The sequence below is a fragment of the Microcoleus sp. A2-C3 genome (assembly GCF_036706065.1).
Lineage (GTDB): Bacteria > Cyanobacteriota > Cyanobacteriia > Cyanobacteriales > Microcoleaceae > Microcoleus.
Genome location: NZ_JAUBVX010000017.1, coordinates 1 through 57,671, shown reverse-complemented (window position 1 = coordinate 57,671; position 57,671 = coordinate 1). Strand labels below are relative to the sequence as shown.

The following is a 57,671-nucleotide window of genomic DNA, read 5'->3' as shown; positions in this document are numbered from 1 at the left end:
ATCCTGCCTGCCATTTACAGGCTTTTCACTGCGATGACTAATTGCTAACAACCAATCCTGGGCGGTAAATCCCTAAATTTTGCAGGTACATTTTTTCCAGTTTGGGTATCGACGAGTCCACTGAACCGCCAAAACGACGAAAAGAAGGCCAGATGTAGGCGAGTTTTCTGATGGCTGGCTCCAATCTACCCGCTTCTATATCTTCTAAAGCACCTTTTTCTCGGATCAACTCTACAGCTACAAAGTCTTGATTTTGAGGGCTGAAATCGGTGATGCTAAATTTTTTAGCAAATCTATCCCAAGTTGTGCTGAGAAACTGATACCGCCCCGCAGCGTCGGAACACAGCTTTTTGCCGTAGCGGCGGCCGCATCTCATTTCTCTGGGATGGTCGCTGAAACTGTCAAATTTGGTGCCGGTGTACTGGGTATGGTAGCCCTCGGAACCAGCAGTGCCTTCGGCTGTGGCAATGGTGTCGAGAAATGCTTTTACTCGATCGCGCTCAATGTTATCCTCTCCTTTGTCTGGTGAGTCGCCAGTTGGAACTTTCGGCAAGGCTTGGGGCGAAGTCCGAGAGCTTTCTGACGAGACAGTCACGCCTTTCGGAGGCGGCGAGATTTCTGCCGAGACAGTTTGTCCCCATAGTTTCGGGCTCATTCTACCCAAAAAAAAGCACGAACAAATGCACAAACTCCACCCCAGCCTCAAACGGAGGCGTTTGGAATGCTGGCTGCGCTGTCGCATCGGCCACCCGTGCAGGGGAATGGCTGCGGGTAAGATTCCTGTTTGCTGGCCGAAGGCGAACAGCGATTTCAAGGCTAGCAAGGTTTGTTTGTAGAAACGAGGTGGAAGTTTGCGAGCCCTCATCGCTGTGGCGAAAGTCTGGACATCTGTCAGAGTCACTTCTGCGAGCGGTTTTTCTACAAACCGCTGAAAACTGTTAGCCGTCTGCCAACTAAAACTCTTGCTGCGAGGGGATTTGCGATCGACCCACAGGCGAATTAGCTCGATGTCTGAAATGGGTTGCAGATAGCTTCCCAGATGTTCTGGTGCGTACAAGAGTACCTCCTGATATCACTTCTAGTTGAAGATTCCCAGTTAGAACGGATGATAGGAACAGGGATCGAGGGAAACTGGCTTCAACCATACTAAGTGATACTACTAAGCGCTCACGGGGTCAAGTTTCATCGCCGCTTTTTCGAGCAGTTGAGTGTAAAGTTGACCTAGTTGGGAGGCTACACCGTCCCAACTGAAATAGGTTTGGACGCGCACTCGGCCTGCTTGTCCGAGTTGCTGGCGCCATACTGAGTCAACTAACAGCCGATCGATCGCACTTGCAAACAGCGCTTCATTTTTCGGTGGCGCCAGTAAGCCGGTTTGTCGCGGCACTACGGTATATTTCAGCCCTCCCACGTCGGAGACGACTACGGGCGTGCGGCAGGCCATCGCTTCAATGGCGACTAAACCGAAGGGTTCGTAATGGCTGGGAATGACGCAGACATCGGCGGCGGCGTAGTAGGCGGGGAGAATGTCTCGACTCAAGCCACCGGGAAAACTGGTAATGTCGCTTAAGCCTAATTCTTGAACTATGCTGCCGATCCGATCGCGCTCTTTACCGTCGCATTCGCCCTCACGCCAGCCGCCACCGATAATTAGTTTTAAATCGCCTTTGCCTCGCAGCGCTGACAGACTGACGGCGCGGACTAAGGTTTCGATGCCTTTGCGGTGGTCAAAACGGCCGACGTACAGCACGACTTTGGTTTCCGGTGCTATTCCCAACTGCTGGCGGGCGGCCGATCGCCCGATCGACCCAAACCGCTCAATCTCGGTACCGCAGGGAATGATCTCAATATTGCCTTTTGAGGACACCAGAGACCTCATGTGTTCTCTTTCTTGGGGACTGGTAGCCACTACGCGATCGGCTGTTTCCAGAAGTGTTTTTTCCACTTGCAGCCTGGTTTTGGCAATCATCGGAATTGTCGTAACCGACTTATATTTAACTGCTGCCAAAGAATGATAAGTGTGAACTTGTCGCAGGGGTTGGGATTTTTTCAACTCCATTCCCACCCAAGAAGACAGCCAGTAATTCGTGTGAACTAAGGGATATTGAAAGCCTGACTCTAACTGAAACTTCTGAAATTCGTGAACAAAAATCGGCAAATATCCGAAAAGTTCGTCGCGGGGAATAAATTCTTGTGGCCCTGCTACTAGCCGAATTGTCCGGCAATTGCGACTGTGCTGTACAATCCTTGCTTGTTGGCGATCGGACGATCGGGTGAACATATCAACTTGCCACCCCTGTTTCGCCAGAGCTTCTCCTACTTGACGCACGTAAACATTTTGCCCGCCCGCTTCTTCTTTGCCAATTTCCACAGCCGGATCGCCGTGTACCGAGATCAGGGCGATGCGTTTTTTTGTTAATGAAATCATGATTATTTACCAAAATTTTAAAAAAACTTGCAGATTGAAAGTGCTCTTTTGGCTACTACGTGAGGATTGCAAGGTTAAATCTAATTTTAATTAAAATCAAAATAGGCGATCGATAAATCATCCTTCAGGGATAACTTTCCGGGGGGAAATTGACAGCCGACTTCCTTCTGCTGACAGATACGTGCAACAGATCCAACTCTAGATAATCTAAATAGAAATGAACAAGGGTAAACTAAATTTCCCTGATTCGCGCCGGTGTCAAACTCGAACCTGCTTTCAGCTTGCTGTTCGAGGTGCTTCCGTCAGTCGAAGGTAGAATTGTTACCTTTCGGGAGAAATAGTTTGAGATGTAGAGAAATCAGAAGTAAATCTTCCTAAAGATAGAACTTTACAGGGCGATCGAAAAGAAAGCTAAATTACATTCAAAATTTTTCTTTCCTTGCGCCTTCTGGCTTATGTGTTACTGCATCTTTTTAATGTTAAGAATTGTTCCGATGTTTGCGCCTGGAGGATTCCTCATTTTCGTGCATGGTATTATTTCGCGAACTTCGCATTTTGGAGCCGTATCGATTAGCCCAAACTTGCGTAAACTCGGCGCCTAAGAAGAGAATTTGAGCGGAATAATTAATCCAAAGCAGGATAATCACGAACGATCCCGCAGCACCGTAGGTAGAGGCAATACCGCTACCTCCCAGGTAAATTCCAATTAGGGATTTGCCGATCGTAAACAGCACTGAAGTGATGGCGGCGCCGATCCACACATCATTCCAAGCAAGATCGACATCGGGCAAAAGTTTGTAAATCAAGGCAAACAGCAGCGTAACTACACCAAAGGAGATAGCAAAGTCCACAATCTGCCAAATACCGACTGGCAACTGTAGCAAGCCGTTCAACCAATAACTGACTGCTGCTAAAACGGCGCTAATTACTAAAGATACTAGCAGTAAAAAGCCTATGCCCAAAATCATTGCAAAAGACAATACGCGGTCTTGCAAAAAGCCCCAGATGCCACGTCCGGGAGGCGGTGAAACATTCCAAATAGTATTGAGGGCTTCTTTAAGATTAGTAAATACGTTGGAAGCGCCCCACAAAAGTGTAGCGACGCCGACTAAAGTAGCAATCATTCCCGACTTGGGTTCGGAGGCTTTGAGGATCAATTCTTGGACGGTTTGGGCGCCATCTTTGCCGATTAGACTTTGGAGTTGGGTGACGATTTGACCTTGGGCTGCGTCTGCACCAAAGACTAAACCCGCGATCGCAATTACGATAATTAGCAGCGGAGCGAGGGAGAAGACTGTGTAATAGGCTAGGGCGGCGGCTAGGGTGGGTGCTTTATCTTTTTGCCATTGAGTAAAAGTTTCTTTGAGCAGCGATATGACTGTCTTTAAGTTCACGACCTTTGGTTTCCTTATACTTATGCTTTACCAAGGGATTATAATAGTTTAGGAGTTTTTCAGCCTCAGCCACAAGATAGATTTATCGATTAGCAAACTCAGAAAATTACTATGATGTCAGATTCCAACACAACTGTTAACAGCACCGATGTACAAGTGTCAAAAAAATCAGTGTCCTGGGCAAAACTGAGCACATTAGTAGCGGTGGCAAACTTCTTGCTGGTGATTTTTCATTTCAGTTACCTTCAGTTGCGCCCTATTTATCAGAGCTATTTGCCGGGTATAGTTAAAATTTACGACCCGATTAAAGGTATTAATTCTAGTTTGCCAAATCCCGAATCTTTGCCAAATGCTGACCAGTTTTGGCGAATTGATGCGTGGTTTATCGCCTTTTTTTGGGCGGAATTTTTGATTAAAAGTCTGTTCCACACCCGCCGCAAACCGGGGGTAAGTTGGTCTAATTTTGTGCTGAGGCGCTGGTACGAGGTGTTTCTGTTGATTCCGATTTGGTACGGGTGGCGGATTCTGCCTGTGTTGGTGCGCCTCCACAAGTCGGGTTTGGTGAATCTCGATCGCGCCATTGCTCAAATTACCTACGAACCGGTGGCTTATTTAGCCGATACGATGTCGGAATACATGATGGTGCGGTTTATCAATCAAGCTCAAAGTTCGATCGAACAAGGCGACGCAGCGCGGGTACTGCTGGAACCGCAGCAGACCTACCTTCACGTCAATCAGGAAAATACGATCGAACAAATTACCAACCGGATTTTGGAGCTGACAATTTATAAAGTTTTGCCGCAGGTGCAACCGGGTTTGGAAGAATTGCTGCACCACAATCTGGAAACAACCATCAAACAATCGGATTTTTATCAACTCCTGCAAACTTTCTCGCCGATTAATATTCTGCCTAAGGAAATGACCGAACAGCTAGCGAATTATTTAGCTCAAACTGCGGTTGATGTGGTAGCAACTACTTACGAAGATGATAAAGGGCGAAAAATTATTGATAATTTCAGCCAAGAATTCAATCAAAGTTTGCGGCGGGAATTGCAAGATGAAAAAACTCTCGGGGAATTGCAGTCGCTGCTGTCGGATTTGTTAGAAGAAGTGAAGTTGAATTACATTCAAGGCGGGTTGAAGTCCGATCCGGAGGAGACTTTTACGGAAATTGATTCGCTGCGGGAGGTAACGGAGAGTTGAGACAGCAATTAGTTCTGGTTTTGTGAATTGGATTGTTTTTTTTAGGAACCGCCAAGGAGAACAGGCGTCCCGTCTGTTCCACTCAGCTAGATAAGGTGACGCGCATCTAATTTTAACAATTCTGTTGCTTAAAACTCCTGTGGGATGGACTTCTAGTCCGTCCATAAAAATAATTTTTCATGCAGAATAGCTTAAGAGAAGACAAAGAGTTCATAACTTGTACGGTAAGGTGCGCATTGCGCACCCTACGAATACGGGTAGTGCGGATATCCGATATGTGAGGCAGTCAATCTATCTGAATCGACAGCTAAAATAAACGTATTAGTCAAAAATATCTATCGTATTATTTATCTATTTTGAACAACCTTGCTTGCCTGGAAATAGAAGTCGCCCAAACACTGCTGAGATTAGCAATGTTACTGGGCTTAACACTTTTAATCGCGTTTTTTGTGGCGGCAGAATTAGCATTAGTATCAGCCGATCGCCATCAAATCCGCCAACTTGCTCACTTGCGCGATCGCCCAACCGCCCAAACCGCCGAACTCGTCCACCAAGCGCAGAAGAACATACCGCATTACCTGTCGGTGACTCAAACAGGCACAACGGCAGGGAGCTTGCTGTTGGGTTGGTTGGGCGAGAGTGCGACTGTACACTGGATCGAGCCGTGGATCGACAAATTGCCGATCGGTCATTTACCCGCCATGTTGAGCGCTCATTCGATCGCAATTCCCGCAGCATTTATCTTAGTAACTTACGTCGAGATAGTATTAGGAGAACTCATCCCCAAAGTATTAGCAACCCACGCCCCAGAACGCACCGCTTTGCTGCTAATGCCCGCCCTAGAAATCTGCTCAAAAATACTGTGGCCGCTGCTAGCAATTCTCAACGGTACTGTGCGGCTGCTGACAGATGGGATTACCAGTAAAAAGTCCGAACCGCTGCTGTCACCTTCCGAAGCAACAATCGTGGAAAAAGATGCTCATTCAGCACTAATTTCAGGCGTCTGGGAAGTAACAGCAGTTAACGAAAAACTCGGATTAAACCTGCCGACCAACCAAGCTTACCAAACAATCGCCGGATTTGTGATACACACTTTGGGTAAAATGCCCGCTCAGGGCGATCGATTCTTGTGGGGCGAATTAGAAATAGAAGCAGCAAACGTAATAGAAGGCAGCTTAGAAACAGTCCTCCTGCGCCAAGTAACACGCCCCTTATTTGAGCCACAACATCCAGAACTCGTCTTGAATTGAATAGACTTGAATTGCAAAAATAACTAGGACGGGCTAGAAGCCCATCCCACAAGAAAAAAACATTGTGGGGTGGGCTTCTAGCCCGCCCGAAATTTTAATTAACCTGAGATTTGAGACTAATAACTAATCCCAAATCTCAAAAAGTGCGACCTCAATCACCCAACAGCCACCTTAACCAGACCCCCAACAAACTGCTCATAATCCTCAAACAACCACTCAGGCAAACAACTATTCGCATCCTGAACTTGCAACTGCCCAGCACGACAAAACAGCATCGCCGCCAACAAATTATGTACAGCCTTAGGCGTTCCAAACCCCTTACTCAACTCAGCAACCAACGAATTAAAAAACGCGCGTTCACTCTCAGTCAGAGGCTCATTAATAAACCCGCTGCCGAGCATTGCTTTGTAACCCTTGCCAAAATCACTCCGATACAAAAGTTCCACTTGCTCGGCAGAAAGACTCAGCCAGAAATCAGCAATTTGCTTGCGAATTTGGCGCAAATCTGCTATTACCATTTCCGCTGTCGGATCAATTTCATAAAGATTGACGGCAGCAGTTAATTGATTGAGAAACTGCGGTAAATAATCTTGGTTGACAATGGTTTTTTCTGTTGCCGGAAATGCACTCTCAAACACCTTTTCGTAATCCTCAACCAACCACTGCGGCAAGCGGGTGCGAGCGTCAGGAACCCGCATTTTTCCAGGAAAAAAATACAACATTCCACCCAGCAAAGCATTGATAGCTTGAGGATGCACTAACCCTTTGCTAGTTTCGGTCAATTGCTGCAAAAACTTCTGTTCGGCTTCAGTCATTGATTCTGCTTGCAAGCCGCAGCTAAGTATTGCTTGATATCCTTTGCGAACTTCGCCTCGGTAAAAAGTTTCGAGTTTGTCTGAAGGGACATTCTGCCAAAAATCAGCCAGTTGTTTGCGGATTTGGCGGAGTTCCAAAACTACCGATTCGTCAGACGAATCAATGCGGTAAAGATTGACGCATCCTAACAGTTGATTCGCAAATTGTGGGGATTGAATGTATTGAGCTAGCAAGTCAGAACTTGAATCAGACTTGACGGCGGATTCAGTCTCAAAAACTTGTTCATAATCCCCAATTAACCAGTGTGGCAAGCGGTTGCGAGCGTCGGGAATGCGCATGGTTCCCGGTGGGAAATACAGCATCGCCGCCAGCAAGGCATTGACAGCTTTGGGATGCACTAATCCTTTGCTAATCTGCGTTAATTGCTGCAAAATTATTTGTTCGCTTTCCATCATGGCTTGATGTTGAAAGCCGCTAGTCAGCAGAATTTGATAGCTTTTACCGGGCGCACTTTTGTAGGTTGCTTCCAGATTTTCGGCGGGAATGTTCAGCCAAAAATCAGCGATTTGTTTGCGGATTTGACGCAGTTCGGATATTGCTGAGATGTTTGATGAGTTTCTTTGGTAAAGCTGGACGTTATTTGAGAGAATCTCGCTCAAATCTGGCTGCTTGGGAATGCTAGCCTGCAAGCTGCGCGAGGCTTCTAGGTGGCTGCTTTGCCAGTTGCTAAAGAGTTTTTGGAATAATTTTGCGATCGCCCCTGAATATGCAACACTGTCAAAACAGGGGGGATTGGCTTGCATTTTTTGCTGAATTTCCTGCCGTTTTTGCTGGCGCAGTTGTGGGTTAGTGCCGAGGGTAACGGCTAGCTGAATGTAGGATGCTTCGTCATGGGCGATTAAATCTGGCATCAAGAGCGATCGTACCACAGCCGCTCCCATGCGCGATCGTAAAGTATCACCATCCCTGACCACAGTTGGCAATCCCACCTCCAGCGGATCAACCAGAGAAGTAGTCCCCGCATAGGGGTAAGAATCCAAATAAACATCAGCCAACTTCAAAACTTCCTTAACATCCGCACGGTTAGGAAAAGCCTTCAATACCCGCAAACGCTTACTATCAACCCCATACTTAGCAAAAACCCCTTGCATATTATTCACAAAAGCCGCCCCTGGATAATAATTAGTCCAGCTAGGGCCAAAAGGCATTAAAAACAGAACAGAATTAGGAACAGCAGCTAGAATTTTTGCCCAAGTTTCCCTTAACTCCGGCACCAACTTATACAAATTCGCACTCGAAATAAACACAACCGATTCCTCAGAAATGCCAAGGCTATGTCTGTTGAGTTGAATATTAGGAGTATAAGGTTCCAGAGTATAGCTAAAACAGCAGCCCAGCCCATCAACAGTTACTAATTCCTCCCGATAATGCGCGCGTCCCTCAATTACAGGCTCCATCAACTTACCAGCAATATAATAGTCAATGTGGCGCATTCCCGTAGTCACAGGAGAATTAAAACAAGTAGTTTGTACCCGCGCCAATCGATGCAGTGCTAATAAACTAATCGGATGAGTGACAGCAGTAATATTGGTAGCAATCAGCAGAATATCTAAATCATCAGCGCGGATTGTCTGAACTTGACCTGGCAAGTCATTCGACAGTTGCACCAGTCTGTCAGCGCGACTCTGGCAATACTGTTCTAGTTTATTGCCATCCAGATTTAGAGCGTACAAAATAATCTCAAACTGTTCTCGGTTGAGATATTCAAAAGCAGGCAAAGTGGCGAAAGTTTCCGTCATCGCCCCAAAATGTTTAGTCAGAACACCGACCCGAATTTTCTGTCTGTTTGCAGGCCTTGCCGGAAAAATGCAATCAATGGCAGCCCCGCGATTTTTCATCGCAAATTCAATAATATCTGCCCGCTTCGTGTAGATATCTTTGAGATTTTCACTATTGAAGTATAGAGGGATAAAGTTAGCACTTTGAGTAAAAAACCAGGCAATTTCCTGCCAAACTTGTGAATTTTGGTTTTGGAATATATTGCGGTGTACGTAACTAACCCATCCCTGCACGTAGTGGCAATAATTGTCAGCCTCTCCTAGTTCTTGAAATAGCGTCGGCGCCGCAAACATAAATTTGAGATAGTCGTTGACAAACCAATTGGGTATAGCTGCGTTTTCATACTTCAGCAACAACTGGTCAGCCCGACGGTAAAGAGCGGCTGCTAGTAAGTAGTTAACATCTTTGAGAGTTTTAATTCCCTGGGATATATGTGCTGCTAGTTGAGCTATCAAACTCTGTTCGGCATCTGTTAGTGCTTCATATTTGATAGTGCTGTTGAGCAGCATTTGATGTGCCTTACCTGCATCGCCGGAGTAGGCAGTTTCTAGTTTTTCTGCGGGTAGATTCACCAAATAATCGGCAAGTTGTCGGCGGCAGTCGCGGATGTTAGCCAAAGCAACTTGATTAGTTTGGTCTTTTTGGTAATCTCCCAAGTATTGAGGAAGGGAAGCTAAGAATTGTTCTGGTTTAATAACTTGAGCTAATTCATCAGCAATCAAGTTGCCGTGTTGCTGCAAAATTTGTTCTGACCAACGAACTTCTTCGGGTTTATAAAGTTGAGAGTGCAGGCGAACAATTGTAGCTCTCATCAAGTCTAATTTTGGGCGTTCTCCCGCCATCCTTTGGGTTCTGCTAGAGCCGTCGCCATGTTGCCTATAGTATAGGTAAGGCTGAGGTAAACGATAGCCTAACCAGCCTTTTTCATAGGCAGAAATCCAAAATTCCCAGTCTTCGCATCCCAGCTTCATCACTTTTTTCAAGCCGCCTACTTGCTCGTAAATTTCTTTTCTAAATAAGGAAGTAGCGGGGGCTTGATTGTCTCTCAAAAATTTATTGGGTTCAAAGTCGCCGTGGTTGACTAAATCGCAGTTTGCCCCGAAGTGCTGCACATCTGTATAGACAAAGCCCACATTCGGTTTTGCTGATAAAACTTCAACGCACTCCTCTATAAATTTGGGATGAATTTTATCATCAGCATCTAGGAATAAAATCAATTTTCCTGACGATTGCTGCACGCCAACATTTCTCGAATCAGCGGGCCCCGTGTTGGGTTTATCGATCAGGCGCAGCGCTTTTTGAGGATACAATTGAATTAAATAGTTTGCGAAGTTGCTGGTATCATCGGTGCTACCGTCGTTGACAATTATGCACTCCCAATTTTTATAGGTTTGATTGACAACGCTTTCTACAGCTTCTCTGAGTAGACTTGCGTGGTTGTAGCAGGGGATAATGATGCTGACGAGTGCTGGTTCGGACGTGCGGTAGGGCATGGCGTTTAGCTGTGACGGAGAGATGGCAACGGGGACGGTAGTGGCGGGTTTGATACCTCGGCGGATGATGCCGTATTCATCCCATATCTTAAGTGTTTCTTGTTGCGATCGCCCTGAACCATATTCTAAACCTTGTTCGTTGTGGTAGTAAAGCCCGATCGCTTCCGGGATGCGGCACATATTTTCTGTTTTGCCAATCCGCAGCCAAAATTCGTAATCGCCAGCCGCAGTCAATTCTGCTCGGAAATAGCCATGTTTTTCATGCAGAGATTTTCTCCACATCGGCTGAGAACCCGTAATGCAGCGCTTTTCCAGTTCCCCATAGGAAAATTCCGGCCAATTCCACCGCGTTTTAGATTGCGTCGCCGCCCAAGTATCATTAACAAAATTTGTAATTAATTGATCTCCGTAAACCAGGGCAGTTTCTGGTTGCGATTCCAAATAATTAGCCATGATTTCCAATGCGTCGGGGCGGTGTCTGTCGTCGGCGTTAGCATTAGTAATGTATCGCCCTCTCGACATTTGGATGCCTCTATTCCAAGCCGCATAAATCGTTTCTCGCTCTGGTATCCGGCAGTAAATTATGTTAGGATATTTTCCTTGAAACTCCCGAACTACTGCTCCTTCATTCTGTTGGGAATTGCTGTCAATGACAATGATTTCCAGTGCGCCTTTTTGGTACAGGGTTTGGTTTATCAGGTCTTCCAGACATCCGCGAATAAAGTTTTCTGAGTTGTAAGTAGAAACTATGGCGGATACTTTTAATGAATCTGAAACTTGAGCAGTGACATCTTTTGTTTCATATTGAATTTTTGGCGTCTGTTTGTCAATTAAAGTCATAAATTGAACTGCAACATTCGTCAGTTCGCTTTGCAAACGGCTATTGTCGTTCGCCAACAGTTGTTCAAATTGGCGCGACAAATTTAGATCGAAAAACTGCGTGAAGTGAATTCCTTTTGTTTGCCAAAAGTTGTTGATGTAATTGACCTGATGTTTGATATGATAGGCAACTGGACTAGCAAGATATTTCAGATTGAGATTTTTCTGATGAGCGGTAAGCGGTATCCACAAATCCCACCAGGGAAGACCTAAACTAAATTGGGAAGTGGGAAACTGTTCTAACAGTTGTTTGTCAAAGAAGAAGAAATCAAATCCCTGAGCGTAAACTTTCCCCTCTGTGTTTTCAGATGTCTCGACATCGACTCGCGAACCGAAAACTATGGAATTTTCCGCTTCTTTGCAGATTAAGGCGAGAAAATCGTCACCAGCTTTCAGGCGGATGTCTGAGTTGACTATGCCGCAGATTTTTGTAGGGCGATCGCGCAAATATGCAAACATATCATCAAGATACACTAGCGGTCTTCCCGCCTCGACCCGTGCATCGCGATTGACAGCCTGAAAAGTAACATTGGGATAGATGGGCTGTAGTTGGCTAATTTCTTCGGGGCTATTGAGCGAAACAGGCGAAAATCCCAGGCTGCGCCAGCTTTCTACCGCAGCCCGCTGATTCTCAATATTTCCCGGTGCTATGCTGGTTACGATGATGGTATTGTTTATCGCACTTACAGACAAGCCACTCGAACTAAAATTACCCGCATCTTGACTCGGAAGTGGTTTTTTGACATAAAAAGCATCTCCCCAAGATGGATGGGAAGGATGGGCCATCGCTACTCGTTGAAACCCGTAGGATGAGAGGAAATCATCAATTTGATCAATTAACGCGCACCCTTCATAAAGTTCTTCGCGATTAACTTCTGTGATAATTGCGTCTATATATTTCAAAGTCTCGACAGCGCCTTGAAATGCTAAAAGTTCTGCCCCTTGAATATCAATATTAATGATATTAAAGTCAGGGGGAGTGAACTGGCTTTGTTCCATCAGCGAGTCAAGAGTTTTCGAGATGACGGTAACTTGATTTACCTCTACCATTCCGGGATAAATATCTTTATGCAGCTTCAGGGGCAGAATGCTGCTGCTCATATCGTGGGAATTAACCCGCAGATTTACTGTACCATTTTCGTTACTAACAGCGCAATTTGCCGCCCACACATTAGGAAGTCCAGCTATATTCTGTTTCAATTTTTCAAAAACAGAAGGGTTCGCCTCTACGAACAGCACTTTTGGCACGCCCATCGCTTGATATTCCTTCATTTCTTGCCCTTCGTGGGCTCCGATGTGAATCAGGCCGCGCGGGGTGATTGAGTGTTCCTGACAAAGTTTCTGTAAGTTGAGATATCCTTGTGTTGCTATCACTTCATTGCTGCTATTTTTAGCTATTCCGCTACCAGAAGTATGATGCTGATTTACCTCGAATTTAGCATAAATATCTCCCCAAAGTAAGCGGTCATTGCTAGACTCTAGGTACTTGACAAGGCGTTCCTCGGAAACCCATTCAGGAAATACTAAATTAGCTTGTTCGCCATTGGCAAAATTAAAAAGCTTATATCCGAGACTTTTCAGGTGGTTGATGCACTTTTTTGTATCGTCAATAAATTCTATGGCGAACTCAAATGATATATAAGGAATTGGTGTAGATAGTCCCTGCAATACTTGAAACTCGAAGCCTTCTACATCTATTTTACAAAAATGCGGTCGTCCCCACACTTTTATCATCTCATCTAAGGTAGTAACTTCTACGCTAACAGTTTCATTCCATTGGTAGTTAGCAAAACGTCCGGTTTGCCATTTTTTAGAAAAAGTTGATATGTAATTCGCATCATTACATACTGAAAGCTCCATAGTTCCATTTTGTTCTGCCAACCCTTTGTTAACGATTTGTATATTTTGATTATGCTGGTATTTTTGGGTCAGGATGTTGACACAATTTGGCTGTGGTTCAAAGCATATTACTTTCGCCCCAGCGGCAGCATAGACATCAGCTTTTTGCCCTATATTTGCCCCAACATCAAAAACAAGCTCTCCAGGTTGAACAAAGTTACGAATAAAATCTATTGCCATTGATGATTTAATTGCCATTGTTTTAAATTCCTTTTTTATTGCTGCAACATGAAAGTCAAAAGTCAGAGTTTAGTTGAATGATTATTCAGGAGTTTTAACCTTTTACAGGATATTTTAGAGGATGCCGAAGGTCTGTGGCTTAACTTTTTTGAGTGATTTCCTATATATAGGTAAACAGCCGATCGCGATCCTGTAACTCCAAAACTTCTTCATAGTTATAGGCCAAGTCGGCTGCCAAAACAGCACAGTCAGCGATCGCCTGTGATGCACTTGACAAAAATTACTTTATAGTGTAATCAAAAATTTACCTTTTGCGAGGAAAGCATTTCATCACCTGACGCAGTAAAGCCACGTTCGGTTTCCACCATGCAAGCAAGATCGCCCTATAGGGCGATCTTGCAGGCCGCAAACAAGTTACAATTACGTTAAGATTGATGAACATAAATAAAAAATCCCGAACTGTAGGGACTAAATAATTAGGAGGATCGACCTCGGTGAATAAACGGTGGAGAAACGCTGGACTGTACGCACTGCTGGCTATTGTAGTCATTGCCCTAGCAACCGCATTTTTTGACAAACAGCCCCCAAGTAGGGAAGTTTGGAAGTACAGCCAATTCATTCAGGAAGTCGAAGGCAAGAGAGTAGACAAAATAAATATCAGTTCCGATCGCAGCAAAGCCCTCGTAACGGCTCAAGACGGCAACAAGGTACTCGTCAACCTGCCGAATGACCCCGAACTGATCAACATCCTGACCAAAAACAACGTAGACATTTCAGTTCTGCCCCAAAACGACGAAGGCTTCTGGGTAAAAGCCCTCAGCAGCCTGTTCTTCCCGATCCTGCTCTTGGTAGGACTGTTTTTCCTGGTGCGGCGCGCCCAAAACGGGCCCGGAAACCAAGCCATGAACTTCGGCAAATCCAAAGCTAGAGTTCAAATGGAACCTCAAACTCAGGTGACATTCGGAGACGTAGCCGGCATCGAACAAGCCAAGCTAGAACTCGCCGAAGTCGTAGACTTCCTGAAAAATGCCGATCGCTTCACCGCAGTCGGAGCAAAAATCCCCAAAGGCGTACTGCTAGTGGGCCCTCCCGGAACAGGCAAAACTCTGCTCGCCAAAGCAGTGGCTGGAGAAGCAGGCGTTCCCTTCTTCTCGATTTCCGGTTCAGAATTTGTGGAAATGTTTGTGGGTGTCGGTGCTTCCCGCGTCCGCGACTTGTTTGAACAAGCTAAAACTAACGCTCCTTGCATCGTATTTATCGATGAAATTGACGCGGTAGGCCGCCAGCGGGGAGCTGGTTTGGGCGGTGGTAACGACGAACGGGAACAAACCCTGAACCAGTTGCTGACCGAAATGGACGGTTTTGAGGGCAATACAGGGATCATTTTGATTGCTGCTACAAACCGCCCCGACGTGCTGGATGCTGCGCTGCTGCGTCCGGGCCGTTTCGATCGCCAAGTTGTGGTCGATCGCCCCGATTTCTCCGGCCGCCTGGAAATTCTCAACGTTCACGCCCGCGGCAAAACCTTGTCAAAAGACGTGGACTTGGAAAAAATCGCCCGCCGGACACCCGGTTTCACAGGTGCGGATTTGGCTAACCTGCTGAATGAATCGGCAATTTTGGCCGCCCGCCGCAACTTGACCGAAGTATCGATGGATGAAGTCAATGATGCGATCGACCGCGTGCTCGCAGGCCCAGAAAAGAAAGACCGCGTGATGAGCGAAAAGCGCAAAACTTTGGTAGCTTACCACGAAGCCGGTCACGCTTTAGTTGGTGCTTTGATGCCCGACTACGACCCCGTGCAGAAAATTAGCATTATCCCCCGCGGCCGCGCTGGCGGTTTGACTTGGTTCACACCGAGCGAAGATCGGATGGATTCTGGCTTGTATTCTCGCTCTTACTTGCAAAATCAAATGGCGGTAGCTTTGGGCGGCCGCATTGCTGAAGAGATTGTCTTCGGCGAGGAAGAAGTCACGACTGGCGCTTCCAATGACTTGCAGCAAGTGGCAAGAGTAGCACGACAAATGGTAACTCGCTTCGGTATGAGCGATCGGCTCGGCCCTGTAGCTCTCGGTCGCCAACAAGGGAATATGTTCATGGGTCGCGATATCATGGCCGAACGGGACTTTTCTGAAGAAACCGCAGCCACCATCGACGATGAAGTGCGTTTGTTGGTAGAGCAAGCTTATCTGCGCGCTAAAGATGTACTGGTTGGCAATCGCCACGTCCTGAACGCTTTAGCAGAGATGCTAGTTGATAAGGAAACTGTGGATGCTGATGAATTGCAAAATTTGTTGGCTAACAGCGATGTCAAGATGGCAACTATTGCCTAATTAATTTTAGGTTTTAGATTTGAGATTTTAGGTTGAATCTAAAGTTGGAAATCTGTAATTGGGGTGGTTCTAAGATAATCTGGAATCGCCCCGATTTTTTTGTGTCGCGGGCTGTTTCAGATCAAATCCGCTGACATTGGAATTATACCAGAGTGCGATCGTCCCCGATCGCGAGGAGATCGCGAGTGATCTGGCGATCGCACTGTATCATTTGTATGTAACCGAACTTGAACTTCACCCTTGATAAACTTCTCGCCGGTGACGAACTTTACTGATATCGATCGTGCGGCTGTCGTCATCAATGGTGTAGATTACCCTGTAATCACCAATCCGAATTCGCCAACCATTTTTCTCCCCCTTTAACTTGAGACACCCCGGCGGGCGCGGGACACTTGCTAAAGCATTTATCTGGGGATAAATTCGGCTGCTGATTTCAACGGGCAGAGCATCCAGGTCTTTTTGAGCCGAACGTGCAGTAATGACCAAGTAATCAGACATTCAACATACCCTTTTTCTCAAGCTGCTGCTTAACTTCTTCCCAGGGAACTCTTGGTTCATCTTTTCTAGATTCAATGGTCAAAGAGTCATAAACATCCTCCCAGAGTTCGCCGTGCTTCTCAAATTCGAGCACCACCGCAATTTTTTCGCCTTCGCCGTCAACTAAAAACTGAAAGTCTGTCGGTTCACCGCATTCAGCCAACACATCAACCCAGAAATCGCTGTGTTCTTTGAGGTCAACAATTGCAGCGGTTTTGTTGCCTAGATTATCGGTTAAAAATTGAACGCCGCGCATATTGTAGTTTGGCATATATCGAAGTTTGTAATGTGTACTAAAATTATATCCTAGTTAGAATGATACTAATTTCCCCAAAAAAAGCAACTGTATGCCCATGTTCCAAACCATACCATAATAATCATTAGTAGACCTTTGGCTAAAGTCACCTCTTGAAACTATTTGCGTTGATCTGCGTGCATCTGCCTAGTATCTGCGGTTGATCGGCTCTATCAAAATTTCATGCAAGAGGTCTATTGATTCTCAATCTTAAATCTAAAATTTCAAATCGCATGAATCATCAATCTTGGTTGACACAACTAAAAAAACACCGGGCGATCGCAGTCATCCGTTCCTCCGAAAAGGAACTCGCTTGGCAGATGGCATCAGCGGTAGCAGCAGGCGGATTTGTGTTTATTGAAATTACTTGGAACACCCACAAAGCTGCTGAATTAATTGCCGAACTCCGCTCGGAATTTCCTACTTTTAGTATTGGTACTGGGACTTTATTAAACTTAGAACAGTTACAGGAAGCCATAGATTGCGGCGCTCAATTTTTGTTTACTCCGCACACAGATTTAGCTATGATTAAAACAGCAGTTGATGCCGGAGTGCCGATCGTCCCTGGTGCTTTTTCTCCCACGGAAATTGTGACGGCGTGGCAAGCAGGCGCTACCTGCGTTAAAGTGTTTCCGATATCCGGTTTGGGAGGCGCAGCTTACCTGAAAAGCCTGCAAGGCCCTCTGGGACACATTCCTTTGATTCCCACTGGCGGGGTGACAGTGGAAAATGCGAAGGTATTTATTGACGCTGGGGCGATCGCCGTTGGTTTGGCCGGAGACTTATTTCCGAAACACTTAGTAGAAAATCGAGATTGGCGGGCGATCGTCCAAATTGCCCAAACTCTTACCCAAAAGTTAACAATTAGTTAACCTCTCTTTCCCAATCTAAAATCTATAATCTACAATCTAAAATAGTACAATGTGTGAAACTTTCCAAATCTAAAATCTAAAATCTAAAATCGTCTTAGGTGTGAGGAATGAACAGCATTATCAACTCAACTTACTTCCGCCGCTGCGGAACTTTCTTAGCCGCTTGCGCCCTAACAGTTGCTGCATTTTCTGGGGGACAAAATCCTGCAATTGCCAGTTCGCAGCACAACAAAATTGCCAATAGAATTATGCAGTTGCAGCAATCAAGTCAGCGCTGGATAGAAATTGATTTGTCAAGACAAAGATTAATAGCTTGGGAAGGAAATCAACCTGTTTATGCAGTGACCATTTCCAGCGGCAAATCATCGACTCCCACCCGCACGGGAACCTTTGCCGTTGAAACCAAATACCGCGTTGCTAGAATGACTGGGCCGGACTACGATGTGCCCGACGTTCCCTATACAATGTATTACGACGGAGGCATGGCAATTCACGGCGCTTACTGGCACAATTTGTTTGGCAATCCCGTCACTCACGGCTGCACGAATGTAGCTGTAAATCACGCTAAATGGCTGTTCAATTGGGCCTCGGTGGGGACGCCGGTGGTGGTGCACAAATCTTAGGTTTAGGGCATTGGGCATTGGGCATTGGGCATTGGGCATTGGGCATTGGGCATAGTCAAACACTATTAGGACTGACGCATGGGTAGTCAGAAACCGGGTTTTTTGCGAAATACTTAGTTACAGCCCGCAGATTCGGTAAAAAACCCGGTTTCTTGGTCGGAGTTCATCAGTTCTGGTTTTTTTAGGCGTGCTTAATTCCTAACTTAACTGCACCACTGGTTTATCCTCCAACAACGTTTCATTCGTCAACAAATCTTCCACAGTAATCCGCAAAAATCGCTGTTCGTCCACGCGGAAGAAGATTTTGATGCGATCGCCCCCCGGATACCCCGGCGGCGTCAATTGCGCGATACTGCGAGCTCCGTCTTTGTCATTTAGCGGCTGTACCGAGGTTTGGCCCGCGATTTGGCGAGTAATCAGACGATCGCCATCAAAATAGATCTCCGTCCCGCCAGTTTCCGCTCCCAATTCACCGATAATTAATTCAATACTCGGCTGATTTTCTAAAGAAGCTCCCAAGACTAATTCTACCGGTTCGCTCATCGGATAAGACTGGCCCGATTTAATTAAACTGTGCCAACTGTGGCAATTTTCGCGGCGGTTCCAGTAGCGAATTCCGTAACTGTGATAGAGAAAATCTTTGATTTCTATGCCTTGACTCAGTTGTAGAGCACCTTGGGCGATCGCCTCAAAGGGTTTGTCGCACCGAATCTTTGCCGGCTCGAAATATTGCTCAACCCAACGCTTTACGGCGGGAATTTGTACGGTACCGCCAACGAGCAAAACTGCATCGATGTCGCCAATTTCTAAACCTTGGCGGCGCGCTTGCTGCAATACTTGATTCATGCACTCGTCGAGGTTGTCAAAAAACTGATGTTCGGCGAGGATAGATTCAAAGCCGTCACGGTCTAATTCTAATTCGTAACTTTCAAAATTTTCATCATCAAAATAAACCTCACTCGCCTTATTTACCAAAGATAACTGAATTTTTAGCCGTTCTGCCAATCTCGTTGTAATCGGAGATTTTGCTAGCTTTTGCGTTTTAACAAAATAGTCAACCAGCCAATTATCAATATCAGAACCGCCCAAATTTTGTCCGGCCTTAGCCAAAACCCTGGCTACTTTTGCCTTTTGTGCCGAAGATTCAGCTAATAATTTTTCGCCCCATTTCAGCAGAAAACCCAGGGGCTTTTTGCCAGCAGAAATGTCCAGGCGCACTAAAGAAAGGTCGAGAGTTCCGCCGCCGAAATCAATGACTAACAAAATTTCGCGATCGGCTAAACCGTAACCCAAAGCAGCCGCCGTCGGTTCGTCCAACATCCGCACCTGTTCTACTTGCAGAGATTCAGACACTTTACCCAACCAATGGCGGTAAGCTTCAAAACTATCTACCGGCACAGTAAAAATTAAAGAATCTACCGGCAAGGGGAGTTCACGAATTGAGTTGACAATTTGGCTCAAATACCATTCACCTACTCGTTCAAAATCAACAATTTGCCCGTCAATTTCCGGCACAAAACCCTGCACCGAAGTGCCAATTCCCCGCTTAAAATTGCGAAAAAACCGAGAATCTCCACTCAAATCAAGGCCTTTGTCGCGGACTTGCTGACCGAGAATAACTTTATTTTGAGCAGCGTCCTCAACGTAGAGCAAACTGGGAATTAGGGGCGGGTTTTGAGCCGAGATTGCCGACAATCCCGGTAATTTCAAAGTTTCTGGCTGCTGGATGGCCTGATTCCAGCGAGCGACGACGGTGTTGCTAGTTCCAAAGTCAATGGCGATCGTCATTGGGCCAAAATACACAGCTATTAGGGATTAGATTATATTATGGTATTTTGAGCCGCAAATGCAAACAGGCGATCGAAATGTTCTTACATGAACATTTTGTTGCAACTGAAAAGGCACGCCACTTTGATAAGCGGCACAAAACTCCCTTGTCCGCAGCAGCAAAGCTTTTACCTTCGATCTCAATACAATTTTTCAAATGTCGCGTAAAAAATGCTGGATAATGGCGATCGCAAAACAGCACTCTTAGCTCTCACACTGCTTGTCCCTGCCGCCAGTATTGGTGCAGTAACAGCATTATATATTGCCGGAAGCTGGGGACAAACACTGTCAGCCTTGTGTCAAGTTTGGTTGCTGGTTTTTCCGATCGCATGGTCTGTTTTAGTCGATCGCGTTCACCTGCGTTTCTCCCTCCCCAACCGCCGAGAATTGCTGTCTGGAGCTATTTGGGGAATATTCATGTTTGCGGTGATTGTGGGTATCTACAGCCTTTTCGGTCAGCACTGGATCGATCCGGTAGCTGCCAAAGAAAAAGCGCAGCAATTGGGTATTAGCAGCCCTAATATTTACTTGATGATTGAAGCATATTTTGTGCTAGTCAACTCGCTAATTGAAGAATTTACTTGGCGGTGGTTTGTCTGCAACAAATGCCAGATTCTGATACCGGGAAAAACAGCAATATTTCTCAGTTCACTATTTTTCACGCTCCACCACATTATTGTAATCGCAGCCTACAGCGACTGGCGCGCCGTAATTTTAGGCTCATTAGCAGTCTTCACCGCCGGGATAATTTGGTCGCACTGTTATCTGACTTACCGTTCGCTTTGGTCAAGTTATATCAGCCACGCGATCGCAGATTTAGCCCTGGCAATTATTGCTTGGCAAATCCTCTTTAACTAGCCACTTTTTTAGCAACTATAGCCCAATACGCGATTTTTAACACTTTTTGTCCGCAGCGATCGCGCCCCAGAGCAATCTCCGTGTCTATTTTTCACATCGTTATGACTGCGGGACTGTCTTAACTCAACCTTATTCGGCTCTGCTGGGATTTAGACTGATGCTGCGCCACAATTTAAACCTAATTTGTTCCCATTGAGAGATGCTTTGTGTTAAAATATCTGTTTTAAATCATAGATTTTGTTGCGCTGGCGAGCGCATAATGCTAACTATGTGAAAACTGGTAAACCATATCGCTGCAAGCATCGGCAGCACAACGCCCAAAAGTACGCCGATTGTGATTCGGAATCGCCAACTCAGGAAAAATGATTCTTTCATAACAGGATTTTTTTGTAAGCGAACTCGTTTGATACATACCGCTAAGCTGGGCCTACTACTTAAGAGTCAAGGTTGCCATGATCTATCTCACTGTATCCTGAGAATTTCTTTGATTTCTACACGATCATTTGATAATTTACGGAACTTGGTTTTTGCGGTAATTACTTAGACAGGATTTCCGCACGTTACATACTCGGTGGAGAAGTGGCAGTCACTTTTGGGGATGCTTTCAGGCGATCGCCTGCCATTAACAACTGCCAAACTCAGGCAGTTAATTAAATTGATACCGATGAAACTCTATGTTCTGTCGCGATTACAAAACCTACCTTTTCAAGCAGTGCCGGACGCATCAAACGGTTTTTTCACACCTCTACGACAAGAGAGCGAGGGATAGTCAAAAAAACAGGTTTTTTTCCTGATTAGTCTATCCATGACTGTGATTCCCGCGATCCCTTTCTGGATTAGCTCGCACCTGTGCAGGTAGTTGAGCCAATAACCATCTCTTAATCCCGAAAAAATATCATATTTTTAAGCAATACTGACTGTACGTATAGTCACTCAAAAAGCACAGTCAACGAGTCATATTTATAGCTATGGGAGCTATCGAAAATCCATATTTTAAAATTAAAAAATTGGTAAGAATTCAGGTCACTGAAATCCTTGCTGGGCAAAGACTTTAGCTCTGGAGCTTGATGCTAAATAAATTTCTATTCTCAATAAATGACGAAAAATGACAGTTTTTCGTCATTTATTGAGAATCAACAGATCAGGACAAAAGCCCTTATTTTGCCCTAAAACCCTTGCCAGACAAGCGTTGGAGCCGCAAGTTGTTAGACCTGAATCCTTACAAAAATTGCATCTAGTTGTTTTTAGTATAAAGTTTTTTTGACCGCGATTTTCATCTGCGGAATATTGTGACGATGGCTACCTTTACCCAATGCTAAAGTTGGGTGAATTTCGGTTTACCGTACCTCTCTGTCGGTAAGATAAGCAAGTGATGTTATGTTAGACACGAAGTATTTATAACTTCGTATTGGTAGCAAAAAAAGCTGCTGTCAGAGCGGGTATCTGTCTTTAGAAGTAACTTTCGCAGACATCAAATAATCTCCCTACAGGAACTGTTTCAGGATCGAATCAATCATTACTATAAATTGAATGACCGCGACATTGTGGATCGATACTGGGGTGTTGCGAACAGTCCCTAGGTTTGATTCTATGTACACACCGGGAAAGTGGTAATTAATCTTCACCCGCCCCTCTTTCCTGTCGGCTCTCACAAAGCGCACTCATCGCAGTGCCGAAACCGAGTCGGATTCTTTAGCGGGAGTTAAACATGAAAATCACCTTTGTTCTTCCTACTCTGTGTCTGACTGGTGGAATTCGAGTAATATCTATTTTCGCAGAACTCTTGAAACAACGAGGACACTCGGTGTTCGTCATCTCTGTACCCCATGTTCAACCGAGTCTGCGCCAGCAAGCCAAGTCGCTGCTGCGGGGAAGGGGTTGGATTTCGACACCTGAAAACGAGCCATCATTTTTCAATAATTTGAGTGTAGAACACAAAATTATCGATCGCTGGCGCCCCATAGAAGACAAAGATGTACCTAACGCTGACGTAGTAGTTGCCACCTGGTGGGAAACAGCCGAGTGGGTAGCAAAACTCTCTCCCAGCAAAGGAGCAAAAGCTTATTTTATCCAGCACCATGAAGTTTTTGACTATCTACCTGAAGGTAGAGTTGAAGCAACTTGGATGCTGCCCATGCACAAAATTACGATCTCTGACTGGTTAGTTGACCTAGCTCGGACTAAATACGGCGATCGCCAAGTTTCCTTAGCTCCTCCGAGCGTTGACACCAAGCAATTTTATGCCTGTCCTCGCCACAAACAATCGGTTCCGACAATTGGCATGATGTACTCTACAATTTACTGGAAAGGAACCGACATCGCCCTGAAAGCTTTTTCCCTAGCTGCTGAAAAAATTCCCAACCTGCGTCTGGTTGCCTTCGGTGTAGATGCCCCATCCTCCGAATTGCCGCTACCGGCCAATGCCGAGTATATAATTCAACCCGACCAAGACAAACTCAAAGACTCTTACAGCAAATGCGATGCGTGGCTGCTGGCGAGTCGCTCTGAAGGCTTCGGCTTGCCAATTATCGAAGCGATGGCGTGCCGCACTCCCGTCATCAGTACCCCAGCAGGCGCTGCTCCTGAAATTCTGAGTGGCGGTACTGGCATACTTGTAAGACCAGAAGATCCCGAAGAAATGGCAAAAGCCATAGAATCTATCTGTCAGTTGTCCAATGCCGAGTGGCAAGCCATGTCCGAAGCCGCCTATGCTAAGGTCATCAATTACTCTTGGGAAGATGCCACGGAGCATTTTGAAGCAGGATTGAAAGTTGCTGTAGAGAAATCTCAACAGCGTGACGTTAACATAGTTTCCTGTTCTCCCTACTATGCCGAAGCAGCACTATGCGGCGTCGGCAGCGGCGCCGGAAAAAGTTAAGCTTTGATCTTAACAGCAGCAATTTGAAATTCTGCGGTAGTCAAGCGAGCGCGGGATTCTGCGTAAGAACTCAATTATCGTTTGGTGGGGTGCTTCTGCTAAAACTCATATCGCCCGTGTCCTGTTTTCTACCCAACAGTCTCGACACGACTTCTGACCGCATCTACCTAAAAGACTGGTTCAATCTTACCGCTGGCCAAAATCTCAAGCCTAGTTCAACAGATGTTTTAAAGCTGACGCCGTTACAGGTTAGACTGGTCTAGTCCTCAAACATCTCCCGATTTCTGATTGAGAAAAAGTCCCTGACGACCAAGTAAGGTCGGCTCTACTATCAAGTTACGATCGCCTCCAACATTCACCTACACCTTGCAGTAAAGCCAAAAAGAGACTCATAAGTTTGAACGAACTACGATCGAGAAGTTTGAGGAACCAGTTTTGATCTTCTACATCTACCTAGTTTATGAAAATTACTTTTGTCCTTCCTACCCTTGCTCTTACAGGTGGCATGAGAGTTTTATCTATCTACACAAAAATTCTCCAAAAGCGAGGACACACAATATTTATCGTCTCTACACCCCCGGAACGACCAAGTTTGATAGAACAATTGCTCTCTGTGCTCAGAGGTAAGGGTTGGGAACCCACTTCGCTGAAAAAATGGTCTTATTTTGACAATGTAGATGTCGAAAGTCGAGTGATCGAAACCTGCCGTCCAGTTACCGACATTGACGTACCTGATGCCGATATTATCATGGCTACTTGGTGGGAAACTGCTGAGTGGGTGTCTAAACTCTCCCCGAGCAAAGGAGCGAAAGTATATTTTCTCCAACACTACGAGGCTTTTGACTACACACCAAAAGATCGAGTAGATGCAACTTGGTGGCTGCCGATGCACAAAATTGCCGTGGCTAAGTGGCTGGAAGACAAGGCTAGGAATGAATTTAAGAATTTGTCTGTATCTCTCGTCCCACCAACCGTGGATACCGAACAGTTTCACGATCCTCAGTCGCGGAAATCGGGGCAGCCGCGAGGCAAGCAGTCAGTTCCCACAGTCGGGATGTACTATTCTATAGCTCCTTGGAAAGGCTCTGCTCTTGCCATTAAAGCTTTCAAGCTAGCGGCTGCAAGAATCCCTAACCTTCGTTTAGTTGCCTTTGGTTCCGGCGAAACCCCTCCTCCAGATTTGTTGCAGCAGAATAGTGAGTATCATAGGATACCTAGTCAAGACGAACTCAAAGAACTTTACAGCAAATGCGATGCTTGGCTGTTTGCCAGCAGCACCGAAGGCTTCGGCTTGCCAATTTTAGAAGCGATGGCTTGTAGCACTCCAGTCATCGGCACTCCTGCTGGCGCGGCTCCGGAACTCCTCGCTGGTGGGGGTGGAATACTTGTCAAGCCAGAAGACCCAGAGGATATGGCAAAAGCGATCGAGCAGATTTGTCAGTTGTCTGATGCCGAATGGCGGGCAATGTCCGAGACCGCTTTGGAGATGGTGATTAATTATACCTGGGAAGATGCAACTGATCTCTTCGAGGCTGCACTGTACACGGCACTGGAAGGTCAGTCACAATTAACGGACAAGCCGTAAAATAGAGGTGGATTTAAAAGATTGGGGTTGGGCGATCGTAAGAGCTAGAATTTAGATCCGGGAAATAAAGTAGTCTTTCTACCATTTTACTGCGACAAAAAACATATGGCTATATTAATCCCAATTACTATGTTCGGTTTGATTCCGGTCGTTCTTTACTTGTTTGTGAGGTTTCCGACTCAGCGGGCAGTAATTATCACTTTTGTGGCAGCGTGGCTGTTTTTACCACAAGTTTCTTATCCCATCCCCCTATTTCCGGCGTATACCAAAGTTTCGGCATCTTGCTACGCCATTTTGCTGGGTGTGATTATCTACGATACTGAGCGCATCACCAAATTTAAGCTTGGTTGGCTGGATGTGCCAATGGTAATTTGCTGTTTGTCTCCAATTATTTCACAACTTACTAATGGTGGCAGCCCGATTTCTCCGACTTTCAACCAAATCGTTACTTGGGGTCTGCCTTATTTTTTGGGACGGTTGTATATGGGTAGTTTAGACGGGCTGCGACAATTGGCGATCGGGATTTTTGCAGGTGGGTTGGCCTACATTCCTTTTACTTTACTTGAAGGGGTTAAGGGCCCAATTCTGCACCAAATGGTTTACGGCGTCAATGCCTTTGAGGACTGGGGTCAAGCAAGGCGTATGGGCGGGTGGAGACCCGTAGTGTTTATGCAGCACGGTTTGATGGTGGGAATGTGGATGATGACAGCCGCCTTAATCGCAGTTTGGCTCTGGCAAACTGGGACGCTCAAAAAGTTTCAGGGCAAAAGCATTAAGACTCTAGCAATTGTATTAACTATCGCTTTTTTTCTGTGCCGTTCTACTGGCGCCTACAGTTTATTTGCGATCGCGTTGTTCATATTATTTTCTGCCAAGTGGTTTCGCACTTCTTTACCGCTGCTATTGGTAATTGGATATATAGCGTTTTATCTGTACGTAGCCGCATCGGGTCAATTTTCGAGCAAAGACGTGATGGCTGTTGTCAATCCCATATTTGGAGAAGAACGAGCCGCCTCTCTGAAGTTTAGATTTGACATGGAAGAGATATTGGGGGAAAAAGCGCGGCAAAAATTTCTTTTTGGCTGGGGGGATTCGGGCGGAAACCGCGTGTACAACCAGTACGGTACAGATATCTCGGTCACCGACAGCTTGTGGATTATTGCATTTGGTACTAACGGTGCAGTCGGTTTAGCTAGTTTATTTTCTTCATTGTTACTTCCTGTTATCGTCTTTTGCCTGTTCAAGTATCCCGCCAGAACCTGGTCTAATCCCAAAGTAGCGCCCGCTGCGGTCCTGGGAGTAGCCTTAACTATGTATATGTTTGACTGTGTGTTGAACGCTATGACTAACCCGATTTTTGCGCTCATTGCTGGAGGAATATCGGGTCTGGTTTTAAAAGCTCCAGAAAGTCTTAAGGCCAAGAAAACCATTTCGCCGCCAAGAAGACAGTCGCTAGTTCACCAAAAATCATCCTAATTTTCCAGCTTTGAGCGCGCTCAAAGCTGGAAAATCTCTTGCATTTTCTAGATAGAAAACTTTAAAAATCTACCACCTTTGTATTAAATCTAGTTCGGGAGTTGCGATCTCTTTCTCAGTCGATCAAAATTAGTGTAAAAGAATATTGATTACATTAATTAGCAAGGGTTCAAATATTAGCACGGAATTGTGTTTTTATTGAAACTGTGTTACGAGTTGTAAACCGAACTGGGTTTATATACTGTTTGCTAAAACGAGCAGATTCTTTACAGAATCTTTAAAAATCCTGACTCGACAGGTAGGCTGTAGGGAGATATACTAAAGAAAGTATATTCACCCCCACGCCCAAGTAGTAAAAACACTCTTGGTATAGTGTGGGTTATTGTTTGACTTGTAGTTGAATATTAAGGCTGGATGGGAATAACAAAAATGAAAACAGTTAATTTATTGAACATAGTGATAGATAACTTTACGATTTTAGAGTTGTTTGAAAAACTAGACGATGAAGGCGGTGTCGTATTTACACCCAATGTAGACCACTTAATTAAGTTGCAATATGACCGCGACTTCTATGAAGCTTATAATACATCTAGTTATAGAGTCTGCGACAGTCAAATCTTGATGTATGCCTTAAAGTTTTTGGGTACTCCTATCAAGGAAAAGATTTCTGGTTCTGACTTGTTTCCGGCATTTTATATGTATCACAAAGATCACGAGGAAATTAAAATATTTTTGCTAGGAGCTGCGGTCGGAATTGCTAAGAAAGCCCAGGAAAAAATCAATCAAAAAATTGGTAGAGAAATAGTGGTTGAAGCACTTTCTCCTTCTTTTGGCTTTGAAAAAAATGAGGCAGAGTGTGAGGCAATAATTGAGGCGATCAATCAATCAGGAGCTACAGTTCTGGCTATAGGAGTGGGAGCGCCTAAGCAAGAGAAGTGGCTGGTTAAATATAGGAGCAAATTCACACACGTGAAAGTTTTCTTAGCCGTAGGTGCAACCATTGATTTTGAAGCTGGTTGCAAAGCAAGATCTCCCAAATGGATGAGCGAAGTCGGTATAGAATGGGCGTACCGACTGTTAAGCGAACCAAGAAGGTTGTGGAGAAGATATTTGATAGAAGGTCTGCCATTTTTTAGATTAATAGTAGAACAAAAATTAGGGTTTTATAAAATGCCTTTCGTTGATAGTTAAACCACGAAGCTAGAATGGAAAGGCGGTTCCAAAACACTGGATCTACAAATCAATAAGGTCAATGAATCCGAGTATGATATCGGGCGTTTAAATTCAGCCCCAGACGGATGGAATCTGTGGAAAGTGCGATCGCCCTTTCTGCCAAAAATATTCATTTTTGGTTTCAAATCCAGGTAAAATCGAAAGGAAACCTTTCTTGCAAATCCCTAACTAGGGATTTAAATCATGAATTTGCCTTCTTTCTTGTGGTTGTGGAAAATAGCAGCTTGGTCAATGGGCGTTTCCCTGTTAGCTTACCTGTTGCTGGCCGTTACTGGAACCTGGATGTTTGCCGCCCGCAGTACGAAACAGCCGCGCCCGAAATGGCTGCGTCCCTTTCATTTGGCGACTGGTACGGGGATGGCGACTTTGGTAATTTTATTGTTGGGAATTGGCGTAGTCGGTACGCTGGGATACTACGGCAATTTGGGTCACTCGGCTCATTTACCAGCGGGGTTAGCTGTTGTGGCTTTGGTGTTGGTTTCGGTTGGTAGCGGGCTGCAAATTGGCCCTAAACATCCTTGGGCGCGTCCCCTTCATATTGGCGCTAATTTGGCTTTGTTTGGGGGATTTGTGATTGTGTTGCTCACAGGATGGACTATTGTACAAAAATATTTACCAAAAGTTTAACGTTTGTAGTCAGGACTTCAGTCCTCAAAGTTTTAATTCGACTGAAGTCCCTACTACAAACCTGCTGCTTTAGCTGTGAAATCTAAGATATGTTGAGCGGTAATTTGCGGTTTTTCTAAGTGGGGAACGTGCCCGCAGTCGGGTATCCAAATTAGTTTAGAATTTACGATCGCACTTTTAAACTTTTCTGCATCCGCAATCCCTAAAATTCTATCTTGTTTTCCCCACAAAATCAAGGTCTGCTGCTGAATTTGGGAAAGTTTTTTCCCAAAACCGCCGTAACCGCCGCTTTTGGTAAACGCAATTAAAGCTTGATTCCAGTTGGGCATTTCCAAGTGCAAAGCAGCGCAAGTTTGTGCATCTACAGAAGCTAAGGTTTCGTCGAAATAAGCATTGACGCTAATTTTTTGACGAATTTTAGGGTTTCGCAAAAAGGAAGTTGCTAGAGTTCCTAAAGGAGGAATTAAAAATTTACCCTTATTAGGAGTGATCGCAAAACCTGCACTGTCTATTAATACTAATTTTTTGACTGCTTCGGGATGATTTAGGGTAAAGTCTATTGCTGCTGCACCTCCCATCGACGCGCCAACTAAGATTACTGGTTGCGAAATTAGCGTTTTCCAGAAATAGTATAGATGACTTCCAATCGCCTTTTGACTGAATGGCAAACCTGCCACTCTTTCTGTAAAGCCAAAACCTAACAAGTCAATTGCCCAAGTCTCATTTTTTTTGGCTAGAAGCGGTAACAGACGGCGATATTCAAACACGGAACTGTCGAAGCCGTGAATTAGCAAAATAGGTGTGTTTCCGCTGCCTTGATGCACGTAGGTTGTGGCAATTGGTTCGGAAGTTAGACTCGTTGTAATTGCTGACTGTTGAATGCTTTGGGCTAAGCCGATTGAGGTGGATTCTGTGAGTTGTGCGATCGACTTTGGGAGAAAACTTGCTGGCATAATGCTTGATAAATTGTGAATTCGTAGCGCAGGTGCTCCCGCGATCGCCCTAAGACTTAAGTATATGCTCGATCGCCCTTATTTAAGTATTTAGGTCGATCGCTACTTAAGTATCGCTCAGCCTGACTTAAGGATGAGTTTGCTGGTATCTGATAAAATATTTGAGAATTGTTGCCAATAATTATTTTTTAGTTTACTATGCTTAAGGGCAGTAAGTCTTACTTGCTTGCAGTTAAAGCGCAAATCAGCATCTAGCGCCAGAGAGATTAAAACTAGGAACCGGCCAAAAACCCGTCTAGTGTCTAGGCGCTGGGAATAGCTTCACAAATATTCAAGGCTAAAGAGTGCGCTAGAACGGGAAATTTATCCCTATCTGCGATTGTCTATCGATCGTATTGAGAATATATCTCAAGTCGATCGTACCAGCAAGCCAGACAACTTGTTATTAAAGTCGATCGACTTCCAAAACAGATGAACCAACCATACAGCCAACAGAACCAAGAGTCAAACCCCTCACAGTTCAAGGGTTTTACCTTTTACGGCGAGACACCAGAAGTCTCTCAAACCGAAGACAGCAGCATAGAAGCTCAACCAGACTCATCTCAGACTAAATCATTTCCGCTAGCAATGGCAAGCATCGGCGACAAGCTGCGGATAGTCAAACTCAAGGGTTCAGAAGGCACTGTGCGTCGCCTCATCGGCATGGGATTTGTCTCCGGTATCGAAGTTCAAATCATCAGCAATTCTGGCGGTTCAGTGATTGTGGCAATAGGCGACAATCGCATCGGTTTGGGGGCGGGTATGGCACAGAAAATTATGTGCACGAATTAAGGGAATTGCCATAAATCTACAGCAATCTTATTTCATTTGTGAACAAGATTTTTTTTATTAACCGCAGAGGGCGCAGAGGGCACAGAGGAAGAGAAAAGAGAGATATTCACAAATGCTGAGAGGGTTGTTACATTCAAGACTTTGATTGAATTTGTACAAATTTAGACTGAATCAAAAAAAGAAATGAACGAGAAGAAACAACTGGGAGATTTAGCTGTTGGCAGCACCGCAAAAGTGGTTGGCTATGAGAAAACAGCCCGCGCTTATAAAGGCAAATTGTTAGCAATGGGATTGACACCGGGAACCGAATTCACTGTTACTCGCCACGCACCTCTGGGAGATCCCGTAGAAATCTTAGTGCGGGGTTTCAAACTCAGTTTACGCAAAGATGAAGCAAAAACTCTATTTGTAGAGGAGGTGAAATAATGGCTAAGCAAATTATTGGATTGGTGGGTAATCCCAACTGTGGTAAAACTACTTTATTTAATGCTTTGACAGGTGCTAACCAGCGAGTGGGCAACTGGCCTGGTGTCACCGTCGAACGCAAAGAGGGAAAATATACTCACGATGGTTTACCAATTACTATCGTTGACTTGCCAGGGGTTTATTCTCTTGATGCTGAAGACGGAGATACTGGCCTTGACGAATTGGTAGCGCGAGATTATTTGCTATCTCGCGAAGCTGATGTAATTATTAATATTGTTGATGCTTCCAATATAGAGCGAAATTTGTATCTCAGCACCCAAATTTTAGAGATGCGTGTGCCCATGATAGTAGCGCTAAATATGATGGATGTTGCCAAAGAACGAGATACCAAAATTGATGTTAGCAAACTCGCAGAACGCCTCGGCTGTATGGTAGTGCCAATGAGTGCTGCGTCAAATGACGGATTGCCACTGCTGCGGGATGCTGTGAATAAGGCGCTACAAAAGCCGATCGTACCATCTGCTTATGTCGCTTATCCGGCTGCGATCGAAGATGCGATCGCCCAACTCATCCCGCACATCGAAAAACACAGCCCAAATCGCAACGTCGATGCCCGCTGGACAGCCCTGAAACTCCTAGAATACCAGGATGAGGTCGCCCCGGAACTCGCAAATACAGAATTAGAAAAAATAGTCGTCCCGCACCGCCGCAGAGTCCACGAAACCCTCGATGACGACTTGGATATTATCATCGCCGACAGTCGGTACACCTACATCCGCACCCTCACCCAAGGCGTAACCGAATGTTCCAGGGAAATCAAAACCAACCTTTCCGACAAAATCGACCAAGTTGTGCTTAACCGCTGGTTAGGTATTCCCGTATTCTTGATGGTGATGTACTTCATGTTCACCATTTCGATTAACGTTGGCGCAGTGTTTATTGACTTTTTTGACATTTTGTTTGGGACAATTTTTGTAGACGGTTTAGCTGCTGTTTTAGAAAGCGTCAATTCTCCTGGATGGTTGATTGGACTGCTGGCAAAAGGTGCTGGCGGTGGCATTCAAACCACAGCTACTTTTATTCCCCAAATTGGGATGATGTTCTTGTGTTTGTCTGCCCTAGAAGACTCTGGCTACATGGCGCGGGCAGCCTTTGTTATGGACAGATTAATGCGATTTGTCGGACTTCCCGGCAAGTCCTTTGTGCCGATGATGGTAGGTTTTGGGTGCAACATCCCCGGAATTATGGCGACGCGGACATTGGAAAATAAGCGCGATCGCACAATGACGATTATGATGAATCCATTCATGTCTTGTAGTGCCAGATTAGCAGTTTACGCCCTATTTTGTGGCGCATTCTTCCAAGTCGGTGGTCAAAACATGGTGTTAGGACTTTATCTGTTAGGAATTTTAGCCGCAGTTCTCACCGGGCTAATCTTAAAAAATACCCTTTTGCAAGGAGAAGCTGCACCGTTTGTAATGGAACTCCCGCCCTACCACATTCCCAAGCTCAAAGGAGTGCTACTGCGGACTTGGGATAGATTGCAAGCTTTTATCAAAAAGGCCGGAATTGCGATCGTGATCATGGTGGTTATACTAGGATTCATGAGCTCAGTGGGCACCGACGGTTCCTTCGGCAAAGACAACAGCAAAGACTCAATTCTTAGTGCAGTCGGCCGCGCGGCAACACCTGTATTTACACCAATGGGAATCACCCAAGAAAACTGGCCCGCCACCGTCGGTTTGCTAACAGGAGTATTTGCCAAAGAAGTAATGGTTGGAACCTTAGATTCATTGTACACCCAACTAGCAGACGAACAAAAAGCAGCCAGTGGAGAACCGGAAAAAGAAGAAGAATTTAGTTTCTGGGGAAATATCGGCAAAGCATTTTTTAGCATACCAGAGAATCTTACAAAACTTCCCGGTCAACTTTTCGATCCCCTCGGCTTAAATTCTGCTAATATTACCGACCAAAAACAAGCGGAAGAAGACCAAGGTATCTCTGGTAGCACCTACGGACAAATGTCCCAGCGGTTCGGTTCCAATCAAGCAGCTTTTGCTTATTTGCTTTTTGTATTGCTGTACTTTCCCTGCGTCTCCGCAACGGCTGCGCTTTACCGCGAAACTAACTTAGGTTGGACAATATTTGCGGCTGCTTGGACTACTGGTTTAGGTTACTGGGTTGCAGTTCTCTATTATCAAGTCGCGACATACGCAGAGCATCCAGAATCTTCAGTTATTTGGGTAGTGATACTGGCAATAGCTATGACCCTGACACTTGCGGGATTAAAAATGGCTGGTGCAAAACGCCCCAAACGGCGCGAAGCAATAAGTCAATAACTGTAGGGTGCGTCGCCATCGAAAATCCCTAAAGAAAGATCACAATCTCACAGCGATGCACCGGTGCAAAATAGATTGACTCGGACAAGTCTGTTGGGTGGGGGCGGGTTTACAATATTATTTATTTTTGCCATAAATTGTTTGTGAACCCGCCCCTACAAACCCTAAAATTATTAACCAATGAATTCACAAAAAAAACATCCCAAGCTCCTGTAGGGGCGGGTTCACCAACCATCTATAGAAAAGACAAAAAATCTCATAAACCCGCCCCAACCCGACCACTATTCACATCAACATCTTACGACAAGAAAGGATAAAAACCATGATTTTAAGCGAAATTCAACAGTTTATTTCCGAAAATAAAAGAGCTTCTATCGCCGATTTAAAACTCCATTTTCGGATGGACGGCGATGCTTTGCGCGGAATGCTCAACCGCCTGATGCGTAAAGGCCGCATCAGTAAAATGGCAGAGGCAAAAAAGTGCGGCGGATGTCACAGTTGCGCTGACGATGCTACGGAGATTTATGTCTGGGTAAATGCCGATAAATCCTCACCTGTATAGGAACCAGTGTCTGCAAATTGCCATTAAATTCGACAAATTCAGGGTGCTAACTCAACAATTGTCCTACAGCAATCGCCATCAATCCCAAACCTCCCTTTTCCTCTCTAACTCTGCGCCCTCTGCGCCCTCTGCGGTTAATAAAAAAATCTTGTTCATAGCTCAAATACAATTGCTATGAAATCATTAATTCCTCTCGACTACGGCAGCAACCAAATCCTTGTTTGATGGGTGTTTCACTGGTAAATAAATGGCAAATTCAGCTTCCTGACCTATTTTGGAATTCACTTCAATTCTACCCTCATGCTTCTCAATAATTTGGTAGGAAATCGAGAACCCTAAACCAGTCCCTTTCCCGACAGGTATGGATTCCTCGATAATTGTCATCATTGGAATGGGATACTTAAAATTTAAAATCTAAAACTGGTTGGCGGCTGTATAGAGATAGCCAAAAATTTAATATTTCTTCCCCGACTTGTTCTGGATAGAAGTGATGGAAAAAATGCCGCCCGTCTGGACATTCCCAAAGCCGATCGCCTTTTTTGAGAAATTTCGACCAGCGTCGCATCACAATAGGAGATACCACAAAATCGGTTTTGCTACTACATATCAACAAAGGTACTTCTACACCCTCATCGCGGGAATTATTCATCCTAAATAAGGAGTGAGGACAAGGAGAACAGGCTAAATCATCCTCAAAATATGGTATAAATTTTTGATTGATACTTTGATTTTGGAATCCCAGCATATCGCTAACCATTTGAGTTAAAACTTGTTTCCCACTCCAGGGAAAAGCTGCAAGATGCGTATAGTAATGTGCTTGCCAATTAACCGCAGATGGTATACCGACACCTAAAAGTCCCAAAGAACTTACTTTGTGAGGATAGCGACGCGCATACATTAAACCAACTAATCCACTGGTACTGTGACCAATGAGATGAATTGGGCGATCGCGCAATGTTAAAAAATCGTGCAAAAGCTCAACAGCCATATCCAAAGAGCAAGCTTCGTCTTCAGTTTGTTGGTATTCCCATACTTGCACGGGTACAGAATCGTTTAAGTAGGAAAGCAGCGATCGATCGAAGCATTGCAAACTCGGACTTACACTTAACCAAAGCACATCATCTGAACTAAATTTCATCTATTTTAAGTTGGAGATCGAGTTATTTATGACTTAAGTATAACGTTTGAATGTAGGGTGTGCAATGCGCACTTTACCGCTACTAATTAGGTGGGCATAAAAAATATCAGGAAATAGAAAGAGGGCGGGTTTTGCCTTGATCAACTGCGTGATATCATAGACTCTTAACTAAACCCGCCCCTACCAGATACCATTATTTTTTCGCAATGACCTACTTACTAGCAGTCTACAAACTAAATTCTTTCTTGAGTTGAGATACCCAAGATTTGATCCGCGCTTCCGTCAGATCGGATTGGTTGTCTTCATCAATAGCAAGACCTAAAAACTTGCCATTAACTACAGCTTTAGATTCATTGAAATCATAACCGTCTACCGGCCACTGACCGACAGTTTCGCCGCCCTGTTCCGAGATTTTTTCAGCCAAAATCCCCATCGCATCCATAAAATTATCCGGGTAGCCTTCTTGGTCGCCAGTTCCCAAATAAGCTATTTTTTTGCCGCTAAAATCAATATCATCAAGTTCTGGGAAGAAACCATCCCAATCGCTTTGCAGTTCGCCGATGTTCCAAGTCGGACAAGCGATAATCAGACATTCGTATTCAGCAAAATCATCATTGTCAATGCTGCCGATTTCGTGCAAAGTTACGATATCGCCGCCAAATTCATCTCGAATCATGTCAGCGATAGATTCAGTTTTGCCAGTTGTAGTTCCGTAGAAAAGACCAATTGTTTTTGACATTTTTACTCCGAGTGTGAAATTTGATAGTGTTTGATATTTCTTTGTTTTGAGTCAGGATTTGGCATTTCTTGTCTGCAATTCAGACAAAAATAGTAGACGCGATTGTGGCTAACCTGAGAAATTAGAGAGTCAAGGCAGCAAGGACACTGTTTTTTCATCTGCTTAAAGTTGAAAATTAATCAACCAAGCTGACTCACTCAGATCGGGGTCGGGTTCGCAGTCAATTAGTAATAGATTCAGCGTCGTTTGTACTTTTAGACTGCGCGGGATGCCGGCGGGTACAAACACAAATACTCCCGGTGTTAAAGTGACTGTGCGATCGCACACCGTGAGAGTTCCCACTCCTTCTAAGACGGCTATGCTGACATCTGTGGAGTGATCCAAGTCGGGTATTTCGGAATTTCTACCCAAACTGATCAGTTTTTGGCTGGTCGGTTGTCCGTTGCCGATTCGCGAGGCTGACGCGGAAACTATTGCTGCTGTCACGGTGATTGACCTCCAGGTACTGTTAACTTCCGGTAGTTATTGCAATTAATATTCAATAAGCTACCATACAATTTAGATAAATTGTCAAGACTTAAATATTAATATTTGTTACAAAAAGGTGGCTTTACTGGAGACTTTGGGGAAATTACAGCCTTAAATTCAGACCTAGCGGTAGTTTTGGGCGATCGGGCCCGAATGTGAGGTTGTTTAATTTTCAAAATACTTGCTAAATATTTGCATTTATCTGTTAAAATCTTGGGCAGGTTGGAGGCGGATTTGTCGATCGACCAAATCCGCCCCCAACCTGCCACTAATGACAACCGGCTAATTCTTCGCCCCTACGCCAACATACATAATCGAGGTATCCTGATTAATTTGGATTTTAAACAATCCAGACTTTTTGTAATCAATATAGTTAGCGATATTAGAGAGTAGCACTTGAGAAACTTGTTGGAAACTTGCCAGCGAAGGAAATAGCTGCTTTCCACTTGTAAAATTTCCCCAAAAACCGTGCATTTCGGACAAAATGGCGCCCATTTCTCCAAACATATCAAAACCTTTAATTTTAATCTTGCCAAAACCCGTATCCCGCATTACCACAGAAAGTTCCTCCGGGGTAATAAACTTTTCCCAATCGTGAACGCCTCGCTTAATTTCCTGCAAGATATTTTCCATCAGTTCAATCATCACAATTTGCGAGGAAAAAGTTCGGTTGATTGTATCAAAAAAGAACAGTCCTCCGGGCTTGAGAATTCTGTGAACCTCTGACACAACTTGTTTGTAATCGGCAACGTGTTCTAAAACATCTACGCAGATTACAACATCGAAGGTATTGTCAGCGTAGGGCATATTTTCGGCAAAGCCTTGACGGTAGTCAATTTCAAAACCGCTGGTAACTGCGTGATTCTGCGCTGCTACAATACATTTGTGCGATCGATCTATTCCAGAAACCACCGCGCCTCTCTCGGCCATAAACTCGCAAGAAAAACCGCCGCCGCATCCGACATCTAAGGTTTTCAGCCCTCGCCAATTCGTTGCGTGTCTGTCGAAAAACTCAAATCTAGGTTTATTTAGATGGTAAAGAGCATAGATTTTAGCATTTTCGTCCCACCAATTATCAGCATTTTCGTCATAAAATTCTAGATCGTTTTTTAATTCTGTTTTCCTGGACACGATTTTTTCAATCCTGATTGATGAAAGATATAGATGCAGTTGTGAATCGCCACAGTTTTTTATTATAATAGTTTTGCCATAAATTTCAACCAGATGGATCGCGTTTCTATTATCATCCCAACCCTCAACGAAGCGACTTGTCTGGAACGCACCTTGCGCCAACTGAGCATTCTCAATCCTCCTGCTTGGGAGGTTTTGGTGGTAGACGGTGGCAGTCAAGACGAAACAGTGGCGATCGCACTTTCCGCCGCCACCCGTGTTATTTTTAGCAGTATGCCGGGACGTTCCGTGCAAATGAATTTAGGTGCGGAAACCGCTACAGGCGAAATTCTGTGCTTCCTCCACGCCGATACTTTGGTTCCCGACGACATCGTAGCAGTTATCCAAAACACATTATCCGATCCGAAAATTGTCGGCGGCGGATTTATTTCCCTGATGGCTGGTTCGCAGCACACAAGATGGGGTTTTTCGCTGCACAATTACCTAAAAACTTACTACGCGCCGCTGCTATTTCGCCCTCATTTGTTTGTTAAAGGATTACGCTTGCTGTTTGGGGATCAAGTTATTTTTTGCCGCCGCACTGATTTTTGGGAATGCGCAGGTTTTGATGTGGCACTACCAATTATGGAGGAGGCAGATTTATGTTTAAAATTGGTGCGGCGGGGTAAAATTAAGTTAGTTAATCGGGTTGTGGAAAGCAGCGATCGCCGAGTGGCGCATTGGGGCGAATTTAAATCAATTTGTATCTATCTTGCGATCGGTTTTTTGTGGGGTTTTGGCGTTGATCCGAAATGTCTCAAGCAGTTTTATGAAGACATCCGCTGAAACACAAAATTAGATTAAATTCCCAGAATGTACTGGCTGTATTTTTTGGGCAAAACTTTCTGCAACAGGTAAATACTTGCCAAACAACCGAACAAAGTGCCTGTCACTAAAAAGCCGAGCTTCAGCAGCGGATGTACGGGGTCAATAAATTTATAAAACACTAACAACACATATCTCACGACTGTCGAATCTAGGAGATATATCGGGAATGAATAAGCAGCCAATATTTTGATTAACCCCGAAACTCTACTGGGAAGTGCGATTTTCTTAGAAAATGCTAGTATCGACAATACGAATAAAATTGCGTATCCTTGGGAAGATAGTTTGAAAAACGATCGCAGAAACCATCCTTCTGAATTAACTCCACTTATCAGGTAATATTCCCAAATGCTCGCTAGATAAAAGAGGATAGTTGCTCCTAAAATTGGCATTTTTATGCGTTCGAGAACGGGTTGATTTTTGTCATAGGCTGCGCCCAAATATAGACCGGTTGAAAATGGCAAAATCCAACTAAAAATCCAGCGCTCCATCAAAGGTAGAGGTATTGATATGTATTTGAAAGCGACTAAGTAAAACCCTATTGTAAAAATTGTTTGTATTATCAAACCCAATGCTAAAATTTTTCTGGGTTCTAAAAATCTTAGTTTCACTAGGAGCCACCACCAACCGTAGCATTGAACAATCACCACGATGAAGTAATAGGGAGGCATTACGGAGCCTGTCAGGATATCTCTGAGTAATGAAAGTAAATCAAATTTTTGGAGTGAACCCAAATTATTTAAAATGTACAAACCTACTGACCAAAACAGATAGGGGGGTATAATTTTTGACAGTCTTTTTTTGACTACCTGTGCGGGATTATTTTGATTTTCCAGTTTGTTGGTGAGAAAAAAACCGCTGAGCAGTAAAAATGCAGGTACGCAAAATAGTTGCAATGTATCGATCGCGACAAAGATGATTCTGCGATCGCTAAATGCCAAGAACCCAGCATGAGTAATCACAACACTGACGATCGCTAAAGCGCGGATCAAGTCAAATTCAGCAAACCGATTAGATGCTTTTTGCATGGTAACAGTTAGATTGCAAACATTAGGGTCAAATCAGGAATTTTCTGTGTGATGAGTTTTTACCATAACAGAAAATATTATATTTGCTCCTCTATTCAAAAAAGTTATCTCTGGGAAAATAAGTCACACCATTTTCAAAAAAAATGCAACTGTAGGCCAGTGCTACCCATATTTCATCAGCCATTGCCAATTCTAAAATCTCAAATTAAAAATCGGATCACGAAGTGCTGGGATTGAGGAATCAAGACTGTTGCGAAAAAAAAATCTACCTAAAGATAGGTAGACTTGGAGAAATGTTTAAGCAATTAATTAAAAGTTAGCTAACCGTTGTTGTGATGGATGTGCGACGCCGAAACACTATCCAATTGATCGCGCCCGTTGCGGATCACGCGCAGCATATCGCTCAGCTTGTGCTCAATATTATCGAGCACTTGGTCAGCATAATCGTCGGCGCCGTTTTGAATTTCCTCGCATTCAGTCATCGCCCTGACTCTCATCTCTTCCAGTTCCTCTTGAGCCTGGTAGCGAATTTGTTCGACTTCCGCCAGCGTCGCCTGCTGAATTGCCTCGCAGTCGAGCAAAACTTGCTGTCGCAACTGATCTGCTTCTACTTTTGCCTGCTGGATTAGGCCCATATCATTTAAAAGTTCTGCCGCTCGCTGTTCTGCTGCTTCTATCACTTCTTGAGCGTAGAGTTGAGCTTCTTGGAGCAGTTCATCCTTGTGCCGAATGATCATCTCGGATTCCTGAAAGGCGATCGGCAAATTTAGCCTCACCAAGTCTAACTGATCGAGTAACTGTTCTTCATCCACCAGAGTGCGTCTGGTCATGGGAATTCGCGGACTGTCGAGAACAATTTCCTCAAGCCGATTCAATTCCCGCTGGATGTCTACTCCTGCGGTTCTGGTGTCGTCTCCGAAGGCTGCTGTGTTCTGAGGTGATTCGTTCTCAGTGCTGCGTCCGGTAGTGTCGGGTTCGATGCGATTTGGTTCCTGCTGGCGTAACATTTGTAAATATCTAGGGCGACGTGTTTCGGAACAAGATGATCTACGGAGCCACCAAACTTGGCAATTTCTTTAACTACACTACTACTTAAAAAGCTGTACTCGTTAGAAGTTGCCAAAAAAACTGTTTCAATTTCACCCATAAGGGTTTTATTGGTGTGGGCCATCTGGAGTTCCATTTCAAAATCTGTTAATACCCGGAGTCCCCGCAGCAGCACTTTGGCTTGTCGAATCTTAGCATAGTTTACTGTCAAACCCTCAAAACTGTCTACTTCTACGTTTGGCAAGTGTTGGGTAGAGCGCCGGATCTGCTCGATTCGTTGCTCTACGGTGAATAGAGGGGTTTTGCTGGGATTTTTGACTACTGTAACAATTACGCGATCGAATAATCTAGACCCCCGCTCGATAATATCTGCGTGACCGAAGGTAATGGGGTCAAAGCTGCCTGGATAGATTGCAATCACGAGTTTTGCCAGAGAGTGGGGGAGGGGGAGAGGGGGAGATGGGGAGATGGGGGGATGGGGAGATGGGGAGAGGGGGAGAGGGGGAGATGGGGAGATGGGGAGATGGGGAGATGGGGAAAACCTTCCTTTTTCCTTCTGACTGCCAACTGCCAACTGCCAACTGCCAACTGTCAACTGTCAACTGCCCACTGTCAACTGTCAACTATCTTCTACTTTTTGATGGAATGAGCTTTGTAGAAAGTTTCGAGGCTTTGCCTGTCGCCCACAAACCGCCAGTGCCAAGGCTCATAACTAACGCCTTGGCGGTTGTTTTTGGGGAAGGACATTTCAAAGCTGAAGGCGGGAGCGTTGGCTTCTAGCCACTTGAATGCTTGGGTACTGTCAAAGCTGGGACTGAGGTTAGTGTCGGGGGCGGAGCCGTCGCCAATGTCGATCGCGTAACCTGTATGGTGTTCGCTATATCCAGGAGGAGCGCTGACTTCGGCTCGCTTGGTGGCGTTTTGCCTGCGTTCGGCTTTTACGTCAAAAAATACGTGCTGTTGGTCTTCCACGGAGCGAAAGCCGGATATGGGAGCGAAATAGATCCCTGATGCGGCGGCGGCGTTAGCCATTTCTTGATATTTTGCTGCTGCGGTTTTGCGGAGTTTGATGCCACCGTCGGAAGTGACGTTTACCAAGTCTGAGGCTGGTGCTTCTGGGTAAGGCAAGTGTCCCAGCAGGTTGTCTGGGGTTGCGGGTTTTGAGTTGGTGGCTGGACTCGCGGCCACCCCTGACGGCGAGCTCGCCGCTGCTGGGTTTTGTTGAGTTTGTTCTGCCCGACTGGTAGCTGGGAAAAAGTTAAAGTTGAAGTGCAGCCAAATGCTTACTCCAAAGGCTACGGCGCCCAACCCTAGCAGTTTCCAAATCAGCCCTTTTTTCTTGGACTGGCTCGCTCCTGCTTCTATGTATGGGTGATCTCGCACTGCTTCTGGAATTTCGTCAGCGGCAAGCTCTGAGGCTTGCGGGGTTTTTCTCGACAGACTAGCGTTATCCAAGCCAGCTCCACTCCTGCACTTCAATAAGGCTCAACGTTACAAATTGTAGACCGATTGCGCGCGATCGCACAGCTACAATTGCCGCTGAGAATATATACTCTCTTCCTGACGGAGCCCCGTCCCATCCGCCAACTCTCTAATCTGTTATTTGGGCCTACAGTCGATCGCCCGTCGGAGGTGGCGCTGGTTGGCACTGGTTTATTTTAAGTGTAATTTGCTACTTATTCGACAAAATCGAACAATTATTCGATCGACACATCAAAAGTCCTGGCTAATTTTAGCAGAGCACCGATGTCGGCCATTGTCAGATTGGGCGATCGGGCTAAATTTTTAACGGTGTTCACCGATTCGATTCTTGACAAAGGGGAAGTATGTGCTTTTAAGTAATTAGATATTAAAGGGCGATCGCCCCGGCATTGGAAACTGAAGGGCGATCGGTCAACTAGACAAACTCCCATGAAATGAGAGACACCTAGTGAAATCAGATGCGATCGCTATGATATCAAAAAAACACTCCCAAGCCAAGCAGATGCAATTCACTTAAATCAATTATGCTATTATTTAGAGATTCATGCCTAAAAAATTCGAGAATTAAAAAGCCTGCTCCTAAAAGCTGGGTTTAGATATCGCTCTGGTAAGGGAAGCCATACTAAAATGGTTTCATACACTTCTAGCCGAGCCAGTTATTTTATCCGGCAATGATGGGGCTGATGCTAAGCCTTACCAAGAAAGAGATGTTAGCCTGTCCCTGCAAAAGCTAGAGGAAATTCGAGAACAAGAGGAACAATCATGATCAAATATCGCTACACTATTTTAATTCAATGGTCGGAAGAAGATAATTGTTTCGTGGCCAGTCTTCCAGAGTGGGGGCATTTTTGTCACACTCATGGAGACACCTATGAAGAAGCTCTCACCAATGCCCAAGAAGTGTTAGAATTATTAATAGAATCTTCCCAGGAAGAAGGAAAAGCTTTACCAGAACCTCAAACCTTTGCCAAACTGTTACAATTAGTATAATTGATCTGTATCCACATTCCCTCAATTGGCAGAAGATTAGATAAGATCAAGTCGGAGTTTGACTGAAGGACGACAGCAATGAATGTGAAATTAGTTGAATCTTTAGCTCAAATCATTCTATCCCTTTCTGAGTCAGAAAGGCAACTTCTAGAATCCCAAATTCAGATTCCCGAATTATGTTCTAAAAATGCTCCGACAATCCCACAAGATATTTTAGAGTTAAAGAATCGCTTGCAAGCTTTTGAGGATCAATATCAAATGCGATCGGATGATTTTTATCCGCGCTTTCGGGCAGGAGAATTAGGAGATAGTATGGATTTCTTTGAATGGAGTGTTTTTTATGAAATGTGGAAGGCGGGCGAGCAAGAATTAACATCACCGGAGACTCAACAAAGCTAAAGGAAATTCCCTGAATAGAACTTCAAGAGTATTACGACTTACGGAGAGGTAGCCAGAAACCGGGTTTTTACCCACAATACCTGCTTAAAATCCTCAATTTCGGTTAAAAACCCGGTTTCTTTGTGGGCGACTGCGTAAGTCTTAGCTAATTTTATTCGTGAGTAGATCCATCTGGCATAATTGCACCAATAAGTTTAGCATTTTCCAAGTTAGCACCTCCTATTTTTGCACCAGTTAAGTTAGCGCCAGATAAGTCTGCAAAGTTTAATCTTGCTGCACGGATGTCTGCTGAAACCAGCTCAGCACCACGCAGCTTTGCAGAGTTTAATTCCGCTTGTCGCAAGTCAGATTCAGTTAAGTCGGCTGTCGTTAAATCTGCATTAACTAATCTTGCATCATTCAAGTTTACCTGCTTCAAATTAGCCCGACTCAAATTACAGCCGTCTAGACTTGCTCCCTGAAGTTTTGCCCCACTCAAATTGGCATCTCTCAAATTGGAATTATTCAATTGTGCAGAAGTCAAATTAGCACCTTGTAAATTGGCTCCCATCAAGTTAACACCGCTCAACTCCCTACCATTTAGATCGGCATTTTGCAGCGATACATAGGGAGCAATTAAGTAAGCACCCGCTTTCACAGGATCGAAATCAGCAGGAAATAAAGTTGCTTGATTACAAATCGCTCCTTGAAGTTGAACTCCTTTGAGATTTGCTCCCTCAAAATTTGCTCCTAAAAGGTTAGAGTTACTCAAATTTGCATTTGTTAAATTAGCATTTCTCAGGTCTGATTCCCTCAAGTATAGCCCGCTTAAGTTAGCTTGAGCGAGGTTGGCATTAGTGAATTTTGCTTGTCGAGTAAGTTTAGCACCGCTGAGATTTGCACCATCCAAATCGGCATCACTAAAATTTGCATATTCTAGGTTTGCCACTCTTAAAATTGCCTTACTCAATTTGGCTCTTTCTAGTTTAGCTGATTGTAAATTAGCCTGAGAAAGGTTAGCTTTGACTAAATTTGCATGATTCAGATTGGCTGAAGATAAATTCGCCTGAGAAAGGTTAGCACTTGATAAATTCGCATTACTAAAATTTATGTTCTGGAAAGACGTATTACTCATATTTACTTCCTTCAAAGTTGCTCCACTGAGATTTACACCCTGCCAATTAACACCGCTCAAATTAGCTTTTATCATATTAGCATTACTCAGATTAACATCAGAAGTTAGGAAACTTTTACTCAAGTAAGCACCAGCTAAATTAATACCTGTAAAATCCCTTTCTCCCTGATTTTTGCAACGCTTCCAAAATTCCTCAACAGTAACCACAGGTTCCAGACTAGCCTCAGACTGATCATCCAAATCCTCAGCGCTATCCTCTAAATCAATCTCTCCCTCAGCAGCATCCGCCGCCAACCCTTCCAAATATTCGGCTCGATCGATTGAATCAGAACTCTCTATAAACCTGCTCTCAATCTCCTCCTCATTTAATACTTCGCTGCTGTCAAATCTCTCAATTAATTGCTTGACAATTTGGCAGTCATCCGTGCGGATTCCCACTTCTTTTTCTGCACTTTGGTCGCTGTTAGTCAGAAAATTATGGCTCCCCAACATAGCAAAACTGGAATCGCAGACTAAATAGTTTTCGTGAGTACCAAATAAATTGAGACTAAATTGACCGGGATATGCGCTTTCTAATTCTTGCAAATCTGCTAAAGCATTGTATCGCCATCCCTTGCCGATTTTTTGCCGATCGCCTAAATAACCCCAGCCAATATCGATCGCACATCCTCGGTTCAAGCAATCCCTAAATTTTTGGAGCAATTCATCATTAATACTGTTACAATTGAGCCAAGGGCAAACAATAATCAGCCGCTCTTGTCCTACTGATAGCGCCTCCACCAACACAGCGCGACTGTCGGGGCGATCGCATATTAACCGATACTGAAAGTCTAACTTTTGCTGTTCTGTCTCAGCGTCAAGCTCAATCGGCGGCTCTGAAATGACCGAAATATCGCCAATTGCCAAATCAAGCCGCTGTTGGAGCGCCGCAATTTGGGCAGTTAAACTTTCTAGCAGTTGCGGTTGAGGGCGATCGTTAAATCGTTGATCCTGTGCTTCTAACTGCCGCTTAAATTTGGCTATATATTTTTTGAGAATAACTTGCTCTTCTTCAAGCTGCAATACTCTGGCGGCTATTGATCCTAAATCTAGTTCGGTCTCTGACATAGTGCTACCCTAAAATTAAAAATACTTCAAACGCCATGTCTGGGAAGTTTGCCAAAAATCAAATCTTACCAACTTCCGCCAATTCAGCACAATTAGTAGAAATTTCCTCTTCCCCTGCATCAACCGCAACCGTTAACTTCAATCCCAAAGCCTTCAGCCAACTAGCCAAACCATAAATTGTCGCACTTCCTTCTGGCGACAACAAAGTATCTAATTTTTCCAAATGCAATTTAGCATCATCAGCCGACATATTTGGTTCGCCCAGAGCCTCAAATATATCTCTCATAGCTGAGAGCATAATGTTTAATTCCAAATCTCCCTCTTCCTCTTCTCCAAATATTAGAGAAAGGTAAGCAGCAGAATAGTTTGGATCTTTGAGATTGGAAATTTTAAAGGGATGATAGCTATCACTAGCCGGCATTTTGGCGTCTTTCATAATCTCTCCAATATTCCTTAGCTTTACTAATGTCTTGGTCTTGAGTGCTTTTATCCCCAGCGCACAGGAGAAGCACGATCGCAGATCCCACTTGTCCAAAGTAGACTCTGTAGCCTGGGCCATAGTCGATTTTAAGTTCGCAAACTCCTTCGCCAACTGAACGACAGTCTCCCAAATTGCCACTGCTAACCCGCTCAAGTCTCTTATCAATCCTGATTTTAGCGTTAACATCTCGCAGGGAGCCAAACCATTCGGCAAATGGAACTGTCCCATTTTGTCTGATATAACGCTGAATTTCCTTGGGCTGCACTTCCATAATCTTGATTTTAGCCGATCGCACTTACTCACAATAAAAAATCAAACATTACCAACTTGGGCCAATTCAGCAACATTAGCAGAAATTTCCTCATCCCCTGCATCAACCGCAACCGTTAACTTCAATCCCAAAGCCTTCAGCCAACTAGCCAAAGCATAAATTGTCGCACTTCCTTCCCCCGACAACAAAGTATCTAATTTTTCCAAATGCAATTTAGCATCATCAGCCGACATATTTGGTTCACCCAGAGCCTCAAATACCTCTTTCAAAGCTGATGGGAAAATGCCAATATCCAAATCTCCCTCTTCTTGCTCATTCAAAAATAACGTCAGGTAGCCGGCCGCATATACTGAATCTTTGAGCTGTTCAATCAGAAACGGATGGTAAGGTACACTTTTAACCATTGTCTTGACTCCTGTATTTAATCCAATATTTCTTTGCTTTACGAATATCTTCGTCCTGAGTGCTTTTATCCCCTCCACACAGGAGAAGCACTATTGTTGTTTCTACTTGTCCAAAATAAACCCGGTAGCCTGGACCAAAATTAATTTTCAATTCCAAGACTCCTTCTCCCACTGGGCGGTAGTCTCCAAAATTACCTGTACTGACTCGCTTCAATCTCACATTAATCTTGAGTTTAGCTTGAGAATCCCGCAGAGCATAAAACCACTCATCGAAAGGAATCTGACCGTCTGACTTGACGTAACGCTGAATGTCCCTGGGTTGTACTTCCATAAATGCGATCGCAACTACTCGCTCATGATCATAAAGGCGATCGCCCACAATCAAACCTTCACAACCTCCACCAACTCAACAGCACTAACAGAAGCTTAACCCTGATTCTAGCGACGATCGCACGCCAATATTGCAGCCACCCGATCGCCACTTGACTTAATGCGCTACAATTATTAAGAAATTTTTAGTTAAATTCGTTTAACGTCCCAGACGCCTTATGAGTCTTCCCATTCGCAACGTTGCTATCATTGCTCACGTCGATCACGGCAAAACCACCCTTGTAGACGCTCTTCTCAGACAGTCCGGGGTCTTCCGCGAAGGGGAAGAAGTCCCAGATTGCGTCATGGACTCCAATGACATCGAGCGCGAGCGTGGCATCACCATCCTTTCCAAAAATACCGCTGTCCGATACAAAGAAACTCTGATCAACATCGTCGATACCCCCGGACACGCGGACTTCGGCGGCGAAGTCGAACGAGTTCTCGGCATGGTTGACGGCTGTTTGCTGATTGTAGATGCCAACGAAGGCCCGATGCCGCAAACCCGGTTCGTACTCAAAAAAGCCCTCGAAAAGGGACTGCGCCCGATCGTATTTGTCAACAAGATCGATCGCGATCGAGCAGATCCCCACAAAGCAGTCGATAAAGTTTTGGATCTGTTCCTCGAACTCGGCGCAGACGACGATCAGTGCGACTTCCCCTATCTGTTCGGTTCCGGGCTCAACGGCACTGCCAAAAAAACATTGGAAGACGAAGCAGTGGACATGAAACCGCTGTTTGAAGAAATCCTAGACCACGTACCGCCCCCCATCGGCGACCCCAACAAGCCACTACAACTGCAAGTAACCACCTTAGATTACTCAGAATACGTCGGCCGCATCGTCATCGGCCGCATCCACAACGGCACGATTAAAATCGGTCAACAAGCAGTCTTAATCACCGAAAGTGGCGCCATTGTCAAATCAAAAATCAGCAAATTGATGGGCTTTGAAGGCCTAAAGCGCATTGATATCCAAGAATCTTCTGCTGGTAATCTTGTCGCAGTTGCCGGTTTTGCTGATGCGTATATTGGCGAGACAATTACCTGTCCAAATGACCCACAAGCGCTACCTTTAATCAAGGTAGACGAACCAACTTTGCAGATGACTTTCTCGGTGAACGATTCGCCGTTCTGCGGTCAAGAAGGTAGTTTGGTCACATCGCGTCAAATTCGCGATCGACTCATGCGAGAACTCCAAACCAACGTCGCCCTGCGCGTCGAAGAAACCGAATCTCCCGACAAATTCCTCGTATCCGGCCGTGGCGAACTTCACCTCGGAATCCTGATCGAAAATATGCGTCGCGAAGGATACGAATTCCAAGTATCTCAGCCGCAAGTAATCTTCCGCGAAGTCGGCGGTCGTCCCTGCGAACCCTTTGAATGTTTGGTGTTAGACGTACCCGAAGAAGCAGTCGGCGGCTGTATCGAACGCCTCGGTCAACGGAAAGCAGAAATGCAAGATATGCACGTCAGCAGCACCGGCCGCACCCAAATCGAATTTTCAGTCCCCGCTCGCGGTTTGATTGGATTCCGAGGCGAGTTTATGCGCCTAACTCGCGGCGCAGGAATTATGAACCACAGCTTCCTCGACTATCGCCCCCTCGGTGGAGAAATTGTCGCCCGCCGCAACGGAGTATTAATTTCCTTTGAAGAAGGAACTGCAACTACTTATTCACTGAAAAATGCTGAAGACCGCGGCGTGTTTTTCATTACCCCTGGAACCAAGGTTTACAGAGGGATGATTATCGGAGAAAACAACCGAGATGATGACATGGAACTCAATATCTGCAAGTCGAAGCAGTTAACAAACCACCGCGCATCTGGCGGTGAAGAATTGGCGCAGTTGCAAGCACCAGTCGATATGAGTTTGGAGCGCGCTTTGGAGTACATCGGCCAGGATGAATTGGTGGAAGTAACACCGAAATCAATTCGCTTGCGGAAGTTGTCCAAGAAGTTGGTCAAACGCTAAAACAACTTGAGGGCTGGTAATTTTGCCAGCCCTTAGTGTCAACTTCAAACTATATTTAAAGGCAATATTAATCATTTTAACTCAATCAAAAATAGGTCACAACGATGTCAACAGTTTATCGTTTAAAAGCCAGCGAACTAGATAGTAACTTTTTAGAACAAATCAAAGCGATTTTTGGAGATAAAGAGATTGAAATAAGTGTATCAGAATGCGATGAAACCGAATATCTTTTGAAATCAGAAGTCAATAAAAACAAACTGTTGAAAGCTATTGAAAATGTTAAAGACAGGCAAAATTTAGTTGAAGTCGATCTACAGGATTTGCAATGAGCAGAAGAATTATTTTTGAATCTTCTGCTTTTGCAGATTTTAATGAATGGGCAAAATTAGACAAAAAGATTTATCGCAAAATTGTAGAATTGATTAAAGATATAGATCGATCGCCCTTTGAAGGATTGGGCAAACCTGAACCTCTGAAATACGAGTTAAGTGGTTTTTGGTCGCGGCGTATTGATAACGAACATCGTTTGGTTTACCAAGTTACGGAGGTCGAAATTGCGATCGCAGCTTGTAAGAATCATTATAGTGAATGAAGCTTTAAGCAATGTACCTATCGCTTTTTTTTTGCCTTTACTAAAGGCGATCGCTCTCAATCTTCTTGCTGAAGTTCTTCTATTATATCAAGTAACTTTTGGTAATTTTCTTCTTTACCATGCCGACGATATAAATTTTTAGCATTGAAAAAATCCTCATCTGCTCTTTGGGAATAGCCCAATTCATAGTGGACAATACCTCGGTTTTGATAAGCTTGGGCCAAGTCTGGTTTAAGCTGAATTGCCTGGTTATAATCCTCAAGCGCTTTCTCTTTGTTCCCCAAGCTATAGTGAATAACCCCCAGGTTGTAGAATATTATAGGATTATTATGCTTCAGCTGAGCTGCCCGGGTATAATCTTCAAGCGCTCTTTCCAGATTTCCGGATTCCAAGTAGACATCACCTCGATTATTCCAAGCAAGGGCATAATCAGGATTTAGTTCAATTGCTTGGGTGAAATCTTTAAGTGCCCCTGGCACATCCCCCATGTGTACACGAGCAAAACCTCGGCTATTGTAGGCTTGATCATTGTTAGGATCGAGTTGAATTGCTCGGCTGTGATCTGCCTGTGCTTCTCGGTAATCACCTAATTCACAAGAAATAATACCCCGGTTTTTGTGAAAATCTGAACACTTAGGATTGAGCAATATCGCCTCTGTGTAATCTTCCCTTGCTCCCGGAAAGTCTCCTAATTGATGGCGAACATTAGCCCGGTTATTGTAGGGATCTGCATAATCAGGATTGAGCTTAATTGCTCGATCGAAATTTTCAATTGCTTCCTGAAAATGTCTTTCATTAGCCTTGTCAATTCCCAGATTATTGAAATCCTCAGCACAGAGAGGAGAGTGCGATGGGACTGTCTCCACCAAATCATCAATATCATTCTCTGAAATAGAAGGTGCATTTACAGGCTTACTTTCAACTGAGTTAGATGACCTGGTTTTATACCCTGCTTGCTCAAGCCAATCGATACATCTGTATTTTGTTATCTTGATGTCTTCTACTTTTCCGTGAATAAGCTGTTTGACATACATATACACAGTGTTACTTATATCGGTTCTCGCTCCTCCCTCTACCTTCTGAAGCTTTGTACCTATTTCGTCAGGACTAAAACCACAAAGCAATCCTCGCAAATGCCGTTTTTCGACTTCTGTGAGTCCCCTTTGTTTATGCGATGCTACTTCTCGCTTGGCATCTGCCAAATCTTTGTACAACTTTTCTAAATCCCAGTCATTAGCAGCTAGGGTGAATTGTTCTTCTGGTGAATCTTGTGCCATTTTTAGGGTGTTGTTGAGTTCCTAACAAACAATCCTAACAAACTTCCTCACACTTGTTGGGTAGCTGCAAGATAAAGTTCGGCGAAGCTAGGGATGTAGTGATTCACTACTCAAAACTTAAAAAAATCTACATCCACAACTCTGACGGAATTAATCATGTACAACAACAATCAGCACAACGAAACCCAATTATCCCAGCCACTACCCCCGCTTTCCCAAAAACAGGAATACGACTTCCAAACTCAAAAGAAAATAGGAAAGACAGGAGAGGCGATAATAGACCAGTGGCTGCAGTTTCATGGCTATCGCATTGAGGATGTATCAGATTGGCCGCAGTATCAGAAAGCCGGTATTGACCGCCGACTAATTCGCCCAAACGGTTCAATCGCAACTGCTGAGTACAAAACAGATGTCAAAGCCAAGCAAACTGGAAACTTGTTTTTTGAAGCTTTTAACGATCGCAACCTTCCCTGTTGGGGATGGAGTTCACAAGCTGATCTCTGGATATTTTTCATTCCTCAACAGGAGATATTGGTCGTCGAACCAGGTAAATTCAGGTTGTTAGTTTCGCAGCAACAGCCAGAACTCCCGCAGAAAGTAGTACAAAATCGAGGCTACAGTGTAACTGGATTACCTGTTCCATTAGCAAAGGTGCGGAATATTGCTAGTCACGTTTTCAAGTTTTCTGACGTTTTTTTCTAAAAAGAGACTCCCTGTTAATCTGGCGATCGCCTACTCAAGCCGATCGCCATTATTCGAGTAATAATGCTGAGCTAACCCTAATTGGGCGATCGGTATGTTTTAATTTATATTTGAGCAAAATTAAAGCAAACCCAGCCATGAGTCCTAAATCCATAGCCGTAATCAACTTCAAAGGCGGAGTCGGAAAGACCACCGTCACTTGGAGTCTGGGAAATATTATATCCCAAGGAACAGACTTAGAAGTCTTGATGTTAGACCTAGACCCGCAAATGTCCCTCACAGAGGCGATCGGGCTTAACGAAAATACAGGTCATTTAGAGGATAAATTTGGTAAGTGGTACGAAAAATCTCTGAAGCACAGACTCACAATTTACGACGCCCTCGAAGTCTTTAAAAAAGCCGGACAGAACTTTAAATTTCCCGTTGGTTTCGACACGATTTATCAGATTGACGAACAATTGCATTTTATCCCTTCAGTTGAAGAATTGTATTGGTTAGATTTGGATGGATTTGAGGGAAAAAGTGTTAAAGATTTCATCCGCCAGTTCAGCGGCAAAATCGCCAACTCTCCCAATCTCCCCAAATACGACTTGATGCTTTTTGACTGTTCGCCTTCTTTCAGTCTCCTCACCTATAGCGTCCTTTCTTGCTGTGACTTAATATTGATTCCCGTCAATCCAGATTATTTTGGTTCTAGGGGATTGAGTTTAGTTTTAAACTCCCTCCAGAAACGGATTGAACCTTACCCGTTTCCCAAGATTGCCGTGTTTATGAATAGAGCTAAAATCTATGGAGGATTGCTGACAAATGAAGTTCAGTTTTATATGAGAGAAGTCAAGAGACTTTGCGCTGAAATATCAAAAGACAATAACATAGAAGTGAGATTTTTGGAAGCGACAATTCGGGAAAGCGTCGGGTTGAAACGGGCGATTAATGAGGGAGAACTGCCGCGAGAATTAGTTAGAGAGTTTGAGCAACTCTGGCGCGAGTGTGAGGAGTATCTGAAATGATTAAAAAAGATATTTTTGCTGCTAATGAGCAAGAAAGCGGGGGGTTAGTTGATGAAATTGGCGAACTTAAGGAAATCTTGCGGGAGGTTTCCAAAAAATTAACCAGGATTGAGGCTCAAGTTAAGCGGGGAGTGCTTTCTGCTGGGTCTAAAAATTCGCAATTATCTACCACTGCTGATGTGAATAAGCCTGCTAATTTATCGGCAGGAAATGTTTTAGAAGTTTATGAAGAACTGCGTTTGCAAGCTAAGAAGGGTCATGAATTAGAGGTGAGACAAAAATTGTCGGCGATGAGTGCAACTGACTTGAATTTAATGTGTTGCGAGTTAGGGATGCCGCCCAGTAGCAAGAATCCGTCCCGCAAAAAAATGTTTGAGCTAATTATTGGTAGAATTAAGCAGAGTTTGATGCTGTCGCGACATATCGATCGACAAACCCTTTAAAAATTAGTCTTTGAATCGAAAAAATGGGTTTTAATTTGCATTTCTTGCTGGGATATGGAATGGCATACACAATAAAAAAGGCTCATAGTGCGTCGGGAGTGTCCGCTTTTATGCTGCGGGCTCAAGCCCGCACTACGAACCTGGCTTAATGATTGTATTTGTTCGATTGGAGATGATATTAGAGCGTTTCCGATATAACTTTGCTCAAATTGGAGCTGATGCAATAATCTTTTTCTCCTTAAATTGTTGGTGAACTTCCAATTCATGTCCCTCAAGTTCTAAGTGTTTTTCATCCTGCACCTGTTTGTCAATTTTGGGCAACTTTAAAATCGCCCCAGCCAAAACCCAGTAATACACCGATACTGGATCTACATCCAGCGGATAGTATTGAGGATTGATCGTAATAAATCCCACAAACACCCAAAAACTAGCTCCGTAACTCCGCAAATTTTTGTCCTTCACAGTGCGGTAAGCTCGAAAAGTTAGAAAAGCTAAGTGTAAAAGCATGATTTGAAAAGCAATCATTCCCGGATAACCGAGTTCGTAGATCAACTTAGGATGGAAAGTTTCAATTAGCTGCGTGAAACCAAAGATTCGCGTGGAATTAGTCGCTCGTCCCACACCTCTACCGAGAGGTCTGTCAATGATAAAATTGTTGCTCTGCTCCAACTGATTTAAGAAAAACTGCTGGGGTGGTGCAGCATTCCAGCGGTTAACAAAACTCTCCCACCGCTGCTCGATAATTCCTGGGTTAATTGCTGCACCGACAAACAGCAGAATTGCCAGTCCTGCACCGATGGGAATAAATCGTTTGAAATTAACTAATTGACCTGTGAGAATTAGCAGGATGCCAGTGGCAACTGGAACTAAAACTAAAGCAGCTCTTTGACCGGAAATAACTGCATTGGCAAATACTAATGCCATGCCAAATAAACCAATAACTCGCCACCAGAATGAAGGGTCACAAAATGCAGAGGCAAAGGTCAAAAAAGCATTAGCAATTAAAAACCACGCCCACTGCCAAGGCGCCACAAATGTTCCTGGCAAGCGGATAAATTTGACTTCTGGACTGAATACCAGAGAACCGCCGACAAAACATCTAGCTTGCAGCGTTGCTTTATATAATTCTTCTCCGCTCATGCCTCGGGTTCCCGCGCATTTTCCACTTTGCAACAACAGGTACTGAATCAAACCAAGAACGCAGCAAACGATCGCCAAAACTACGTGCATTCGACCAAAAAACACCAAATCCTTCTTAGTGCGGATCAGATAATAGGTACAAGCAATCAGCGGTATGTAACCTATCAATACTTTTAAGCCGAGAATTCCTTGCAGAATGGGTTTGTCGCCTTTCATAGGGTGGAGCTGCATCTCCCCGTTGACAAAAATTAAAGTCAGCATTGCCATCATCAACAGGATGCTGAAGGTAGAAAGCATTTGTTTGGGAATGAACAGGGGCAACTGTTTCTTTTTGCAGCTTTGAATTAGGGCGATGAGAGCTGGTATGTAGAAAGCATCTTTGGCTACTTGAAATGCAGCATTCCCGCCGCCAATTGCGTAAGTAATTGTACCGCTGAAAGGCAGGTAAATTAGAAAAGCCCACAAAGCTTGACGGGGGTATTTGTAGGAAAGCAGCAAAATGGCTACGGCTGCGCCTCCAGCAATAGCAATCTTAGGGCGGGTAACGAACAATAGGGGGATGCTGACAATAGCACTGATTAAGCAGCTTATGACGATCGCCTGCGCTAATTCATTGCGCTTTTGTGAAGTTTTACGTTTTTGTGCGGTTACTTCTTTTTTGCTGAGCGATGTTGTTTTTTCGCTGAGCTTTTGTTGGGATTTCTTGGATTTGCGCTTGTTTTTCAACATAACTTCTAGAAGGCACTTATGTAGAAGGCTGAAGGCACTTTTGTGTACCAGACTATCTGATGTAGGAGGTAGAATGTAGAATGAATAGAAGAAAAAATATTGCGGTAGATGTGGTTACTTATTCTTCAAGTCCAGAACTCGAAAAAATCTGGGTCAAGATTGTGGGTGCGAGGCGGGCATAACTTATACTCGCGACCTTGTAGAATATAACTGCTGCATCTATAATGTACAAATCTCGAAAAAATAATTTTAATCGATCGCTGAAAGTGAATATGAAGTTAACAAAATTGGTATCGATCGGCATTGCCCTAGTTGTAGGAGCAAGCGCGAGCATATTATCTAGCAGCAGCAGTAGAGCATTCGGGGCAGAAAAAGTTGTCCTGACATTTGGCCCGATCGCACAAACCATCAATATCAGCGACTTAGAAGACTTTGCAAAAAACGGCACGACGACACCAACCATCAAACAAATTATCGGGTTCTCCAAAATGGACCCACAAGTGCTGCAGGGATTGATGAGTCTAGAAATCGGTTTAAAGCCAGCTATTCTGGCCCGGGTAATTTACAGCACCCCAGGCGAAAAAATTACAGACGAAATCGGTCAAGCAATTCGGACTCACCGCCGCACAGAAAGCGGCAAAGCCCTGCGGGCTGCGGTGATTCTGGCATCCGGCGACGACGGTAAACTGTCGCTGCTAGAAATCCTGAAAAAGTATCCTCTGCCGGAGGTTTACGTAGATGTTGCCAGCATTGCCGCCACGGTTGGAAAAATTCAGGGTTTAGCCGGCAATCTGAGCAGCCTGCTTCAAGATTCGATGCGCGAGACAACGAGGACAACTGAAACTAATCGCACCGAAAGTCCGATCGCACCTCGCCGCAGCGTTGCGCCAACAACCCCCCCTCCAGCGCGTCGCCCCGCACCCGCACCCCTACCAGCACCAGCACCGCAGCCTGCGAGCCCTGTCAGAGGACTCTGGTAAGGAGATTATATTAAACTAACGGTCTCCCTAACAGCTTCTCGCAGCCTCTCCACATCGCGCATCGGCGGTGCACCAAAGAGCCGCTTGTACTCCCGGTTGAAGTGGGAGGCATCGTCATAACCCACACGGTAGGCAGCACTGCTAGCATCGAGGTTTTCCCCCAGCATCAGACGGCGAGCCTCCTGGAGCCGCAGTTGTTTCTGGAACTGCAAGGGACTCATTGCAGTGACAGACTTGAAGTGATGGTGAAAGCCCGAGACACTCATTCCAAGCTCTCGTGCGATGCTTTCAATCCGAAGCGGCTCCTTAAAATCTTTACGAAGTCGATCGACTGCAAGAGCGATGTGATGGGTTGAGCCTCCCAGAACTGCAATCTGACGAAGCCGACCACCTTGCTCTCCCATCAGCAGTCGATAAATGATTTCCCGCTTAATCAATGGTGCGAGAACATGAGCTTCAGCAGGGGAATCGAGAAGCCTGACGAGCCGCACTACAGAGTCCAACAGATTTGCATCCAACGGACTGACATCGATCGCTTTGACATTGGCACCTCTTTGTGCTGAGGGATGCCCTGCCTCGACCATGACTGAACCGACAAAGGTAGGGTCGAGATCGAGGCGAAGGCTAAGGTACGGTTGCGCCTTGGACGCTTCAAGAATTTGACTCACAATCGGCAGTTCAACCGTCGCCAGCAGATAGTGCATCGGGTCGTACTGATAGCGATCGTTACCCAGAAGCACTTCTTTGCTGCCCTGAGCGATCGCACAAAAGGCAGGAATAGAGACACTATAAATGCACTCCGAAGGCGAAGAGGAGCGATTGAAGTGCAATCCTTTCAGCGGCTCAATCGTCCCATCCTGACGAATTGCTTGTGCAATCCGCTCAGTCAGTTCGTCTCTATTGGCTTGCGCTCTGTCTGCCTCACGCTTTGCCTGCGGGTCGTTCCTTAAATCCCGATCGGACGTTTCAAGTGTTTTAGCAGGGTTCATTTCTAAGTTTGCAGGATTGTACAACAATCTTAGACGATCGTTCTATGGCTTGCCCCTGAGAGTTCCTAGAATGAAGCTAAAGCAATAAAAAACGATTCCGGCTTCTTGCAAGCGTCTGGACTTTTATACAAGAGAAAACTCAGTCTTGATTGGGCCAGAGATTCGCCTACTGACAACCAAAAGGACATCAAGGCTAACCCTGCTGCTTAAAAAATCCATCCCTACCGATAGAGCAGGTGTTAAGTGCTCAATCTCTAAGATTGGGCTGCAACCAAAATGGCATCAATTGAAGGAATTAACCAAATGAACATCCAAAGAAGTGGCTCACAGCCTTCTGCCAAAGGGCCGGCCGATTATTTTACCGGCACTGTCCGCATTGACCCCCTATTCGAGGCACACGATCCGGCACGCACGTCTGGCGCCAGTGTCACCTTCGAACCCGGCGCTCGAACAGCATGGCACACCCACCCGTTGGGCCAGACGCTAATTGTGACGGCTGGCTGCGGTTTCGTACAGCTCTGGGGTGAGCCAATTCAGGACATCAGACCCGGTGATGTTGTCCAGATTTTGCCCGGTGAGAAACATTGGCACGGTGCCACAGCAACCACAGCTATGACGCACATTGCTATTCAGGAATGGCTCGACGGCAAGCCTGTGGACTGGATGGAACAGGTCAGCGACGAGCAGTATCAAGGAAAATCTTGAGGCTTTTGAGATGGTTTCCTATCAAGGGGAAAAACTGTCAGAAGAGAATGCTGATTTTGGTTTTCGCCCTAGCGATGTCCCTGAGTTACTCAGCCTGCCGTGCCGACAACAGTGTGCCGAGCAGTGCCTCGTCGAAGATGCCGACTGAAATATCAATCAAGCAGGCAGACAGTGTCAGTAACTCAGGTCTAAAGACACTGAGCTTGCAAGAGTAATCCAGCAAGCTATGCTGACCAGCCTAAGTCTTCACTGACTACGTTTTTCGAGTCACGACACCCCGGAATGCGAAGCTAGTTCCTTGCTCTGTCATCTGCAATTAAACAGTTTTAACCCACACTCCGCACTTCAATAACACTACATAGAATAGTACATTGCTAGGCTGGAATGAATAAGTAAAAATACTTAG

At 44.8% G+C, this 57,671-nt stretch carries 54 protein-coding genes; 28 read left to right on the top strand and 26 right to left on the bottom strand.

Translation table 11 applies throughout. The features are described 5' to 3' along the window. Nucleotides 1–37 precede the first annotated feature (37 nt). The 3 genes from QUB66_RS11940 to QUB66_RS11930 all read right to left on the bottom strand — a co-directional run bounded on the left by QUB66_RS11940 (nucleotide 38) and on the right by QUB66_RS11930 (nucleotide 3,822). Nucleotides 38–1,057, bottom strand: a complete 1,020-nt coding sequence (locus QUB66_RS11940; protein WP_265237799.1) for a glycoside hydrolase family 24 protein — start codon at nucleotides 1,055–1,057, stop codon at nucleotides 38–40. A 102-nt stretch (nucleotides 1,058–1,159) separates the two neighbouring features. Continuing rightward, complete coding sequence (locus QUB66_RS11935; protein WP_265237798.1) at nucleotides 1,160–2,428, bottom strand: glycosyltransferase; 1,269 nt, start codon at nucleotides 2,426–2,428, stop codon at nucleotides 1,160–1,162. 479 nt (nucleotides 2,429–2,907) lie between these two features. Next, entirely contained in the window at nucleotides 2,908–3,822 is a 915-nt protein-coding gene (locus QUB66_RS11930) for a YihY/virulence factor BrkB family protein (RefSeq protein ID WP_332967944.1), read from the bottom strand. 111 nt (nucleotides 3,823–3,933) lie between these two features. Here QUB66_RS11930 and QUB66_RS11925 point away from each other — a divergent pair, with 111 nt between their 5' ends. Together QUB66_RS11925 and QUB66_RS11920 are read left to right on the top strand one after the other, a co-directional pair. Further along, nucleotides 3,934–5,025, top strand: a complete 1,092-nt coding sequence (locus QUB66_RS11925) for a hypothetical protein (protein ID WP_265237794.1) — start codon at nucleotides 3,934–3,936, stop codon at nucleotides 5,023–5,025. Between the two features lie 413 nt (nucleotides 5,026–5,438). Next, nucleotides 5,439–6,275: a CNNM domain-containing protein gene (locus QUB66_RS11920; RefSeq protein WP_265237793.1), complete on the top strand. Its 837-nt coding sequence runs from the start codon at nucleotides 5,439–5,441 to the stop codon at nucleotides 6,273–6,275. A 155-nt stretch (nucleotides 6,276–6,430) separates the two neighbouring features. On the opposite strand, the gene QUB66_RS11915 is transcribed toward QUB66_RS11920, so the two are convergent. Beyond that, nucleotides 6,431–13,399 (bottom strand): FkbM family methyltransferase, encoded by a 6,969-nt coding sequence (locus QUB66_RS11915; RefSeq protein ID WP_332967942.1) that lies wholly within the window; start codon nucleotides 13,397–13,399, stop codon nucleotides 6,431–6,433. Between the two features lie 476 nt (nucleotides 13,400–13,875). Here QUB66_RS11915 and ftsH3 point away from each other — a divergent pair, with 476 nt between their 5' ends. After that, a complete protein-coding gene (ftsH3, locus tag QUB66_RS11910; RefSeq protein ID WP_265237790.1) occupies nucleotides 13,876–15,714 on the top strand; it encodes an ATP-dependent zinc metalloprotease FtsH3 in 1,839 nt (612 codons plus the stop codon). 234 nt (nucleotides 15,715–15,948) lie between these two features. On the opposite strand, the gene QUB66_RS11905 is transcribed toward ftsH3, so the two are convergent. After that, nucleotides 15,949–16,212, bottom strand: coding sequence for a type II toxin-antitoxin system RelE family toxin (locus QUB66_RS11905; protein WP_265237788.1), 264 nt, complete (start codon nucleotides 16,210–16,212; stop codon nucleotides 15,949–15,951). Continuing rightward, nucleotides 16,205–16,522 carry a hypothetical protein gene (locus QUB66_RS11900; RefSeq protein WP_332967941.1) on the bottom strand — a complete coding sequence of 106 codons (318 nt, stop codon included), beginning with the start codon at nucleotides 16,520–16,522 and terminating at the stop codon, nucleotides 16,205–16,207. Before QUB66_RS11900 ends, QUB66_RS11905 begins: the two co-directional genes overlap by 8 nt. Before the next feature lie 257 nt (nucleotides 16,523–16,779). On the opposite strand from QUB66_RS11900, the gene QUB66_RS11895 reads away from it, so the two are divergent. Next, nucleotides 16,780–17,418: a bifunctional 4-hydroxy-2-oxoglutarate aldolase/2-dehydro-3-deoxy-phosphogluconate aldolase gene (locus tag QUB66_RS11895; RefSeq protein ID WP_265237784.1), complete on the top strand. Its 639-nt coding sequence runs from the start codon at nucleotides 16,780–16,782 to the stop codon at nucleotides 17,416–17,418. 107 nt (nucleotides 17,419–17,525) lie between these two features. After that, nucleotides 17,526–18,041 carry a L,D-transpeptidase gene (locus QUB66_RS11890; RefSeq protein ID WP_265237782.1) on the top strand — a complete coding sequence of 172 codons (516 nt, stop codon included), beginning with the start codon at nucleotides 17,526–17,528 and terminating at the stop codon, nucleotides 18,039–18,041. A gap of 198 nt (nucleotides 18,042–18,239) precedes the next feature. Here the strand turns inward: QUB66_RS11890 and QUB66_RS11885 are convergent, their stop codons facing one another. Then, the gene (locus QUB66_RS11885) at nucleotides 18,240–19,829 is read right to left on the bottom strand and encodes an Hsp70 family protein (RefSeq protein WP_332967983.1); all 1,590 of its coding nucleotides are present in this window, start codon (nucleotides 19,827–19,829) and stop codon (nucleotides 18,240–18,242) included. A 210-nt stretch (nucleotides 19,830–20,039) separates the two neighbouring features. On the opposite strand from QUB66_RS11885, the gene QUB66_RS11880 reads away from it, so the two are divergent. The 6 genes from QUB66_RS11880 (at nucleotide 20,040) to QUB66_RS11855 (ending at nucleotide 28,525) form a co-directional block, all read left to right on the top strand. Then, entirely contained in the window at nucleotides 20,040–20,726 is a 687-nt protein-coding gene (locus tag QUB66_RS11880; RefSeq protein ID WP_332967939.1) for a CPBP family intramembrane glutamic endopeptidase, read from the top strand. 1,708 nt (nucleotides 20,727–22,434) lie between these two features. Further along, complete coding sequence (locus QUB66_RS11875) at nucleotides 22,435–23,604, top strand: glycosyltransferase family 4 protein (protein WP_265237779.1); 1,170 nt, start codon at nucleotides 22,435–22,437, stop codon at nucleotides 23,602–23,604. Between the two features lie 460 nt (nucleotides 23,605–24,064). Further along, on the top strand, nucleotides 24,065–25,189 hold the full coding sequence (locus QUB66_RS11870; protein ID WP_332967938.1) for a glycosyltransferase family 4 protein: 1,125 nt from the start codon (nucleotides 24,065–24,067) through the stop codon (nucleotides 25,187–25,189). Between the two features lie 105 nt (nucleotides 25,190–25,294). Then, complete coding sequence (locus QUB66_RS11865; protein ID WP_265237777.1) at nucleotides 25,295–26,665, top strand: O-antigen ligase domain-containing protein; 1,371 nt, start codon at nucleotides 25,295–25,297, stop codon at nucleotides 26,663–26,665. A 429-nt stretch (nucleotides 26,666–27,094) separates the two neighbouring features. After that, on the top strand, nucleotides 27,095–27,856 hold the full coding sequence (locus QUB66_RS11860) for a WecB/TagA/CpsF family glycosyltransferase (RefSeq protein ID WP_265237775.1): 762 nt from the start codon (nucleotides 27,095–27,097) through the stop codon (nucleotides 27,854–27,856). A gap of 225 nt (nucleotides 27,857–28,081) precedes the next feature. Then, entirely contained in the window at nucleotides 28,082–28,525 is a 444-nt protein-coding gene (locus QUB66_RS11855) for a DUF4079 domain-containing protein (RefSeq protein WP_265237773.1), read from the top strand. Between the two features lie 53 nt (nucleotides 28,526–28,578). Here QUB66_RS11855 and QUB66_RS11850 read toward each other — a convergent pair whose 3' ends face one another. After that, entirely contained in the window at nucleotides 28,579–29,478 is a 900-nt protein-coding gene (locus QUB66_RS11850; RefSeq protein ID WP_332967936.1) for an alpha/beta fold hydrolase, read from the bottom strand. Nucleotides 29,479–29,949: 471 nt separating this feature from the next. Here QUB66_RS11850 and QUB66_RS11845 point away from each other — a divergent pair, with 471 nt between their 5' ends. The 4 genes from QUB66_RS11845 to QUB66_RS11830 all read left to right on the top strand — a co-directional run bounded on the left by QUB66_RS11845 (nucleotide 29,950) and on the right by QUB66_RS11830 (nucleotide 33,636). Further along, on the top strand, nucleotides 29,950–30,309 hold the full coding sequence (locus QUB66_RS11845) for a FeoA family protein (protein WP_332967935.1): 360 nt from the start codon (nucleotides 29,950–29,952) through the stop codon (nucleotides 30,307–30,309). A gap of 183 nt (nucleotides 30,310–30,492) precedes the next feature. Then, nucleotides 30,493–30,735: a FeoA family protein gene (locus QUB66_RS11840; protein ID WP_265237767.1), complete on the top strand. Its 243-nt coding sequence runs from the start codon at nucleotides 30,493–30,495 to the stop codon at nucleotides 30,733–30,735. After that, nucleotides 30,735–33,074, top strand: a complete 2,340-nt coding sequence (feoB, locus tag QUB66_RS11835) for a Fe(2+) transporter permease subunit FeoB (RefSeq protein WP_332967933.1) — start codon at nucleotides 30,735–30,737, stop codon at nucleotides 33,072–33,074. The genes QUB66_RS11840 and feoB overlap by 1 nt, the downstream gene beginning before the upstream one ends. A gap of 322 nt (nucleotides 33,075–33,396) precedes the next feature. Beyond that, a complete protein-coding gene (locus tag QUB66_RS11830) occupies nucleotides 33,397–33,636 on the top strand; it encodes a FeoC-like transcriptional regulator (RefSeq protein WP_265237763.1) in 240 nt (79 codons plus the stop codon). 183 nt (nucleotides 33,637–33,819) lie between these two features. Here the strand turns inward: QUB66_RS11830 and QUB66_RS11825 are convergent, their stop codons facing one another. The 5 genes from QUB66_RS11825 to ubiG form a co-directional block, all read right to left on the bottom strand. Further along, complete coding sequence (locus tag QUB66_RS11825) at nucleotides 33,820–34,020, bottom strand: ATP-binding protein (protein WP_265237806.1); 201 nt, start codon at nucleotides 34,018–34,020, stop codon at nucleotides 33,820–33,822. Nucleotides 34,021–34,036: 16 nt separating this feature from the next. Then, entirely contained in the window at nucleotides 34,037–34,774 is a 738-nt protein-coding gene (locus tag QUB66_RS11820) for an alpha/beta fold hydrolase (RefSeq protein WP_332967932.1), read from the bottom strand. 226 nt (nucleotides 34,775–35,000) lie between these two features. Further along, the gene (gene fldA, locus QUB66_RS11815; RefSeq protein WP_332967931.1) at nucleotides 35,001–35,513 is read right to left on the bottom strand and encodes a flavodoxin FldA; all 513 of its coding nucleotides are present in this window, start codon (nucleotides 35,511–35,513) and stop codon (nucleotides 35,001–35,003) included. A gap of 162 nt (nucleotides 35,514–35,675) precedes the next feature. Next, complete coding sequence (locus QUB66_RS11810) at nucleotides 35,676–35,999, bottom strand: cupin domain-containing protein (RefSeq protein WP_332967930.1); 324 nt, start codon at nucleotides 35,997–35,999, stop codon at nucleotides 35,676–35,678. 324 nt (nucleotides 36,000–36,323) lie between these two features. After that, the gene (ubiG, locus tag QUB66_RS11805) at nucleotides 36,324–37,172 is read right to left on the bottom strand and encodes a bifunctional 2-polyprenyl-6-hydroxyphenol methylase/3-demethylubiquinol 3-O-methyltransferase UbiG (protein WP_265237756.1); all 849 of its coding nucleotides are present in this window, start codon (nucleotides 37,170–37,172) and stop codon (nucleotides 36,324–36,326) included. Nucleotides 37,173–37,265: 93 nt separating this feature from the next. Here ubiG and QUB66_RS11800 point away from each other — a divergent pair, with 93 nt between their 5' ends. Then, on the top strand, nucleotides 37,266–37,997 hold the full coding sequence (locus tag QUB66_RS11800; RefSeq protein WP_332967929.1) for a TIGR04283 family arsenosugar biosynthesis glycosyltransferase: 732 nt from the start codon (nucleotides 37,266–37,268) through the stop codon (nucleotides 37,995–37,997). Nucleotides 37,998–38,011: 14 nt separating this feature from the next. Here QUB66_RS11800 and QUB66_RS11795 read toward each other — a convergent pair whose 3' ends face one another. From QUB66_RS11795 to QUB66_RS11780, 4 genes are all read right to left on the bottom strand, one after another. After that, a complete protein-coding gene (locus tag QUB66_RS11795; protein WP_332967928.1) occupies nucleotides 38,012–39,064 on the bottom strand; it encodes an acyltransferase in 1,053 nt (350 codons plus the stop codon). A 320-nt stretch (nucleotides 39,065–39,384) separates the two neighbouring features. Further along, a complete protein-coding gene (locus QUB66_RS11790) occupies nucleotides 39,385–40,071 on the bottom strand; it encodes a DivIVA domain-containing protein (RefSeq protein ID WP_265237751.1) in 687 nt (228 codons plus the stop codon). After that, entirely contained in the window at nucleotides 39,954–40,532 is a 579-nt protein-coding gene (gene coaD, locus QUB66_RS11785; RefSeq protein WP_265237803.1) for a pantetheine-phosphate adenylyltransferase, read from the bottom strand. Before coaD ends, QUB66_RS11790 begins: the two co-directional genes overlap by 118 nt. A gap of 209 nt (nucleotides 40,533–40,741) precedes the next feature. Continuing rightward, nucleotides 40,742–41,566, bottom strand: a complete 825-nt coding sequence (locus QUB66_RS11780) for a M15 family metallopeptidase (RefSeq protein ID WP_332967926.1) — start codon at nucleotides 41,564–41,566, stop codon at nucleotides 40,742–40,744. A gap of 54 nt (nucleotides 41,567–41,620) precedes the next feature. On the opposite strand from QUB66_RS11780, the gene QUB66_RS11775 reads away from it, so the two are divergent. Further along, nucleotides 41,621–41,773, top strand: coding sequence for a hypothetical protein (locus tag QUB66_RS11775; protein ID WP_332967925.1), 153 nt, complete (start codon nucleotides 41,621–41,623; stop codon nucleotides 41,771–41,773). A 35-nt stretch (nucleotides 41,774–41,808) separates the two neighbouring features. Here the strand turns inward: QUB66_RS11775 and QUB66_RS11770 are convergent, their stop codons facing one another. After that, on the bottom strand, nucleotides 41,809–42,024 hold the full coding sequence (locus QUB66_RS11770; protein ID WP_332967923.1) for a hypothetical protein: 216 nt from the start codon (nucleotides 42,022–42,024) through the stop codon (nucleotides 41,809–41,811). Between the two features lie 331 nt (nucleotides 42,025–42,355). Here QUB66_RS11770 and QUB66_RS11765 point away from each other — a divergent pair, with 331 nt between their 5' ends. After that, nucleotides 42,356–42,583: a type II toxin-antitoxin system HicB family antitoxin gene (locus tag QUB66_RS11765; RefSeq protein WP_332967921.1), complete on the top strand. Its 228-nt coding sequence runs from the start codon at nucleotides 42,356–42,358 to the stop codon at nucleotides 42,581–42,583. 78 nt (nucleotides 42,584–42,661) lie between these two features. Further along, a complete protein-coding gene (locus QUB66_RS11760; protein WP_332967919.1) occupies nucleotides 42,662–42,982 on the top strand; it encodes a hypothetical protein in 321 nt (106 codons plus the stop codon). Between the two features lie 151 nt (nucleotides 42,983–43,133). On the opposite strand, the gene QUB66_RS11755 is transcribed toward QUB66_RS11760, so the two are convergent. Genes QUB66_RS11755 through QUB66_RS11735 form a run of 5 tightly spaced genes read right to left on the bottom strand, consistent with a single transcriptional unit; the run spans nucleotide 43,134 to nucleotide 46,690 of the window. Beyond that, the gene (locus QUB66_RS11755) at nucleotides 43,134–45,203 is read right to left on the bottom strand and encodes a pentapeptide repeat-containing protein (RefSeq protein ID WP_332967918.1); all 2,070 of its coding nucleotides are present in this window, start codon (nucleotides 45,201–45,203) and stop codon (nucleotides 43,134–43,136) included. A 58-nt stretch (nucleotides 45,204–45,261) separates the two neighbouring features. Continuing rightward, on the bottom strand, nucleotides 45,262–45,639 hold the full coding sequence (locus tag QUB66_RS11750; protein ID WP_332967917.1) for a helix-turn-helix domain-containing transcriptional regulator: 378 nt from the start codon (nucleotides 45,637–45,639) through the stop codon (nucleotides 45,262–45,264). After that, complete coding sequence (locus tag QUB66_RS11745) at nucleotides 45,614–45,955, bottom strand: type II toxin-antitoxin system RelE/ParE family toxin (protein WP_332967915.1); 342 nt, start codon at nucleotides 45,953–45,955, stop codon at nucleotides 45,614–45,616. Before QUB66_RS11745 ends, QUB66_RS11750 begins: the two co-directional genes overlap by 26 nt. A 41-nt stretch (nucleotides 45,956–45,996) precedes the next feature. Beyond that, complete coding sequence (locus QUB66_RS11740) at nucleotides 45,997–46,359, bottom strand: helix-turn-helix domain-containing transcriptional regulator (RefSeq protein ID WP_332967914.1); 363 nt, start codon at nucleotides 46,357–46,359, stop codon at nucleotides 45,997–45,999. Further along, nucleotides 46,352–46,690: a type II toxin-antitoxin system RelE/ParE family toxin gene (locus QUB66_RS11735; RefSeq protein ID WP_293190761.1), complete on the bottom strand. Its 339-nt coding sequence runs from the start codon at nucleotides 46,688–46,690 to the stop codon at nucleotides 46,352–46,354. Before QUB66_RS11735 ends, QUB66_RS11740 begins: the two co-directional genes overlap by 8 nt. Nucleotides 46,691–46,692: 2 nt before the next feature. Here QUB66_RS11735 and QUB66_RS11730 point away from each other — a divergent pair, with 2 nt between their 5' ends. From QUB66_RS11730 to QUB66_RS11715, 4 genes are all read left to right on the top strand, one after another. Then, complete coding sequence (locus QUB66_RS11730) at nucleotides 46,693–46,845, top strand: hypothetical protein (RefSeq protein WP_332967911.1); 153 nt, start codon at nucleotides 46,693–46,695, stop codon at nucleotides 46,843–46,845. 62 nt (nucleotides 46,846–46,907) lie between these two features. Further along, entirely contained in the window at nucleotides 46,908–48,698 is a 1,791-nt protein-coding gene (gene typA, locus QUB66_RS11725; RefSeq protein WP_332967910.1) for a translational GTPase TypA, read from the top strand. A 104-nt stretch (nucleotides 48,699–48,802) separates the two neighbouring features. Next, nucleotides 48,803–49,027, top strand: a complete 225-nt coding sequence (locus tag QUB66_RS11720; RefSeq protein ID WP_332967908.1) for a hypothetical protein — start codon at nucleotides 48,803–48,805, stop codon at nucleotides 49,025–49,027. Further along, complete coding sequence (locus QUB66_RS11715) at nucleotides 49,024–49,290, top strand: Txe/YoeB family addiction module toxin (protein WP_332967907.1); 267 nt, start codon at nucleotides 49,024–49,026, stop codon at nucleotides 49,288–49,290. Before QUB66_RS11720 ends, QUB66_RS11715 begins: the two co-directional genes overlap by 4 nt. A gap of 56 nt (nucleotides 49,291–49,346) precedes the next feature. Here the strand turns inward: QUB66_RS11715 and QUB66_RS11710 are convergent, their stop codons facing one another. After that, a complete protein-coding gene (locus QUB66_RS11710) occupies nucleotides 49,347–50,567 on the bottom strand; it encodes a tetratricopeptide repeat protein (RefSeq protein ID WP_332967904.1) in 1,221 nt (406 codons plus the stop codon). Between the two features lie 156 nt (nucleotides 50,568–50,723). Here QUB66_RS11710 and QUB66_RS11705 point away from each other — a divergent pair, with 156 nt between their 5' ends. From QUB66_RS11705 to QUB66_RS11695, 3 genes are all read left to right on the top strand, one after another. Then, entirely contained in the window at nucleotides 50,724–51,269 is a 546-nt protein-coding gene (locus tag QUB66_RS11705) for a hypothetical protein (protein ID WP_332967902.1), read from the top strand. Between the two features lie 137 nt (nucleotides 51,270–51,406). Further along, nucleotides 51,407–52,279 (top strand): ParA family protein, encoded by an 873-nt coding sequence (locus tag QUB66_RS11700; RefSeq protein WP_332967901.1) that lies wholly within the window; start codon nucleotides 51,407–51,409, stop codon nucleotides 52,277–52,279. Next, nucleotides 52,276–52,722, top strand: a complete 447-nt coding sequence (locus QUB66_RS11695) for a hypothetical protein (RefSeq protein ID WP_332967900.1) — start codon at nucleotides 52,276–52,278, stop codon at nucleotides 52,720–52,722. The genes QUB66_RS11700 and QUB66_RS11695 overlap by 4 nt, the downstream gene beginning before the upstream one ends. A gap of 204 nt (nucleotides 52,723–52,926) precedes the next feature. On the opposite strand, the gene hpsL is transcribed toward QUB66_RS11695, so the two are convergent. Then, entirely contained in the window at nucleotides 52,927–54,591 is a 1,665-nt protein-coding gene (hpsL, locus tag QUB66_RS11690) for a hormogonium polysaccharide biosynthesis protein HpsL (RefSeq protein ID WP_332967899.1), read from the bottom strand. A gap of 272 nt (nucleotides 54,592–54,863) precedes the next feature. On the opposite strand from hpsL, the gene QUB66_RS11685 reads away from it, so the two are divergent. Beyond that, nucleotides 54,864–55,571, top strand: coding sequence for an alpha/beta hydrolase (locus QUB66_RS11685; protein WP_265238143.1), 708 nt, complete (start codon nucleotides 54,864–54,866; stop codon nucleotides 55,569–55,571). A 5-nt stretch (nucleotides 55,572–55,576) separates the two neighbouring features. Here the strand turns inward: QUB66_RS11685 and QUB66_RS11680 are convergent, their stop codons facing one another. Next, a complete protein-coding gene (locus QUB66_RS11680) occupies nucleotides 55,577–56,560 on the bottom strand; it encodes an AraC family transcriptional regulator (protein ID WP_332967898.1) in 984 nt (327 codons plus the stop codon). A gap of 276 nt (nucleotides 56,561–56,836) precedes the next feature. Here QUB66_RS11680 and QUB66_RS11675 point away from each other — a divergent pair, with 276 nt between their 5' ends. Beyond that, a complete protein-coding gene (locus tag QUB66_RS11675; protein ID WP_265238146.1) occupies nucleotides 56,837–57,265 on the top strand; it encodes a (R)-mandelonitrile lyase in 429 nt (142 codons plus the stop codon). Nucleotides 57,266–57,671 lie beyond the last annotated feature (406 nt).

Coding starts and splice junctions, on each gene's coding strand:
- QUB66_RS11935 (WP_265237798.1), bottom strand. CDS start 2,428: ATGATTTCATTAACAAAAAAACGCATCGCCCTGATCTCGGTACACGGC.
- QUB66_RS11925 (WP_265237794.1), top strand. CDS start 3,934: ATGATGTCAGATTCCAACACAACTGTTAACAGCACCGATGTACAAGTG.
- QUB66_RS11920 (WP_265237793.1), top strand. CDS start 5,439: ATGTTACTGGGCTTAACACTTTTAATCGCGTTTTTTGTGGCGGCAGAA.
- QUB66_RS11915 (WP_332967942.1), bottom strand. CDS start 13,399: ATGGCAATTAAATCATCAATGGCAATAGATTTTATTCGTAACTTTGTT.
- QUB66_RS11905 (WP_265237788.1), bottom strand. CDS start 16,212: ATGTCTGATTACTTGGTCATTACTGCACGTTCGGCTCAAAAAGACCTG.
- QUB66_RS11900 (WP_332967941.1), bottom strand. CDS start 16,522: ATGCCAAACTACAATATGCGCGGCGTTCAATTTTTAACCGATAATCTA.
- QUB66_RS11895 (WP_265237784.1), top strand. CDS start 16,780: ATGAATCATCAATCTTGGTTGACACAACTAAAAAAACACCGGGCGATC.
- QUB66_RS11890 (WP_265237782.1), top strand. CDS start 17,526: ATGAACAGCATTATCAACTCAACTTACTTCCGCCGCTGCGGAACTTTC.
- QUB66_RS11885 (WP_332967983.1), bottom strand. CDS start 19,829: ATGACGATCGCCATTGACTTTGGAACTAGCAACACCGTCGTCGCTCGC.
- QUB66_RS11880 (WP_332967939.1), top strand. CDS start 20,040: ATGCTGGATAATGGCGATCGCAAAACAGCACTCTTAGCTCTCACACTG.
- QUB66_RS11875 (WP_265237779.1), top strand. CDS start 22,435: ATGAAAATCACCTTTGTTCTTCCTACTCTGTGTCTGACTGGTGGAATT.
- QUB66_RS11870 (WP_332967938.1), top strand. CDS start 24,065: ATGAAAATTACTTTTGTCCTTCCTACCCTTGCTCTTACAGGTGGCATG.
- QUB66_RS11865 (WP_265237777.1), top strand. CDS start 25,295: ATGGCTATATTAATCCCAATTACTATGTTCGGTTTGATTCCGGTCGTT.
- QUB66_RS11860 (WP_265237775.1), top strand. CDS start 27,095: ATGAAAACAGTTAATTTATTGAACATAGTGATAGATAACTTTACGATT.
- QUB66_RS11855 (WP_265237773.1), top strand. CDS start 28,082: ATGAATTTGCCTTCTTTCTTGTGGTTGTGGAAAATAGCAGCTTGGTCA.
- QUB66_RS11850 (WP_332967936.1), bottom strand. CDS start 29,478: ATGCCAGCAAGTTTTCTCCCAAAGTCGATCGCACAACTCACAGAATCC.
- QUB66_RS11845 (WP_332967935.1), top strand. CDS start 29,950: ATGAACCAACCATACAGCCAACAGAACCAAGAGTCAAACCCCTCACAG.
- QUB66_RS11840 (WP_265237767.1), top strand. CDS start 30,493: ATGAACGAGAAGAAACAACTGGGAGATTTAGCTGTTGGCAGCACCGCA.
- feoB (WP_332967933.1), top strand. CDS start 30,735: ATGGCTAAGCAAATTATTGGATTGGTGGGTAATCCCAACTGTGGTAAA.
- QUB66_RS11830 (WP_265237763.1), top strand. CDS start 33,397: ATGATTTTAAGCGAAATTCAACAGTTTATTTCCGAAAATAAAAGAGCT.
- QUB66_RS11825 (WP_265237806.1), bottom strand. CDS start 34,020: ATGACAATTATCGAGGAATCCATACCTGTCGGGAAAGGGACTGGTTTA.
- QUB66_RS11820 (WP_332967932.1), bottom strand. CDS start 34,774: ATGAAATTTAGTTCAGATGATGTGCTTTGGTTAAGTGTAAGTCCGAGT.
- fldA (WP_332967931.1), bottom strand. CDS start 35,513: ATGTCAAAAACAATTGGTCTTTTCTACGGAACTACAACTGGCAAAACT.
- QUB66_RS11800 (WP_332967929.1), top strand. CDS start 37,266: ATGGATCGCGTTTCTATTATCATCCCAACCCTCAACGAAGCGACTTGT.
- QUB66_RS11795 (WP_332967928.1), bottom strand. CDS start 39,064: ATGCAAAAAGCATCTAATCGGTTTGCTGAATTTGACTTGATCCGCGCT.
- QUB66_RS11790 (WP_265237751.1), bottom strand. CDS start 40,071: ATGTTACGCCAGCAGGAACCAAATCGCATCGAACCCGACACTACCGGA.
- QUB66_RS11770 (WP_332967923.1), bottom strand. CDS start 42,024: ATGGGAGTTTGTCTAGTTGACCGATCGCCCTTCAGTTTCCAATGCCGG.
- QUB66_RS11765 (WP_332967921.1), top strand. CDS start 42,356: ATGATCAAATATCGCTACACTATTTTAATTCAATGGTCGGAAGAAGAT.
- QUB66_RS11760 (WP_332967919.1), top strand. CDS start 42,662: ATGAATGTGAAATTAGTTGAATCTTTAGCTCAAATCATTCTATCCCTT.
- QUB66_RS11755 (WP_332967918.1), bottom strand. CDS start 45,203: ATGTCAGAGACCGAACTAGATTTAGGATCAATAGCCGCCAGAGTATTG.
- QUB66_RS11750 (WP_332967917.1), bottom strand. CDS start 45,639: ATGAAAGACGCCAAAATGCCGGCTAGTGATAGCTATCATCCCTTTAAA.
- QUB66_RS11745 (WP_332967915.1), bottom strand. CDS start 45,955: ATGGAAGTGCAGCCCAAGGAAATTCAGCGTTATATCAGACAAAATGGG.
- QUB66_RS11740 (WP_332967914.1), bottom strand. CDS start 46,359: ATGGTTAAAAGTGTACCTTACCATCCGTTTCTGATTGAACAGCTCAAA.
- QUB66_RS11735 (WP_293190761.1), bottom strand. CDS start 46,690: ATGGAAGTACAACCCAGGGACATTCAGCGTTACGTCAAGTCAGACGGT.
- QUB66_RS11730 (WP_332967911.1), top strand. CDS start 46,693: ATGCGATCGCAACTACTCGCTCATGATCATAAAGGCGATCGCCCACAA.
- typA (WP_332967910.1), top strand. CDS start 46,908: ATGAGTCTTCCCATTCGCAACGTTGCTATCATTGCTCACGTCGATCAC.
- QUB66_RS11720 (WP_332967908.1), top strand. CDS start 48,803: ATGTCAACAGTTTATCGTTTAAAAGCCAGCGAACTAGATAGTAACTTT.
- QUB66_RS11715 (WP_332967907.1), top strand. CDS start 49,024: ATGAGCAGAAGAATTATTTTTGAATCTTCTGCTTTTGCAGATTTTAAT.
- QUB66_RS11710 (WP_332967904.1), bottom strand. CDS start 50,567: ATGGCACAAGATTCACCAGAAGAACAATTCACCCTAGCTGCTAATGAC.
- QUB66_RS11705 (WP_332967902.1), top strand. CDS start 50,724: ATGTACAACAACAATCAGCACAACGAAACCCAATTATCCCAGCCACTA.
- QUB66_RS11700 (WP_332967901.1), top strand. CDS start 51,407: ATGAGTCCTAAATCCATAGCCGTAATCAACTTCAAAGGCGGAGTCGGA.
- QUB66_RS11695 (WP_332967900.1), top strand. CDS start 52,276: ATGATTAAAAAAGATATTTTTGCTGCTAATGAGCAAGAAAGCGGGGGG.
- hpsL (WP_332967899.1), bottom strand. CDS start 54,591: ATGTTGAAAAACAAGCGCAAATCCAAGAAATCCCAACAAAAGCTCAGC.
- QUB66_RS11685 (WP_265238143.1), top strand. CDS start 54,864: ATGAAGTTAACAAAATTGGTATCGATCGGCATTGCCCTAGTTGTAGGA.
- QUB66_RS11680 (WP_332967898.1), bottom strand. CDS start 56,560: ATGAACCCTGCTAAAACACTTGAAACGTCCGATCGGGATTTAAGGAAC.
- QUB66_RS11675 (WP_265238146.1), top strand. CDS start 56,837: ATGGCATCAATTGAAGGAATTAACCAAATGAACATCCAAAGAAGTGGC.